Annotated in this window: 42 protein-coding genes (2 of these 42 cut by a window edge); 18 read left to right on the top strand and 24 right to left on the bottom strand. The window is 69.2% G+C overall.

Features of this window, described 5'->3' with window-relative positions:
- Together AC1RRS_RS23820 and AC1RRS_RS23815 are read right to left on the bottom strand one after the other, a co-directional pair.
- Window positions 1-1,673, bottom strand: the 5' portion of a protein-coding gene (locus AC1RRS_RS23820; RefSeq protein WP_492857366.1) for a glycoside hydrolase family 43 protein. Its footprint begins 64 nt before the window's first position; the window shows 1,673 of its 1,737 coding nt (coding positions 1-1,673); the start codon lies at window positions 1,671-1,673; its stop codon lies beyond the left edge, outside the window.
- A 204-nt stretch (window positions 1,674-1,877) separates the two neighbouring features.
- Window positions 1,878-2,861 (bottom strand): LacI family DNA-binding transcriptional regulator, encoded by a 984-nt coding sequence (locus tag AC1RRS_RS23815; protein ID WP_492857384.1) that lies wholly within the window; start codon window positions 2,859-2,861, stop codon window positions 1,878-1,880.
- A gap of 234 nt (window positions 2,862-3,095) precedes the next feature.
- Between AC1RRS_RS23815 and AC1RRS_RS23810 the strand changes: the two genes are divergently transcribed.
- The 3 genes from AC1RRS_RS23810 (at window position 3,096) to AC1RRS_RS23800 (ending at window position 5,375) form a co-directional block, all read left to right on the top strand.
- Window positions 3,096-4,193, top strand: coding sequence for a LacI family DNA-binding transcriptional regulator (locus AC1RRS_RS23810; protein ID WP_492857365.1), 1,098 nt, complete (start codon window positions 3,096-3,098; stop codon window positions 4,191-4,193).
- Between the two features lie 38 nt (window positions 4,194-4,231).
- The gene (locus AC1RRS_RS23805; RefSeq protein ID WP_492857364.1) at window positions 4,232-4,861 is read left to right on the top strand and encodes a TonB family protein; all 630 of its coding nucleotides are present in this window, start codon (window positions 4,232-4,234) and stop codon (window positions 4,859-4,861) included.
- 127 nt (window positions 4,862-4,988) lie between these two features.
- Window positions 4,989-5,375, top strand: coding sequence for a YciI family protein (locus tag AC1RRS_RS23800; protein ID WP_492857363.1), 387 nt, complete (start codon window positions 4,989-4,991; stop codon window positions 5,373-5,375).
- Here AC1RRS_RS23800 and AC1RRS_RS23795 read toward each other — a convergent pair.
- The 3 genes from AC1RRS_RS23795 to AC1RRS_RS23785 are packed head-to-tail and all read right to left on the bottom strand — an operon-like array spanning window position 5,372 to window position 8,780.
- Complete coding sequence (locus tag AC1RRS_RS23795; RefSeq protein WP_492857362.1) at window positions 5,372-6,304, bottom strand: ROK family protein; 933 nt, start codon at window positions 6,302-6,304, stop codon at window positions 5,372-5,374. The genes AC1RRS_RS23800 and AC1RRS_RS23795 overlap by 4 nt on opposite strands.
- Window positions 6,301-7,488 carry a glycoside hydrolase family 88 protein gene (locus AC1RRS_RS23790; protein ID WP_492857361.1) on the bottom strand — a complete coding sequence of 396 codons (1,188 nt, stop codon included), beginning with the start codon at window positions 7,486-7,488 and terminating at the stop codon, window positions 6,301-6,303. Before AC1RRS_RS23790 ends, AC1RRS_RS23795 begins: the two co-directional genes overlap by 4 nt.
- 2 nt (window positions 7,489-7,490) lie before the next feature.
- Entirely contained in the window at window positions 7,491-8,780 is a 1,290-nt protein-coding gene (locus tag AC1RRS_RS23785) for an oligosaccharide MFS transporter (protein WP_492857360.1), read from the bottom strand.
- Between the two features lie 270 nt (window positions 8,781-9,050).
- On the opposite strand from AC1RRS_RS23785, the gene AC1RRS_RS23780 reads away from it, so the two are divergent.
- The 8 genes from AC1RRS_RS23780 to AC1RRS_RS23745 all read left to right on the top strand — a co-directional run bounded on the left by AC1RRS_RS23780 (window position 9,051) and on the right by AC1RRS_RS23745 (window position 23,761).
- A complete protein-coding gene (locus AC1RRS_RS23780; RefSeq protein WP_492857358.1) occupies window positions 9,051-10,475 on the top strand; it encodes a glycosyl hydrolase family 28 protein in 1,425 nt (474 codons plus the stop codon).
- Window positions 10,472-10,750, top strand: a complete 279-nt coding sequence (locus tag AC1RRS_RS23775) for a GntR family transcriptional regulator (protein ID WP_492857356.1) — start codon at window positions 10,472-10,474, stop codon at window positions 10,748-10,750. The genes AC1RRS_RS23780 and AC1RRS_RS23775 overlap by 4 nt, the downstream gene beginning before the upstream one ends.
- Window positions 10,751-11,086: 336 nt before the next feature.
- Window positions 11,087-13,996 (top strand): TonB-dependent receptor plug domain-containing protein, encoded by a 2,910-nt coding sequence (locus AC1RRS_RS23770; RefSeq protein ID WP_492857355.1) that lies wholly within the window; start codon window positions 11,087-11,089, stop codon window positions 13,994-13,996.
- A gap of 83 nt (window positions 13,997-14,079) precedes the next feature.
- The gene (locus tag AC1RRS_RS23765) at window positions 14,080-16,419 is read left to right on the top strand and encodes a hypothetical protein (RefSeq protein WP_492857354.1); all 2,340 of its coding nucleotides are present in this window, start codon (window positions 14,080-14,082) and stop codon (window positions 16,417-16,419) included.
- Window positions 16,420-16,422: 3 nt separating this feature from the next.
- Window positions 16,423-17,085: a putative 2OG-Fe(II) oxygenase gene (locus AC1RRS_RS23760; protein ID WP_492857353.1), complete on the top strand. Its 663-nt coding sequence runs from the start codon at window positions 16,423-16,425 to the stop codon at window positions 17,083-17,085.
- A 71-nt stretch (window positions 17,086-17,156) separates the two neighbouring features.
- Window positions 17,157-19,469 carry a heparinase II/III domain-containing protein gene (locus tag AC1RRS_RS23755; protein ID WP_492857352.1) on the top strand — a complete coding sequence of 771 codons (2,313 nt, stop codon included), beginning with the start codon at window positions 17,157-17,159 and terminating at the stop codon, window positions 19,467-19,469.
- Window positions 19,470-19,699: 230 nt separating this feature from the next.
- Entirely contained in the window at window positions 19,700-22,648 is a 2,949-nt protein-coding gene (locus AC1RRS_RS23750; protein WP_492857351.1) for a TonB-dependent receptor, read from the top strand.
- Between the two features lie 231 nt (window positions 22,649-22,879).
- A complete protein-coding gene (locus AC1RRS_RS23745) occupies window positions 22,880-23,761 on the top strand; it encodes a sulfotransferase family protein (RefSeq protein ID WP_492857350.1) in 882 nt (293 codons plus the stop codon).
- 42 nt (window positions 23,762-23,803) lie between these two features.
- Here the strand turns inward: AC1RRS_RS23745 and AC1RRS_RS23740 are convergent, their stop codons facing one another.
- From AC1RRS_RS23740 to AC1RRS_RS23730, 3 genes are all read right to left on the bottom strand, one after another.
- A complete protein-coding gene (locus AC1RRS_RS23740) occupies window positions 23,804-25,267 on the bottom strand; it encodes a glycosyl hydrolase family 28 protein (protein ID WP_492857348.1) in 1,464 nt (487 codons plus the stop codon).
- A 242-nt stretch (window positions 25,268-25,509) separates the two neighbouring features.
- Window positions 25,510-27,024 (bottom strand): tryptophan halogenase family protein, encoded by a 1,515-nt coding sequence (locus tag AC1RRS_RS23735; RefSeq protein WP_492857347.1) that lies wholly within the window; start codon window positions 27,022-27,024, stop codon window positions 25,510-25,512.
- On the bottom strand, window positions 27,021-28,538 hold the full coding sequence (locus AC1RRS_RS23730; protein WP_492857346.1) for a tryptophan halogenase family protein: 1,518 nt from the start codon (window positions 28,536-28,538) through the stop codon (window positions 27,021-27,023). The genes AC1RRS_RS23735 and AC1RRS_RS23730 overlap by 4 nt, the downstream gene beginning before the upstream one ends.
- Window positions 28,539-28,847: 309 nt before the next feature.
- Between AC1RRS_RS23730 and AC1RRS_RS23725 the strand changes: the two genes are divergently transcribed.
- Window positions 28,848-32,060: a TonB-dependent receptor gene (locus AC1RRS_RS23725; RefSeq protein ID WP_492857345.1), complete on the top strand. Its 3,213-nt coding sequence runs from the start codon at window positions 28,848-28,850 to the stop codon at window positions 32,058-32,060.
- Between the two features lie 109 nt (window positions 32,061-32,169).
- Window positions 32,170-33,294 (top strand): endo-1,4-beta-xylanase, encoded by a 1,125-nt coding sequence (locus AC1RRS_RS23720; RefSeq protein WP_492857343.1) that lies wholly within the window; start codon window positions 32,170-32,172, stop codon window positions 33,292-33,294.
- A 90-nt stretch (window positions 33,295-33,384) separates the two neighbouring features.
- Here AC1RRS_RS23720 and AC1RRS_RS23715 read toward each other — a convergent pair whose 3' ends face one another.
- Window positions 33,385-33,534: a hypothetical protein gene (locus tag AC1RRS_RS23715; protein WP_492857342.1), complete on the bottom strand. Its 150-nt coding sequence runs from the start codon at window positions 33,532-33,534 to the stop codon at window positions 33,385-33,387.
- A 153-nt stretch (window positions 33,535-33,687) separates the two neighbouring features.
- Between AC1RRS_RS23715 and AC1RRS_RS23710 the strand changes: the two genes are divergently transcribed.
- Complete coding sequence (locus AC1RRS_RS23710) at window positions 33,688-34,188, top strand: FKBP-type peptidyl-prolyl cis-trans isomerase (protein ID WP_487292206.1); 501 nt, start codon at window positions 33,688-33,690, stop codon at window positions 34,186-34,188.
- 137 nt (window positions 34,189-34,325) lie between these two features.
- Here the strand turns inward: AC1RRS_RS23710 and rutA are convergent, their stop codons facing one another.
- The 6 genes from rutA to AC1RRS_RS23680 form a co-directional block, all read right to left on the bottom strand.
- Window positions 34,326-35,384 (bottom strand): pyrimidine utilization protein A, encoded by a 1,059-nt coding sequence (gene rutA / locus AC1RRS_RS23705; RefSeq protein ID WP_492857340.1) that lies wholly within the window; start codon window positions 35,382-35,384, stop codon window positions 34,326-34,328.
- Between the two features lie 168 nt (window positions 35,385-35,552).
- Complete coding sequence (gene rutD / locus AC1RRS_RS23700; protein ID WP_492857339.1) at window positions 35,553-36,359, bottom strand: pyrimidine utilization protein D; 807 nt, start codon at window positions 36,357-36,359, stop codon at window positions 35,553-35,555.
- Window positions 36,360-36,513: 154 nt separating this feature from the next.
- Entirely contained in the window at window positions 36,514-36,903 is a 390-nt protein-coding gene (gene rutC, locus AC1RRS_RS23695) for a pyrimidine utilization protein C (protein ID WP_198578727.1), read from the bottom strand.
- Window positions 36,904-36,982: 79 nt separating this feature from the next.
- Window positions 36,983-37,684: a pyrimidine utilization protein B gene (rutB, locus tag AC1RRS_RS23690; protein ID WP_492857338.1), complete on the bottom strand. Its 702-nt coding sequence runs from the start codon at window positions 37,682-37,684 to the stop codon at window positions 36,983-36,985.
- A gap of 196 nt (window positions 37,685-37,880) precedes the next feature.
- Entirely contained in the window at window positions 37,881-39,599 is a 1,719-nt protein-coding gene (locus AC1RRS_RS23685) for a sensor histidine kinase (protein ID WP_492857337.1), read from the bottom strand.
- A 102-nt stretch (window positions 39,600-39,701) separates the two neighbouring features.
- Window positions 39,702-40,751 carry a LacI family DNA-binding transcriptional regulator gene (locus tag AC1RRS_RS23680; protein ID WP_492857336.1) on the bottom strand — a complete coding sequence of 350 codons (1,050 nt, stop codon included), beginning with the start codon at window positions 40,749-40,751 and terminating at the stop codon, window positions 39,702-39,704.
- A gap of 431 nt (window positions 40,752-41,182) precedes the next feature.
- On the opposite strand from AC1RRS_RS23680, the gene AC1RRS_RS23675 reads away from it, so the two are divergent.
- The gene (locus AC1RRS_RS23675; RefSeq protein ID WP_492857335.1) at window positions 41,183-43,645 is read left to right on the top strand and encodes a glycoside hydrolase family 3 protein; all 2,463 of its coding nucleotides are present in this window, start codon (window positions 41,183-41,185) and stop codon (window positions 43,643-43,645) included.
- Between the two features lie 185 nt (window positions 43,646-43,830).
- Here the strand turns inward: AC1RRS_RS23675 and AC1RRS_RS23670 are convergent, their stop codons facing one another.
- The 7 genes from AC1RRS_RS23670 to AC1RRS_RS23640 form a co-directional block, all read right to left on the bottom strand.
- Window positions 43,831-44,700, bottom strand: a complete 870-nt coding sequence (locus tag AC1RRS_RS23670; RefSeq protein ID WP_492857334.1) for a LytTR family DNA-binding domain-containing protein — start codon at window positions 44,698-44,700, stop codon at window positions 43,831-43,833.
- A 14-nt stretch (window positions 44,701-44,714) separates the two neighbouring features.
- On the bottom strand, window positions 44,715-45,389 hold the full coding sequence (locus tag AC1RRS_RS23665; protein WP_492857333.1) for a DUF2306 domain-containing protein: 675 nt from the start codon (window positions 45,387-45,389) through the stop codon (window positions 44,715-44,717).
- Between the two features lie 155 nt (window positions 45,390-45,544).
- Entirely contained in the window at window positions 45,545-45,946 is a 402-nt protein-coding gene (gene arr / locus AC1RRS_RS23660) for an NAD(+)--rifampin ADP-ribosyltransferase (protein WP_492857332.1), read from the bottom strand.
- A gap of 130 nt (window positions 45,947-46,076) precedes the next feature.
- Window positions 46,077-48,146 (bottom strand): ATP-binding protein, encoded by a 2,070-nt coding sequence (locus AC1RRS_RS23655; RefSeq protein ID WP_492857331.1) that lies wholly within the window; start codon window positions 48,144-48,146, stop codon window positions 46,077-46,079.
- A 103-nt stretch (window positions 48,147-48,249) separates the two neighbouring features.
- On the bottom strand, window positions 48,250-48,510 hold the full coding sequence (locus tag AC1RRS_RS23650; RefSeq protein ID WP_492857330.1) for an Hpt domain-containing protein: 261 nt from the start codon (window positions 48,508-48,510) through the stop codon (window positions 48,250-48,252).
- On the bottom strand, window positions 48,507-48,887 hold the full coding sequence (locus tag AC1RRS_RS23645; RefSeq protein WP_110119282.1) for a response regulator: 381 nt from the start codon (window positions 48,885-48,887) through the stop codon (window positions 48,507-48,509). The genes AC1RRS_RS23650 and AC1RRS_RS23645 overlap by 4 nt, the downstream gene beginning before the upstream one ends.
- Entirely contained in the window at window positions 48,884-51,403 is a 2,520-nt protein-coding gene (locus tag AC1RRS_RS23640) for a CHASE3 domain-containing protein (RefSeq protein WP_492857329.1), read from the bottom strand. Before AC1RRS_RS23640 ends, AC1RRS_RS23645 begins: the two co-directional genes overlap by 4 nt.
- Before the next feature lie 184 nt (window positions 51,404-51,587).
- Here AC1RRS_RS23640 and AC1RRS_RS23635 point away from each other — a divergent pair, with 184 nt between their 5' ends.
- Genes AC1RRS_RS23635 through AC1RRS_RS23625 form a run of 3 tightly spaced genes read left to right on the top strand, consistent with a single transcriptional unit; the run spans window position 51,588 to window position 54,559 of the window.
- Window positions 51,588-53,180, top strand: coding sequence for a fatty acid--CoA ligase (locus AC1RRS_RS23635; RefSeq protein ID WP_492857383.1), 1,593 nt, complete (start codon window positions 51,588-51,590; stop codon window positions 53,178-53,180).
- Window positions 53,180-54,073, top strand: coding sequence for an oxygenase MpaB family protein (locus AC1RRS_RS23630; RefSeq protein ID WP_492857328.1), 894 nt, complete (start codon window positions 53,180-53,182; stop codon window positions 54,071-54,073). Before AC1RRS_RS23635 ends, AC1RRS_RS23630 begins: the two co-directional genes overlap by 1 nt.
- 45 nt (window positions 54,074-54,118) lie before the next feature.
- Window positions 54,119-54,559 carry a hypothetical protein gene (locus AC1RRS_RS23625; RefSeq protein ID WP_492857327.1) on the top strand — a complete coding sequence of 147 codons (441 nt, stop codon included), beginning with the start codon at window positions 54,119-54,121 and terminating at the stop codon, window positions 54,557-54,559.
- Window positions 54,560-54,684: 125 nt separating this feature from the next.
- On the opposite strand, the gene AC1RRS_RS23620 is transcribed toward AC1RRS_RS23625, so the two are convergent.
- Window positions 54,685-56,022, bottom strand: coding sequence for a GntP family permease (locus AC1RRS_RS23620; protein ID WP_492857326.1), 1,338 nt, complete (start codon window positions 56,020-56,022; stop codon window positions 54,685-54,687).
- A protein-coding gene (locus tag AC1RRS_RS23615) for a glycoside hydrolase family 3 N-terminal domain-containing protein (protein WP_492857325.1) crosses the window boundary here: on the bottom strand, window positions 56,019-57,671 show its 3' portion. It continues 654 nt past the right edge of the window; only the last 1,653 of its 2,307 coding nucleotides appear in the window; its start codon lies beyond the right edge, outside the window — the gene reads right to left on this strand; it ends in the stop codon at window positions 56,019-56,021. Before AC1RRS_RS23615 ends, AC1RRS_RS23620 begins: the two co-directional genes overlap by 4 nt.

Below are 57,671 nucleotides of genomic sequence, written 5' to 3'. Positions count from 1 at the left end.
GTGCCGGCCGGGGCCTGGGCGAAGAGGCCGACCTGGCTGCCCACCCAGCGCCCCGGGCGGCTGACGAAGGGCGCGCCGACGGGGGTGAAGGCCTGGCCGTCCAGGCTGTAGCTGAGGGTCACCCTGGCGTGCAGCGAGCGCAGCATCGAGGGCCAGTAGGGCGAGAACTCCGGCGGCGGATCGGCGACGACCACGGGCTCGGCGGTCATTCGCAGCCAGACGGCGGCCGGGGCCTTGGCCTGCACGACCTCGACCCGCTCGGGCTGGAACTTGTCGGCGCCCAGGCGGTCGACGCGGATCAAGGCGGGGCCGGCGGCGGTGTTCTGCAGGCCGATCCAGGCGTAGTCGGACCCGAACATCACGAGACCCGCCCGTTCGCCGACCGCCTTGGGCGCGAAGTCGAGTTTCGTGGTCACGGTGAAGCGTTCGGCCGGCAGCTTCTGGGTCAAGAGGGCGCCGGTCTCCCACAGGTTTTCCGGCGAGGAGATCGCCTTCAGCCGCAGGCGGCCGGGCGCGGCCTTGAGGTCGGTCCAGTCGTCGTTCGGATTGGCGTTCCACTGCCAGCCCAGCGACAGGGCGCCGTCGAAATCGTCGCTGTCCTGCGGCGCGAGCAGCGGGGAGGGGGTCTTGGTCGCCGGCTTGCGGTGGGTCAGCACCGGTTGGCCGATGCCGTCGCCGTCGGGATCCTCGCCGATGACCGGCCAGCCGTCCTTCCAGGCCATCGGTTGCAGCCAGACCCGGCGGCCGTAGGAGTCGGCGTCCTGGAAGTGCAGGAACCAGTCCTCGCCGGTGGGGGTGGTCACCCAGGCGCCCTGGTGAGGGCCGTTGACCTGGGTGGGGCCCTGGTCGAGCACGTCGCGGCCCTCGTATGGGCCTGCCAGTTTGCGCGAGCGGAACACGCCCTGCCAGCCGCCCTTCACGCTGCCGCTGGGCACGAACAGATAGTACCAGCCATCCCGCTTGTAGAGCTTGGGGCCTTCGGTGGTCATCCACGGGAAGGGGCCGCGCGAGGTCTGCACCTTGGGCTGCTTGTCGCCCTCGACCAGGGTGATCGCCTCGCCCACCGCGCGGTCGCCGGCCTTGTTGAGGCGGCGGGCGGTGATGACATTGGCGAAGCCGGCGCGGCTGCGGGCGAAGGCGGTGACCAGCCAGCCCTGGCCGTCGTCGTCCCAGAACGGGGCCGGGTCGATGACGCCGCGGCGGTCGTCGACCAGCACGGGCTTGGACCACGGTCCGGCCGGGTCCTTGGCCTTGACCAGGAAGACGCCGAAGTCGGGATCCGGATAGTAGATCAGGAACTCGCCGTTCCGGTGACGGATGGCCGGGGCCCAGACCCCGCCGCCGCGACGTGGCGTAGAGTGGTGCGCCACGGGGGTGATCTGGGGCAGGGCGTGGCCGATGATCGTCCAGTTGACCAGATCGGTCGACTTCAGGATCGGCAGGCCCGGCGCGTTGGTGAACGACGAGGAGACCAGGTAGTAGGCGTCGCCCACGCGGACGGCGTCGGGGTCGGAATAGTCGCCGGCCAGAACCGGGTTCCTGTAGGTCCCGTCGCCCAGGTCGGGCAGCCATGCGCGCTCGGTTTGGGGCGGTTCGGCCGCCGAGACCGGAAGCGCAGCCAGCGCCGCCGCGAGCAGAATCCACCCGCCGAATGCTCGACCCAAGCCCGCCATCACGCCTCCCGGTGTTTTTATTTTGATATCGTTATCATTAGCGAAATGCCTTGTCATCCCGGCCGTAGCGAAGCGGAGCGCCGGGATCTCCCACGGCGGCCACATCTGAAGCGTGGGAGGTCCCGGCTCTACGGACCGCTGGCGCGGTCCTTCGGCCGGGATGACAAGTTTTCTGGTCTCGCGATGGAGCGTGGAGCCCGGCCTCTAGGACGGCGGCGGAGCCGTCGAGGCTCGTTCGATCAGTTGCAGCTGCGCCTGCACGTGGCCGCCGGGGTCGGCGCCGGGGCGGGAGAGGTCCATGGCCAGCTGCACGGCCGAGGCGGCCATGTCGGCGATCGGCTGGCGGATGGTGGTCAGTTCGGGCCAGACGGTGGTGGCCACCGAGGTGTCGTCGAAGCCGGCGATGCTGAGGTCGCTGGGGATCGACAGGCCAAGGCCGTGGGCGACGGCGCTGACGGCGGCGGCCATGTCGTCGTTGGCGGCGAAGATCGCCGAGGGCCGGCGGCGCAGGTTGAGCAGATGTCGGGCCGCCTCCAGCCCGCCGCGATAGCTGAAGCCGCCGTCGGCGACATAGGCCTCGTTCACGGTCAGTCCGGCCTGAGCCATCGTCTCGCGGAAGCCCTGCTCGCGGCGCTGGGCCGTGGAGTGGGCCGGATCGCCGCGTACGAAGGCGATGTCGACATGGCCAAGGTCGATCAGGTGCCGCGTCATCATCCGCGCGCCGGCGAAATCGTCGATGAACACGGCCGGCGCGCCCTCGCGCGGGAAGGCGGTGGCGAAGCTGACGGCGCCGACGCCGGCCTTCTCCAGCGATTCCAGGATCGCGGCGTCGTCGCACAGCGGCGGCGGCAGGATCACCGAGCCGACGCCGGCGTCGACCAGCTTCTGCACGGCCTGGGCCGGGGTCGGGTGGGCCTGGCTGGGCTCGATCAGCAGCTGGCAGCCGCTCTGGCTAGCTTGTCTAAAAGCGCCCATCAGGTAGTTCGACAGGTTCGACGAGCTGGCGTTGGAGTACAGCATGCCGATCAGCGAGACGCCGGTGCGGGTGGCGCGGGCCAGCGAGTTGGGCCGGTAGCCCAGGGTCTTGATGGCTTCCTCGACCTTGTCGCGCACGGCCTGGCGCACGTGCGGATAGCCGTTGACGACGCGAGAGGCGGTCATGGAGGAGACGCCCGCGGCCTGCGCCACGTCGTGGATGGTCGGCGCCTGTCGCCTCTGCGTGCTCAAGGAGTCCTCGCCCAAACTGCGACTCTCTACGGGTCGCGGCGCAGTCTAGCGAACACCGCACCGATAAGTCCAAGCGAGAGAAGGAGAAGCGCCCGGCAGGCGAACGCGCGTTTTTGCGCTGGCGCGGGCGGTGAGCGCCGTTAGGATGGATTGTTATCGTGAACAATCGCGATACGTTCCGAGGATGGTGCGTTGGTGAAGAGTCCCCGCAAGGCCAGGCCGGCGTCCGGCGCGGAAGCGACGACCGCGACCGCGCGACCGGCCCCGCCCCGGACCTCCACCATCCACGACGTCGCCCGCCACGCTGGGGTCGGCTCGATGACCGTCTCGCGGGTGATCCGCGGCACGGCCAATGTCAGCCCGGCCATGCGCGAGCGGGTCGAGGCCTCGGTGCGGGCCCTGAACTACCAGGTCAATGTCGCGGCCCGGGCCACCCGCTCGCGCGCCTCGGCCGCCCGGGTCGGCATCCTCTACAGCAACCCCAGCGCCTCCTATCTCAGCGACATCATGATGGGCGGGCTGGAGCAGAGCTCGAAGCTGGCCAGCCACCTGATCCTCGAGCGCTGCGAGGGCCTGGCCGGCCAGAAGCAGGCGGTGAAGCGGCTGCTGGCGGCGGGGGTGGACGGGGTGATCCTGCCGCCGCCGCTGTGCGACTCGCGCCAGACCATCGCCATGCTGCGGGCCGAGGGGGTGACGGTGCTGGCCCTGGCGACTGCCCGGCCGATGGTCGACGTCTCCAGCGTGCGCATCGACGACTTCGAGGGCGCGCTGGCCATGACCCGCCACCTGATCGCCCTGGGCCATCGCGACATCGCCTTCATCAAGGGCGACCCGCAGCACACCCCGACGCAGCTGCGCTACGAAGGCTTTCTGGCCGGGATGGCCGAGGCGGGGCTGGACGTGCGGCCCGAATGGGTGGCGCAGGGGCTCTTCACCTATCGCTCGGGGCTGGCGGCGGCGGAAAAGCTGTTCGAGGCCCGCCTGCGGCCCAGCGCCATCTTCGCCAGCAATGACGACATGGCCGCGGCCGCCCTGGCCGTGGCGCACGGCCGCCAGATCGCCGTGCCGCGCGACCTGACCGTCTGCGGCTTCGACGACACGGCTGTGGCCACCACCGTCTGGCCCGAGTTGACCACCATCCACCAGCCGATCGCCGAGATGGGCCGGGCGGCGGTCAGCCTGATCGTCGAGGAGATCCGCGCCCGCAAGCTGGGCGGCGATCCGGCGCCGGTGCACCACCTGCTGCCCTTCACCCTGATGGACCGCGCCTCGTCCGACGCCGCGCCGCCCTGAGGTGGCGCCGCGCGGCGGCCATTGCTAAGCTTGCGCGCATGAAGAGCGTTCTGCGTGTGATCGCCGGCCTGGCCGGCTCCCTGGTGCTGTGCGGCGTTGGCGCGGCTGACGAGAAGAGCGACAAGCCGTCCTGGCCGCAGGAGCGGATCAAGACCCTGGAGTTCCGTTGCTCGGTGATCGAGGGGCCGAAGCTGACGGCCTGCAAGCCGCTGAAGGCCGAGAAGGTCGATCCGCGTACGGTCGAATACTCCAAGGCGGCCGTCGAAGGCCTCGAAAGCTGCAAGATCGACAACTTCAAGCCGGGGACCAAGGTCACCTACGCCTATCCCTATGTCGATGATCCCAACTATCTCGACGATCCGATCAATCCGCACGTCATCAAGCGCCCGGACTATGCCGAGCCGCCGCCGCTCGCGCTGATCAAGCGGCTCTATCCGGAGCAAGCCAAGGGCAGCGGCGTGACGGGGCGGGCGGTGATCGCATGCCGTGTCGGTCTCGATGGCCGCGCGACCGACTGCAAGATCGCCGAGGAGACGCCCGCCGGCCTGGGGTTCGGCGAGGCCGGGCTGATCGCGCTGAAGGCCTTCCGTTTCACGCCTAAGCTCTATGACTGCCGGCCCGTCGACGACGGCAATATCCGGATGCCGATCGTCTTCTCGCCGCGCTGAGCGCCGCGGCCACGCATCGAAAACTTGCAGGGGCTCTGTCGGCGCGGGAGGGTTTGGATCGTCGTTCCGGGCGAGAGGTCGGCGTGGTCGGCCCCTAAGGCTGTTGGCCTAAGCGAGGAGACGAGCGATGCGTGTGATGGTGCTGGTCAAGGCCACCGAGGACAGCGAGCAGGGCTTCGTCCGCTCGCCCGAGACGATGGCGATGATGGAGGCCATGGGCCGCTTCAACGACGAACTGGCGGCGGCCGGGATCCTGGTGGCGGCCGACGGCCTCAAGCCCTCGTCGGCGGGCAAGCGGGTGGCGTTCGACGGCGAAGGCCGCACGGTGATCGACGGTCCCTTCGCCCAGCCGCGCGAACTGGTCGCCGGCTTCTGGCTGTGGGAGGTCAAGAATCTGGACGAGGCGGTCGCCTGGGTGAAGCGCTGCCCCAACCCGATGCCCGGTCCCAGCGAGATCGAGATCCGGCCGATCTATGAGCTGGCGGATCTGATGGGGGATGACGCGTCCGCCTAGGCCACTTGCTCGCTCAGCAACTGGCGCGCCTCCTCCAGGCTCCACAGCCGCGCGGCGCCGCGCACGCCGGAGGCGTCGCCCCAGACGGCGGGCTTGATGCGGGTGCTCCAGCGGTCTGCGAACACGCGCCCGGCGACGAGGCCGGGCAGGCGCTGGCAGACCTCGGGCACGTTCGAGAGGCCGCCGCCGACGACGATGGCGTCGGGGTCGAGGATGTTGCACAGCACGGCGACCGAGCGGCCCAGGCGGTCCATCAGCCGGTCGAAGGCGGCGGTGGCGGCGGCGTCGCCGGCTCGCCAGGCGGCGATGATCTCCTCGCCGCTGCGCGTAAGTCCCGTCGCCTCCTGGAAGTCGCGACGCAGGCCCGTGCCCGACACCCACATCTCCAGGCAGCCGGTCTGGCCGCACCAGCAGCGGGGGCCTTCGCGCTCGTCGGCGCTGGGCCAGGGCAGGGGCATGTGGCCCCATTCGCCGGCGATGCCGTTCTCGCCCTCGATCAGCTTGCCGTCGACGACGAGGCCGCCGCCGCAGCCGGTGCCCAGGATGATGGCGAACACCACCCGCGCGCCCGCGCCGGCGCCGTCGACGGCTTCCGACAGGGCCAGGCAGTTGGCGTCGTTGGCCAGCCGCACCGGCCGGTTCAAGGCCTGGGACAGATCCTCGCGGAAGCGGCGGCCGTTCAGGTACAGCGAGTTGGCGTTGCGCATCACGCCTGTGGCCGGCGAGATCGAGCCGGGCGCGCCGATCCCCAGGGTGCCGCGCGCCCCGAGCTTCTGCTCCAGCTCGCCGACCAGGTCGCGGACGACGCTCAGGGCCTTGTCGTAGTCGCCCGGATTGGGAACGCGGGCCTTGGCCAGCACCTTGCCGCTGGCGTCCAGGGCGGCGGCCTCCACCTTGGTGCCGCCGAAATCCACGCCGATCTGAATCACCAGTAGGGCTCCCAAACCCGGGTGAGACGAACCAGCGCCTCGAGGAAGAAGTAGTCGCCCCACAGGCAGGCCTCATCGACGCCGACGCGGTTGGGCATGTGGTAGACGCCGTGGGCGAGGATCCCGGTCCCGGGCTCGCCCAGCGGCAGCAGATAGCGCTCGCCCAGGGTCTCGACCATGGCCAGGGCGGCGGCCTCGTAGGTCTCGCGATCGGGATCGGCCAGCGGCAGGGCGCGGGCCAGTTCCAGCAGGCCGCAGGCGGCGATGGCGGCGGCCGAGCTGTCGCGCTCGGCGTCCGTGAACACCAGGTCCCAGCAGCAGATCAGGTCGCCTGGCAGGCGGTTGAGGAAATAGTTGGCCAGTCGCGCCGCAAGCGCGATCAGGGCCGGATCGGCCTTGTAGCGATGCACCAGCGGGAAGCCCGAGACGCCCCAGGCCTGGCCCCGCGCCCAGCACGAGTCGTCGCTGAAGCCCTGGTGGGTGCTGCCGCGCAGCGGCGCGCCGGACTTCGGGTCCATGTAGAAGGTGTGGAAGGTCGAGGCGTCGGGCCGCACGATGTGGCGGGCGGCCTCCTCGATGTGACGGTCGGCGGCGATGCGGAAGGTCGGATCGCCGGTCTCCTCGCTGGCCCAGTAGAGCAGGGGGAGGTTCAGGTTGCAGTCGATGATCATCCGCCCGGCCTGCTCGGGATCGGAAAGATCGCCCCAGGCCTGGATGATGCCGGCGGCCGGCAGGTAGCGGGTCATCAGCCGGCGAGCCGCGGCCAGGGCCGCCTGGCGGGCGCAGATGTTGCCGGTCAGCTTCCAGCCCGCCACGCAGGACAGCGAATAGAGGAAGCCCAGGTCGTGGTGGTCGACGTTGATCTCGCGGTCGATGCGGTCGCGGAAGCTCTCGACCTGGCGCTCGGCGGCCTGGCGGTAGCGGGGCTCGCCGCTGGCATCGAAGGCCAGCCACAGCATCCCGGTCCAGAAGCCGTTGGTCCACTCGGTGTTGTCCATCGGCGCATAGACCCCGCCCTCGCTGGAGGGCCTGGGGAAGGCGTCGGTGAAGAGGTCGAGGCTGGCGTCGATGCGGGCCAGGACGGCGGCGATGATGGCGTCCAGCCTGGCCCGGTCGGGACGTGGGCGCGCGAGGATCTCGTCGGCGCGGGCGATGGCCTCGCGGGCGGTGGTGGTGTCGGGCATGTTCAGTTGACCTTGGCCACGTCGGCGCCGCCGAGGTCGGCTTGAACCTTGGATGGGGCTAGAGCCGGATCGGGCTCGGCGTCCTTGGCGGGCCGGTCTTGCGGCGGGGTGGGCGAGAGGGCGAACACCGAGGCGACCCAGAAGGCGGCCGCGAACAGGGCGATCAGCAGGTAGGTGCTGGGGAAGCCGATCAGGTCGTAGCTCTTGCCGACGATGGGCGACAGGATCGCCAGGCCCAGCGAGTGGCCGAAGCTGACGCCGACCAGGTAGAGCGTCGAGGCCAGGCGGCTTTCGAAGTGGAAGGCGATGTAGCGGAAGATCGACACCACCAGGATCGGCAGCTCCAGCGAGTGCAGCATCTTCATCGCCGAGATCGGCACGGGGCCGTGCACGAGGCCCGAGCCGGCGATGCGCACGATCATGATCGCCGCGGCCAGCAGCAGGCCGTTCTTGGCCCCGATCCTGTTCACGACGAACGGCGCGACGAACAGCATGCCGGCCTCGAGGAAGATCTGGGCCGAGTTCAGGTAGCCGAACATGGCCGCGCCCTGCTTCGGGTCGGCGAAGTGCGAGGCGTAGAAGGCCGGGAATTGCTGGTCGTAGACGAGATAGAGGTTCGTCACGCCCAGGATCAGCACCATGAAGCCCCAGAACTTCGGCAGCCGGAAGATGGCCATGGCGTCGGCGGGCTTCAGGGCGTCGGAGCGCTCGCGCTCGTCGGCGCTGGGCTCGATCTTGGCGAGCGCCAGCAGCGGCAGCAGGACGAGGCCCGCGCACGAGGCCAGGGCGAAGTTGTAGAGCGGGTCCATGTTGAACAGCCGGCCCGAGAAGAAGGCCGCCGCCGCGAAGCCGAGCGAGCCCCAGAGGCGGGCGCGGCTGTATTCGAAGCCGTACTTGCGGCCCACCCGGTCGACGAACGACTCCAGGGCGTAGCTGCCGGCGATGAAGGTGATGCCGAGATAGGCCCCGCCGGCGATCGCGCCCAGCAGCAGGTTGGTCTTCAGCAGCGGGCCGTAGACGAAGGCGAAGAAGGCGCCCGACAGCACCACCAGGCCGCTGATCAGCCACAGGACATGCTTGCGCAGGCCGACCTTGTCGGAAACGAAGCCGTAGAGCGGCTGGGAGAGCATCGCGAAGATGAAGTTGGCGGCGAAGACCACGCCGGTCTGCGCGCCGGAGAGGCCCAGGGTCCGCTTCAGCCACAGGGCCAGCAGCGAGATGCTCATGGCCTGGGCGAAGAAGTAGAAGAAGAGGAAGGCGCTCAGCAGCGCGTAGTTCTTCCGGAAACCCATGCGACTCCCTCCCATCGCCGCGCCGTCCGCGCTTCATGGCGCGGTCGGTCCAGCCGTTCGGTCATAGACCAAACTGATAACGATACCAAGCGCTTTTGCGCCCTTCGCCGCCTGCGAAGCCGGGGCTTGCATGGCGTGTCTGATATCGATATCAATTAGCAGCCTTCGGGCGTCCCGCAAGCGATTTCGACGCGCCGTCTCTTTCGGGGCGCCGGCCGTCCGGGCCAATCAAGACGCCGCGTCAGAGCGTCGACCAGGGGAGAGACAAGGATGCGTTCGCCTGCTCGTGGAATTCCGGCCCTGCTCGCCGCCGTCGCGTTCGGCGCGCTTCTAAGCGGCGCGGCCTGGGCGGAAGAAACGCCCGGCCTGACGATCCATCCGCTGCCGCCGGGCGGGCTGTTCTACACCATGCACAACGACACCTTCACGGTGCGGGTGCGCAAGCCGGGCGGGCCTTGGCGCGACCTCTACGAATACACCGCCAAGGTCGATTCCGACGGGCCCAGCGACGTGTCGGTGGTGCAGTTCGACTTCACGGGGCCGGTCGAGATCGGCGTGCGCAAGAACAACGGCGACTTCAAACGCGTCGAGGTGCGGCCCACCCGCAACGCCATCAGGCACAAGGTCGAGAAGGGCGTCGTCACCTTCACCATCGACAAGCCGCAGAACCTGTCGGTCGAGTTCGACGGCGACCGGCTGCACAACCTGCTGATCTTCGCCGGCGCGCCGATCGCGCGGCCCGCGCCCGGCCCCGACGTGGTGTTCTACGAGCCCGGCCTGCACACCCCGCCCGGCGGCGGCCAGTATTTCCCGGTCAAGTCGGGTCAGACGATCTATGTCGCCGGCGGGGCCGTGCTGCAGGGAACCTTCAAGCCCGAGGGCGTCGAGAACGTGCGGATCATCGGCCGCGGGATCATCGACCGGCCGGCCGAGCAGCTGGTGGTGCAGGGCTCGAAGAACGTCACGGTCGAGGGCCTGACCTTCCTGACGCCCAAGCACGGCACGATCGCCTGCGCGTCGTCGAGCAATGTGACCTTCCGCGACTTCCGGACCCTGTCGAACGGCTCGTGGTCGGACGGCGTCAACGTCTTCGCCTGCAGCGACGTGACCGTCGAGCGGGCCTTCATCCGCACCTCGGACGACAGCGTGGCGGTCTACGCCACCCGCAAGGACGGCAAGGGCGACACCCGCCGAGTGCGGGTGCGGGATTCGATCTTCTGGCCCGACGTCGCCCACGCGGTGTTCATCGGCCTGCACGGCGATAGCGAAAAGCCCAACGTGCTGGAGGACCTGCGCTTCGAGAACATCGACATCCTGGGGCTCGACGAGGACGACCCCGAATACCAGGGCGCGCTGGCGATCAGCGCCGGCGACACCAACACCGTGCGCGACGTGGTGTTCGACGGGATCCGGGTGGACCAGATCGAGGAGGGCAAGCTCTTCAACGTGCGCACTGTGTTCAACGCCAAGTACGGCACGAGTCCGGGCCTGCTGGTCGACGGGGTGGTCTTCCGCAACATCGACTTCACCGGCGACGGCTGGCCCAGCCCCTCGACGCTCTCGGGCTACGGGCCCGACCGGCCGGTGAAGAACATCAGCTTCGAGAACGTGACCATTGGCGGAAAACGGCTGAAGGCGGCCGATCCCTCGGTCATCGAGATCGGCCCCAATGTCGAAGGGGTGAGCTTCAAGTGACCGCTTCGCCTGGCCTCTTCTGGGCGCCGTTGAAGCGCACCGGCCGGGTGGCGCTGTATCGGCAGCTGGCCGACCGGCTGCGGGCGGCGATCCTCGACGGCGAGCGTCGCCTGCCGACCGAGCGCGAGCTGGCCAGCGGCTTCACGGTGGCCCGGATCACCGTCCGGGCCGCGCTCGACCTGCTGGCGGCCGACGACCTGATCTCGCGCCGGCCCAGGCATGGAACAGTGGTGAAGGCGCGCGACCGCGCAGGTGAAGTATCGCTGCATGCATGAAATCGGTCGGCGCGATCGAGAGTGAAGTCATCGCGCCGCATGCATCCTGAAGTTTTCATTCGGCGCTGTGCTGATCGCACGTAGCGGACGATGTCGCATTGATGATCGAAAGCTGTCGGCATTGCTGGCGACGCGCCGTCTATCGTGCGTTCACGTCGTGCGAATGTTTCCGACATGTCGGCGTCGAAACCCCGTTGACAGCGTTCAAAATGCGCTGATATCGATAACAACAAGCCGATCGGGGCGCCTGGGGCGCTCTCGAAAACGACAAGGCGGTCGGCGCGCCGGCCCCGCCGCGAGGCGAGGTCGGTCTGAAAGTCCGAAGGGGAGGATAGGATGGCTGGTTACGGCCCGAAGCGCGGATGCAACCGCGCCCTGCAGGTTTCTCACATGGTTCTGGCCCTGGCCGCCGGCGCGAGCGCGATGTCGGTCGCCGCCGCCGCGCAAGCCCAGGCGCCCGCCAAGACCACGGCGGCCGAAGCGGCCAAGCCGGCGCCGGTCACGGTCGAGACCACGGCGGTCGACGAGGTGATCGTCACCGGCGTCATGGTCGGCACCGCCGCCAAGAAGGCCAATGTCTCGTTCTCGGTGCTGAACGAAGACGACATGAGCAAGTTCACGCCGATCAGCGCCGACGACATGCTGCGCGACATGCCCGGCGTGGTGGTCGAGTCCAACGACGGCGTGGCCCGCAACGAGGTCTTCACCCGCGGCATGACCATCGGCACCGGGGCCAACACCTCGGGCTATTTCTGGACGACGATCCTGGAGGACGGCCTGCCGGTCGTGCCGTTCAAGTTCAGCGGCTTCCAGGACGGCTACTTCTACCGCGCCGACATCTCGACCAGCCGGGTCGAGTCGGTGCGCGGCGGCTCGTCGGCCACGGGCGTCACCACCTCGGTCGGCGCCACCTTCAACTACATCACCGGCAAGGTGAAGCCGGGGGCGGTGATCCAGACCCGCATCGGCTTCGAGGGCGAGGACCTGCACCTGTCGTGGAAGCAGGTCGACGCCGCCTACGGCTGGGTCAATGACAAGGGCGACTTCGGCGTCGGCCTCAGCGGCTTCTACCGCAAGTCCAGCGGCCAGGTGGATCCGGGCTTCGACCTGAACCACGGCGGCCAGTTCAAGGTGAACCTCTACAAGGACTACGACACCGCCAACGGTTCGGGTTCGTTCAACCTGATCTACAAGCACCTGGACGACACCAACGCCGAACTGACCACCTTCCAGCAGCCGACCTACGGCTACCAGGATCCCGAGGAGATCCCGGGCTTTGGCCGCGACGTGAACCTGTTCATGAACGGCGGCCAGCAGACGGTGCCGAACTACTTCAAGAGCGGCACGCACAGCCTCGATCCGTCGGACGGCTATCGCTACAAGCAGGACGCCCTGTCGCTGCGCTGGAACCACGACATCGGCGAGCGCCTGACCTTCACCGGCGCGGCGCGGATCCAGAAGTCGACCTATCGCGGCCAGTCGTACAAGCCCCAGGGCCTGGCCTCGCTGGGCTCGGCGGCGGCGACGCGCGAGCGCTTCGGCCTCAACATCAACAACCTGGACCGCACGCCGGGCTACTACGTCTTCACCAACGTCGCCGGCCAGGAAGTGGCCCGCGTGGCCAACAACGTCGCCGGCTCGCAGCTGGGGACCAACTACCGCACGGGCGTGGCCTGTCCGCGGGTGACGGCGACGACCTTCCAGACCGCCAGCCTGTGCATCGTCGGCAACACCCTGCCCAACCGCGACATCGACATGCGCGGCGGCCTGGTCACGGCCACCATCCCCAGCGCCGACGGCAGCTACAATTCCGGCACGGTGCCCACCGGCACGAGCTCGCAGGACCTGGTGCTGCTGACCCGGGCCGAGGACAACTACCGTGAATCCGTCGACTACATGGGCAACTTCACGGCCACCTATCGGGGCGACACCTGGAGCGTGAACGGCGGCCTCTACGTCTCGCGCTCGGAACAGGTGAACGACAACTGGGCCAACGGCCTGGGCGTGTCGGCCTGGGCCGACGGCCAGGTGCAGAACCTGAACGTCAAGTACGTGACCAACGGCGGCACGAGCTACCAGCTGACCGACGCCGGCGGCTGGGGCTCATACGGCAGCGGCCTGTTCACCACCGTCTCGCAGCGCGCCCGGATCATGGAGCTGTCGCCCTATGCCGGCTTTGCCTGGTCGCCGAACAAGCACTGGGATTTCAACGCCAGCATCAAGTACCAGTACTTCCACGCCCGGACCTATTCGGAGACCTGGGACACGCGCAATTCCGGCGCCGCCTCGCTGACCAACGGCGGCCTGGATGGCGATCCGCTGACCGTCTACGACAACGTCTACATGACCAAGACGGCCGCTAAGGTGATCGGCGCCGACAAGGACCTGAGCCTCGTCGATTACAGCGTCGCCATCGGCTACAACTTCACCGACAAGCACAAGATCTATTACCGCTACACCGACGCCAAGCAGCCCTCGTCGGGCGTGGTCAACCGCTACTCGACGGCGGCGACCCTGGTGCGGCCGCTGGGCCCGACGGCCTACATCAAGGGCCACGAGGCCGCCTACACCTTCGGCGACCGGCGCTTCAACGGCCAGATCACCTATTTCTACCAGAACTTCGCGGTGAACGATTATCCGACCGCGGTCGATACCGACAACGTCTCGACCTACCTGCTGCCGGAGAACTTCAACCGCTACTTCACGCGCGGGGTCGAGGCCTGGGCCAAGTGGAAGGTGACGCGGAACCTGGAATGGAACCCGTCCGTCACCTTCCTGAACGGCAAGACCACCGAGGCCTATGTCTGGCTCAACACCGGGGCCAACGGCCTGGGCGCGTCGGACGACGTGCTGCGCGTCGACGCCGGCATCCTGTCGCGCTCGCCCAAGTGGACGCTCAGCAACACGGTCTCGTACCGCTACGGCGACTTCCGCTTCAACGTCCGCCACCGTTGGATGGACGTGCGCAAGCTGAACACCAACTCGCTGGATCACCGCTACCTGCCCGAACAGGACAACCTGGACATCTCGGTCCAGTACAGCGGCCTGAAGAAGACCCAGGTCACGCTCGACGTCCGCAACGTGCTCGATAAGGACTATATCTCGGCCTACGACCCGATGATCAGCACCAACCTGCCGACCAATGTGCAGGTCTACGACGTGGTCGCGCAGCTGCCGGAGTCCGGCTACCTGATCAAGCGCAACGCCCCGCGCTCGGTGTGGCTGACCGTCCGCAAGGAGTTCTAGGCCCTCGGGTTGGAATTCCCGGTGAGGCGAGGGCGCTCCTCGCCTCACCGGCCTGTCTCAACACTTCTCGGCGAGCGGCGCGCATGACCCGACATCACCTGATCCTCGGCGTCAGCGCGCTGCTGGGCTTGATCGCCTCGCAAGCCCAGGCCGCGTCCCCGCTGATCGACAAGGTCGTGTTCGGCGACGCGGCCTCCGAGACCGCTCACGCGGTCGACGCCAAGGCCTCGGAGCTGGTGACCGGTGGCCTGGGCATCGCGGCCCGACGCCTGCCGCCCGCGGCGCCGGGCGAGCGTTTCAGCGGCGAGCTGAAATTCAGCCTGGCGGTCGATCCGGCGATCCAGAACTACGCCTCGATCCGGCTGTGGGGCGGCGACGTCAACGACGGCAAGCTGGTGCTGTTCTGCGACGGCCGGCAGGTCGGCTATCGCCACCTCGGCGACGTCGAGATCCTCGACATCGGAACCCAGGCCCCGCCCTTCGCCGGGCGCTTCACCTACCGCACCTTTCCCCTGCCGATCACCCTGACCAGGGGCCGTTCGCGGCTGGACTGCGCCATCCGCGCCAGCGGGCCTTTCGCGGTCTACACCCAGAAGTTCGAGAGCTTCCAGAAGCCGATGGCCCAGGCCTCGCGGCCGATCTATGCGCTGTACGTCCACGCCGACCCGTTCCTCGACAGCGGCGATCCGGCGGGCCAGGCGCCGCCCCTGGCGGCCGCGCCGACGGCGGGACCCGAGGTGCTGGACGAGCTGAAGGCCCGCGTGAACCGCGAGATCGAGCGCAAGCTGGCCCAGCCGGGGCCGGTGGAGTTGCTCGAAGCCCAGTTCCTGGCCCGCGCCTATCGCCTGGACTGGACCAAGGCCTACCGGAATCCGGCCGTGCTGAAGAAGCTGGTGCAGGCCGGCGACGCCTATGCCGTGCGGTTCCAGGCCGATCCGACCAGCGTCTTCGTCGACGGCTCGCGCACCAATCCCGACTGGGAGGTGCTGGGTCCCTACGGCAAGGTGCTGCGCCTGCTGGGCGCCGACGTCGCGCCCTATCTCGACGCGCCGGTTGAAGGCGGAACGGGCGGCCGCCGCGAGGCCTACGCCCGGATGCTGGACGCCGGGCTGCGCTACGCCCTGACCCATCGGCGGCTCTACACCAACCAGTCGATGATCGTGGATCTGCAAGGGATCTACTGGAGCAACGAGGGCCTGCGGGCGCTGGCCAGTCCGCTGGCGCGGCCCGAGCCGCAGATGCGCAGGTTCCTCTACGAGTCGATGGGTCTGGCGCCCTGGAGCGGCAGCCTCGACGAGGCCGGCAAGCCGACCTTCTCCAGTTCCGCGGCCGACACTGGAAGCTTCCGTTCGGCGGACGGCTACAGGCTGTTCACCGACGCCGGGCTGTCCAAGGAGCTGGGCTATGTGGGCAGCTACGGCGAGATCCTCGACTGGGCGGCGGGCATCTATCTGGCCACCGCGCCAGGGCTGGGCGGGCAGGGCGATCCGGCTCTGCGCGACCAGCTGCTGAAGATGGCCCGGGCGCGCCTGCCGTTCCGCTATCCGGGGATCGACGCCGAGGGCGCGGCGACCATGCTGCTGGAGGCGCCGATCGGCTGGCGCGACCCGGTCTATCCCGGCGCGACCACCTATGTGCAGAAGTCCGGCTGGGACAACACGCCGTTCCAGGTCGCCGTCGCCACGCGCGATCCGCAGTTGATGGCGATCGCCCGCCAGGCCCTGGACGATGGTCAATACTACGCCGTGCTGCGCGACCGCCTGAAGGACAGGAACCAGCGCACCACGATCGGCCTGCTCGACGCCTATGACGAATGGTTGGCGGTGAAGGCCTGGCCCAAATCGAACGTGAAGCTGCCGATGACGCAGGGCCAGCCCGACTTCGTGTTCGCCGATCCCGAGGACGGAGTGGTGGCGATCAAGAACGGCGACGAGGTGCTCTACGCCTCGCTCTACTGGCGGGCCAATTGCGGGGTGAACCGGCTGGCGCGGTTCCACTATCAGACCCCGACCATCGACCGCATCGCCACCATCGCCGCGCGGGTGGATTTCGAGCCCAGCGGCAAGACCTGCGTGCGCCGCGCGACGCCGCACATCTCGGCCGGCTCGATCCCGATCGTCGCCTATCCGGGCGAGGCGCCGGCGGCGCTGGAGGGCGAGGTGCTGCCGGTGGCCAAGGGGCCGCCCGAGGCCCGCTACAAGGATCAGGACAACCCCTATGCCGGCCGCGGCCAGTACTACGAGGCGTCTTACGGTCCCTACCGCATCGCCATGAACGCCGGAACCAAGGCGGTGGTCGTCGCCCTGCCGAAGGCGGCGGGCGAGCGGATTGACTTGGTCACCAGGCGCAAGATCGCGCCGGACGCCGCGAGCCTGACCCTGGCGCCGGGCGCGACGGCGGTGATCTATTCGCCGGGGCGGTAGGCCATGACCCACGATCACGACCTGCGACTGGTCGCGCCGTTCAGCCCGACGATCATCAAGGCCACGATCCCGCCGGCCCTGGTCGAGCGCCTGAACGCCCGCATCGACGAGATCGTCGCCGATCGCGACGAGGTCGCCGCCCGCGACTGGTCGGCCCATCTGGCCGGGGCGGTCAGCACCGAGATCCGCTTCACCGACGTGATCCGCGAGACGGGCGAGCTGGCCGACTTCCTCTACGACGTGGCCCGCACCTTCACCTACCGGTGCGAGAACGCCCTGATGCACTTTTCCGACTACGAGCGCACCGAGGAGCTGGAAGCGAAAAAGCTGCGCATCGAGATCAAGGAAGGCTGGATCAACGACATGGTCGCCGGCGACTACAACCCGGCCCATTTCCACCAGGGCTGCCTCTATTCCAGCGTCGGTTTCCTGCGGGTGCCGCCCGGCTACGAGGCCGAGTTCGCGGCTGACAAGGCCCGGCAGAACACCGCCGGCTGCCTGCAGTTTATCGACAGCCGCAGCGCCGTGGGGGTCAAGAACCTGTTCACGGTCAAGCCCGTCGTTGGCGACTTCTACTTGTGGCCGTCGTGGATGCTGCACTGCGTCTACCCGTTCCGCAGCCAGGGCGTGCGGCGGTCGATGGCGGTGAACCTGGCCCTGGCCTGAGGCCGCTTGCGCCTTGTTCTGATATCGATATCATAATCGCAAGCCGGAAGAGCTTGCGGGGAGTGTTGCGCGTGAAGAGCCTGATGAAGCTGACGGTGTCCGGCCTGGCCCTGGCGGCCTGTCTCGTGGCGGGAGCCGCCAGCGCCCAGACCCTGAAGTCGGGCCATCCGTACCTGACCTTCAGCGACGCCCACGTCGCCCAGTTCAAGGCCCGCGTCGCCGAGGATCCGAACGCCAAGGCGGCCTGGACCAAGGCGAAAGCGGACGCCGACGCGGCCCTGGCGCGCAAGCCGGCCAACGACCGCGAGCTGAACGCGGCGCTGATGGGCCTCTCTTTGACCTACCGCATGACCGGCGAGCGCAAGTACGCCGACCGCGCCAAGGCCCTGCTCGACATCTATGCCGGCCGCGCCAACTGGGTGACCGACAAGCCGCTGCTGGCCCGCGACCCGGTGTGGAACTCCGACCTCGGCATGGGCACCAGCGCCTACACCTATGGCCTGACGTTCGACGCCATCCACGACGCCCTGACCCCGGCCGAGCGCGACCGCCTGGCCAAGGCCCTGGTCAAGGGCGCGATCGCCCCGACCCTGAACGACTGGGTCGACGGCAAGGAACGGATCCACAGCCTCGACACCATGGGCCACAACTGGTTCAGCCACATCGTCTTCGGCGCGGGCGTGGCGGCGATCGCGATCAAGACCGACGAGCCGCAGGCCGGCGCCTGGATCCGCCGCATCGACGAGGCGGCCGAGGAGTGGGCCAACTACGACGGCAGCGCCATCGAGACCAAGCCGCAGCACTTCGCCTCGAACGGGGCCTTCGTCGAGAGCGTCAACTACGCCGACTTCGCCGCCGAGGGTTACCTGCGCTTCAAGCGCGCCTGGCTGGACGCCTTCAAGGAAAAGCCGGCGGCGACGCCGCGCCTGACGGGGCTGGGCGACTACTTCATCCAGAACCTCTACCCGACCGCCGGCGGCTTCCTGTCGACCAATTTCGGCGACGGCAACCCGACCTCCAGCGGGGCCAGCGCCATCGCCAACCTGTGGGCCACGGGCGACCAGCAGGCCCGCTATCTGTGGTACCTGAACACCGTCCGCCCCGATCCCAAGCAGGACGTCTTCGCCGAGCCCGAGAACCTGGTGCAGTGGCCCTCGGCCAAGGCCTGGGCCTCGGTCGGCAAGAGCCCCGGCCTGCCGACCAGCTGGATCGACGACGACCTGGGGGCGGCGACCATGCGCTCGTCCTGGGCGCCGGACGCCACCTTCCTGGCCCTGCGCTCGGGCTTCACCTGGAACCACAACCACGCCGACGCCGGCAGCTTCATCCTCTGGCACAAGGGCAAGCAGCTGCTGATCGACTCCGGCAACAGCAGCTACGCCCGGCCCGAATACGACGGCTACTACCGCCAGAGCGTTGCCCACAACGTCGTGACGCTGGATGGCCAGGCCGAGCCGGAGAGCAACACCTACAACGGCTCGCATTTCGTGGGGCGGGTGGACCACCTGGTCGACGCCGGCGACCTGCGCTTCGTCTGGGCCGACGCCACGGGGCCGAACGCGGCGACCTTCGAGCGCAAGTACCGCAGCTTCCTGTGGGTGGGCGACACCATCCTGGTCATCGACGACCTGAAGGGCTGGAAGCCCGGCCGGTTCGAGTGGCTGCTGCACTACGAGGGCGAGGCCAAGCGCCAGGGCCAGGTGATCACCGTCAAGAACGGCGAGGCCGAGGTCGCCGTGCGGCCGCTGTTCCCGCAGACCCTGCCGGACGGCGGGCTGTTCAGCGACTATCCCGAGCTGCTGCGGATGGCCGAGGGCAAGGGACTGAAGGACCACGCGCCGGACGAGGCGCAAGCCTATCTGCGCCTGCAGGCGCCGGGCGTCACCGATCGCACCAAGTTCGTCGTCGCCCTGACGCCCAATGGTCCGGATCCCGCGCCGAAGATCGAGCGGGTCGAGGGCAAGGACTGGCTGATGACGCGGATCACCCAGAAGGGCGAGGTGACCGAGGTCTATCTCAACCTGCTGGCCGACGGCCGCATCCGCCACCGCAACGCCAACGCCGAACTGGGCGGCTGGCAGACCGACGCCTACCTTCTCGCCCTGACCTATCCGGAGGGCGGCTCGCCGCAGAAGCCCAGGCGGTGGTTCGTCGCCGACGGCAGCTATCTGCGCCGTGACGGCAAGGTGGAGCTGGACAGCCTGTCGAAGGCCTTCGTGGTCAAGACCCGGACCGGGCAGGGCGTCGAGGCCAGCATCCAGGGCCAGCCGACCTACGCCGTCCGCCTGGCCTGTGACGGAGCGAAAGCAATCAGGATCGACGGCGCCGCCAAGGCCTGCGAGGGCGACGTCGCCCTGGCCCGGCGCTCGCTTCCGCCGCGCTGAGAAACCTCTGAGACCTATTGTCGCATTTGTCAGACAAAAGAGTTGCCAGCTAACGATGATATCGATAACAATTGAGATGTAGCCGGTAAGGCGCGCCGTTCGAGCGCGCCGCCTGCTCGGGAGTGAAACGGGGCGCGCCAAGCGCCCGACGCCAACAGGAGAGCCCGCGCAAGCGGGACCAGACGGACCGCGCTAGCTTATCGGGCGCAGGTCTCGCAGGAGGGGAAACCATGCGAACCGAATTCCGCGCGCGGCTGCTGCTGACCGCATCGACCGCCGCCGTCGTCCTGGGCGCGGCCGGTCTGGCTCATGCCCAGACCGCGGCCCAGACCGGGGCTGCAACCACGGCCGCGCCGGCGACCGAAGAGACCGTCGAGGCGGTGGTCGTCACCGGCATCCGCCAGAGCCTGCAGTCGGCCGTGCAGGTGAAGAAGAACACGATGGAGGTCGTCGACTCCATCCGCGCCGAGGACATCGGCAAGCTGCCCGATCCCAACGTCGCCGAGACCCTGACCCGGATCCCGGGCGTGCAGGGCTATCGCTACGGCGGCGAGGGCGCTTCGCCCGTGGGCGTCGGCTCGGGGCTGACCATTCGGGGCCTGTCGGGCCAGACCGCCTCGCAGGTGGACGGCCGCTCCTACTTCACCGCCGGCGGCAGCGAGTTCAACATCGAGGGCGCCATCCCCGGCATGATCGCCGGCCTGGACGTCTACAAGAACCCCTCGGCCGAGCACATCGAGGGCGGCATCGGCGGCCTGATCGACATCAAGACCCGCCGGCCGCTCGACCTGCCCAAGATGTCGGGCAGCGTGGCGATCTCGGGCCGCTACAACGACATGGTCCAGCAGATGCAGCCGGAATATTTCGGCCTGGTCTCGCACAAGTGGGACGTGGGCGAAGGCGAGATGGGCCTGCTGCTCGGCGCCAACTACCAGAAGAGCTGGAACCGCTCGGACAACGCGCCGGGGCCCGGCGGGACCAACCTGCGCCGCGTGGCGCGGGCCGACAGCGGCGACTGCAACGCGACCAATCTCGGCTCGGCCTACAACGCCAGCTACACCGGCCGCTCCGACGTCTCGTGCCTGATCGGGGTGACCGACGCCCAGGCCCTGGCCATGTCGGCGACCGACCGCGCCAACCTGGTCAACATGGCCGGCGTGCAGATCAACATCAACGAAGAGGACATCCAGCGGACCCGCAAGGGCTTCGCCGGCGCCTTCCAGTGGAAGGTGCGCCCGGGCCTCGAGTTCTATGTCGACGGCAACTACAACTCCTACCTCTACCACCAGAGCTATCGGTTCCTGAACGGCTCGGACAGCCGCTACGTCCAGGGGCTGACGACGACGGGCTTCAGCACCACCGAGGGCCTGGCCAACCGCAACAGCAACGGCGGGACCGACGAGGTGCTGGCCGGCCAGCGCTTCGCCAGCGGCACGCTCCTGGGCTCGACCTTCAGCTCGATCGGCGGCGACGAGCATCGCCTGTACGAGACCTGGATCCTGGCCGGCGGCGCCAAGTGGTCGCCGACCGACGACCTCGACCTGAAGGCCGACCTCTCCTACGTGAAGGCCGACCAGAGCCAGGATAACCGCTCGGTGACCATGACCCCGAAGGCGGGCCTGACCTGGGACGTGAAGCGCTCGATCGGCACGCCGCAGACCGTGTCGATCAGCGGTCCGGACCTGGCCAATCCGGCCAACTGGGTGCTGGTCAACTACGCCAACGGCACCAACAACGTCTATGACGACGCCGGCCTGGCCGCCCAGCTCGACGGCAAGCTGCGCATCCACGACAGCTTCATCAAGGACGTGAAGTTCGGCGCGCGCTACTACCGGAAGAAGTCGAAGTTCTACAACTACTCCTTCAGCGGCAAGAACCTGACGACCGACGGCCTGGCCCTGACGGCCACCCAGTCGAACGGCATACTGGCCTCGACCGTGCAGGACCTCGTCGAGGGTTCGCACACCAACTGGTTCGACGGCGAGGCCGGCTATTCCGGCGGCTTCCTGACCTTCTCGCCCGACGCCCTGCTGGGCGACAACGTCCGCAACCGCTTTGCGCTTGCCGGCATACCGTCCGAGGACTCGCTGCCCGAGGTGCTGCTGTCGCGCCGCAAGGCGGTGGAAGAGACCCTGGCCGCCTACGGCGTGGTCGACTTCGCCTTCCTCGACGACCGCATCCGCGGCAACGCCGGCGTGCGGGTGGTGCGCACCAACCTCGAAGCCGAGGCCCGGGTCACCGACACCAGCGGGACGACCTCGGTCATCGTCCCCAACACCAAGAGCAACGAATATACCGACGTCCTGCCGACCCTGAACGTCACCGGCTACATCCAGGACGACCTGCTGCTGCGCTTCGGCTTCGGCAAGGGCCTGACCCGTCCCAGCGTCGGCGACATCAACCCGACGGTGTCGGTCAACCTGACCAGCGGCACGGGCAGCCAGGGCAACGCCAATCTCCAGCCGCTGCGGGCCTACAGCTACGACCTGTCGCTGGAGAAGTATTTCGGCTCGACCAGCTATGTCTCGGCCGCCGCCTTCTACAAGAAGGTCGACGGCTTCCCGATCGGGGTGGAGAGCTGCCAGACGGTGGCGACCTCGCAGCCCTATACCGGCGTGACGCCCAACAACTGCCCGACCGGCCAGTTCCGCATCACCCAGACCCAGAACGCCGACCCCGGCTTCGCCAAGGGCGTGGAGTTCGCGGCCCAGACCTTCTTCGACTACGACTTCGTGCCGGAGTTCCTGCACGACTTCGGGGTTCAGGGGTCCTACACCTGGGTCAAGACCGAGCTGCCGATCCTGATCAACGGCAAGGTCGTCAAGGTGCGCCAGCCCTTCCAGTCGGACCAGAACTGGAGCCTGGCGGGTCTCTACGAGAACAAGATCGTCTCGGCGCGGCTCGTCTACACCTACCGCTCGGACTACGTGCTGTTCGGCGTGGCCGCCAACCCGATCGATGGCCGCTACCTGAAGGGCTACGGCCTGCTCGACGCCTCGGTGAACCTCAACCTGCGCGACGATCTCACCCTGTCGCTGACGGCCTCGAACCTGACCAACAAGGCCCCGATCCGCTATGTCGGCGAGCCCGACAACGGCTACGACACCGACGTCCTGCGCCAGTACTTCATGAACGGCCGGGTCTACGGGATCAGCCTCCGCTACAAGTTCGGCGGCTAGCCGCCGGACGCATCCTTTCCTCTCCCGAGGGCTGGGGCGCCGTCCGCGAGACGGCGCCCTTTCTTTTGGTTGGAGCGCGGGGAGAGGAGGGCGGCTGAAACGCTTCCGATACGCCGGATAGGAACCGACACGCTCTCGTTGTTCGCCGTAGCCGGGCGCACATCTGGGGGACTCAAAACCAGACTGAACTGATCCCGCGGGCCGCAGTTGGCGGCCGGGAAAGCGGTCAGCATGTCGATCTACGAAACCGTCTACAGACTGATGGTCTCCCTGCCTTCGGCCGACGGCGAGATCCACGAGCCGGTCAAGGCCGCCATCCGCAGCGCCGGCGCCCGCAACCGCCAGATCCTGCTGTCCTATCCGCCCAAGGTCGGCGGCACCTTCATGCGCACGGCGCTGATCCACCTGCTGGGCAAGCACTACAAGGCGGGGCTGTCGCGCGGCTCCTACGCCAATTGCGACCACTCCCGCGACCCGTACTTCCCGCTGCTGCTGAACCAGCACCTGGTGAAGGGCGAGCGCCCGCAGGCGACGGTGATGCACCTGCACATGTACCCCAACCGCCATGCGACCGACATTCTGGAGGTCTTCGGGGTGTCGGTGGTGCTGGCCTCGCGCAACATCTTCGACGCCCTGGTCAGCCTGCGCGACATGCATGAGAAGGCGCAGGCCGACGGCCGGCGGATGGACGACGCCCTGCTGCACTCGGGCCGCAGCTACTATGAGATGGACGCGCGCGAGCGCCGCCACAGCCTGGTCCACATCGCGCCGCTCTGGTACGCGCGGTTCTACGGCCAGTGGCTCGACCACCAGCGGCGCCGCCTGGCCGAGGGGCGGCCCGCGCCCCTCTGGCTGAAGTACGAACAGCTGCGCACCGACCCGCGCGGGGCCTTGGCCCTGCTCGCCGCCCATGTCGATCCGGGCAACGCCTACAGCGAGGCCGAGCTCGACGCGGCCCTGGCGCTCAGCCTGACCGACAAGGAGAGCGTGCGCCTCAACAAGGGCGTCGCCGGACGTGGCGACGCCTTCTTCTCGGACGAGGAGAAGCAGGCGATCCGCGCCATCCTGGCGCCCGCGGGCGAGGAGGCGCTGGTCGAACTGGGCGTGCTGTAGGCGTCGGCGTCTCGGGCGAAAACCACGCGAGGCCTTGGACGCCTAGCGGAACCTCAACCCCACCACCTCGCCGGTGACGGCGATGTCGCCGTCCTGGGGCGCCTTGATCGGCTTGCCGCCGATGGTCAGGTTGTCGATCGTGACGTTCTTGACGGCGGTGGTCGCCGACAGGCCCCGGATGATCGACTGGCTGGGCAGGCCCTCGCCGGTGAAGGCGACGTTGCGGATCACGACGCCGTCGATCCCGCGTCCCGCCGCCTTGTTGTAGCGGGGGTTGTTTCCGGCCACGAGGTTGATCAACTTGCCCTCCTCGATCCGGTCTACGCGGATGTCGCTGAAGGTGATGTTCCTGATCAGGGTGCTGTCGCCGGAATAGGCGGCGATCACGCCCTCCCAGTCCGGATCATCCTCGTCGAGATTGGCCACGTCGATGTTGGCGAAGGTCACGTCGCGGATCGTGCGGGGATCGGCGTTGTCGCCGAAGTGGCCGACATAGAGGGCGTGGGCGACGTCGACCCACAGCCGCATGTTCGAGACCTTGATGTCGAAGGTGTCGCCCGGCGGGTTGGGATCGGGAACGCCGGTCTGGGCGGCCTTGGCGCGGCACAGCGGGCAGTCGGCGACCGCGTAGACCACCACGGCGTCGTCGGACACCCGCAGATAGCCGTCGGCCACCGTCACATGGCGCGAGGTCGAGATGTTGATCCCGTCCGACCACTTGCCCGAGGTGAAGCCGGTCAGCTGGCTGACGCTGACGTTCGCCGAATTGCGGATGTTCATCACTCGGGCGGCGTCCTTGCGGTCGCTGTTGACGATGATCAGGTCGGAGACCTCGACGTCGCGGGCTTTTTCCAGGTCGATCGCCCGGCCCGGATCCCACAGCAGGCCGCGGCCGGAGATCTTCACGTCGCTGACGCCGGAAAGCTCGAAGGCGCCCTTCAGCACCGCCCCGCCGTCGAGATAGACCTTCTGGCCCGACTTGACCGGGAAGTAGTCCAGGCCCGCCGGCGGCGTGTGGAAGCCGGGGCCGAAATAGACGACGTCGCCGCCGGCCGGGCGCGGCGGGGGCAGGGCGCCGGCCACGATGTGCAGGTTGCGCAGGCGGTCGTCGTCGAACTGCAGCGAAAACCGCTCGGGCCTGGTCAGTGTCATGCGCAGGACCGGGCCCTGGCGCTGGGGCTTCACGGCGCTCGACAGCGGCGCGACCGAGACCTCGGCGAAGCGGCCGTTGTTCTTCATCACCTCCAGTTCGACCGTCCCGTCGAAGTCGAAATAGACCATCGAGGCGTTCAGCTTGGTGTCGGTGTCGACCTGCACCCGGTATTCGTAGAGATCGCGCCATTGCCCGCCGGGCTCGCGCACGCGGACGGTGAAGTCGTCGTTGTGGGCCGCGTACAGCAGCTGCGGCGGAACCGGATAGGTCCGCAGCTCGCCGGCCAGGGCCGTCCCGCCCAGCATCAGCAGCGCGGCCAGCGCCGTCGCGGCGCGCGTCTTCCCGTGGCTCATCCGTCTCCGCCCGTATTGGTTATCGATCTTATGATATCGATATCAATGGTGGGTGTGGGAGGCAAGCGGGCGAAGGGCGGGCGGCTTGCAAACAAGCTTGTCATCCCGGCCGGAGGCGCGCAGCGCCGTAGAGCCGGGACCTCGCACACTGGCAGTTTCTGAACGGTGCGAGGTCCCGGCGCTCCGCTGCGCTACGGCCGGGATGACAAACTTCCTTGGCCGAGCGAGGCTCTCGCTGAGCCCTAAGCCGCCTCCGCCTGCCGCACGCGGTCGGCCACGAAGGCCATGTGGTCGGGCATGGTGTCGGCCGAGCGGGCGATGACCGCGCGGATCTCGTTCATGCGGGCGCGCAGCAGGTCGTCGCTCATGACGTCGGCCATTGGGTCCCAGCCCTTGGGCTTGAGCCCCTGGCCGACCATGACGGCGAACCAGGATGTGTCGTTGAACAGCTCCTCGTTCTCGCGGAAGATCCGGCCGTGGCTCTCGAAGACGGCGATCTTGTCGGCCAGGTAGTCGGGGGTCGGCATCTCCCGCAGATAATCCCAGTAGGGCGTGTCCGAGCGCTCGGTGGCCTTGTAGTGCAGGATCAGGAAGTCGCGGATCTTCTCGTACTCGAAGGTCATCACCCGGTTGTAGCGGTCGATGTCGGGCTGCTGGAACCGGCGGTCGGGGAACATGGCCAGAAGGCGCGAGATGCCCACCTGGATCAGGTGGATGCTCTGGCTTTCCAGCGGCTCCATGAAGCCGGCCGACAGGCCGATGGCCACGACGTTCTTGTTCCAGCTCTTCTTGCGGCGGCCGGCCTTGAAGCGCAGCAGGTTGGGATCGGCCAGGGGCTCGCCGTCGAGATTGGCGAGCAGATAGGCCGTGGCCTCGTCCTCGCTGATGTGCGCGCTGGAGAAGGCGTAGCCATTGCCGATGCGGTGCTGCAGCGGGATCCGCCACTGCCAGCCGGCCGGGCGGGCGGTGGCGCGGGTGACCGGGTCGGTCGAGCCGCCGGAGGCGCAAGGGAGCGCCACGGCGCGGTCGTTGAGCAGCCAGTGCGACCAGTCCTCGAAGCCGCTCTTCAGCGCGCCCTCGATCAAGAGGCCGCGGAAGCCCGAGCAGTCGATGAAGAGGTCGCCCTCGACGAGCGTCCCGTTCTCCAGCGTCACCGACTCCACGAAGCCGTCGGTCCCGCGCAGGGCGACGTCGGTGATCCTGCCCTCGATGCGGCGCACGTGGCGGGCCTCGGCGTAGTCGCGCAGGAAGCGGGCGTAGAGGCCGGCGTCGAAGTGGAAGGCGTAGGCGATGTCGCCCAGCGGCGAGTTCTTCTGGCCCGTCGGGCGCTGGAACCGGGCCTGTGAGGCCGCCAGCGACTGCAGGGAGTATTCGGAAAGGTCGGCGGCCTCGCCCATCGCCTGGTAGCGCAGCCAGTAGGCGTGGAACGACACCCCCTCCATGTCGACGCCGTAGGGGCCGAAGGGGTGGTGGTAGGTGTGGCCGATCTGCTTCCAGTCGCGGAACTCGATGGCCAGCTTGTAGGTGGCCTTGGTGCGACGCAGGAAGTCGTCCTCGTCGAGCCCCAGCATGCGGTTGAACATGTTGATCTGGGGGATGGTCGACTCGCCGACCCCGACCGTGCCGATGGCCTCGCTCTCGATGACGGTCACCTTGGTGACCCCGTCCTTGAGGAAGCGTCCCAGGGCGGCGGCGGTCATCCAGCCGGCCGTGCCGCCGCCGACGATGACGACGTGGCGGATGCGGTCGTTCGTCATGCGGGAACTCCTTCGCTGGCCCCGCAGTAGCGGGCGACGAAATCGGCGTGGCTGGGCATGGCTTCGGCCGTGCGGGTGATCAGGGTCGAAAGGTGCGAGAGGCGCTGCAACACCTGGTCGCCTGGCAGGCTGTCGACCAGCGGGTCCCATTCCTCCGGCACGATCCCCTGGCCCAGCAGCACGGCCAGCCAGTTGGGCTCGTGGAAGAGGTCGTAGTCGGAGGGGAACCAGCGGCCGCGATGGGCGAACAGCTCCATGCGCCGCGCCAGGCTGTCGGGCACGGTCATCGACGACAGGTAGCGCCAGTAGTCGGTGTCGTCGCGGCGGGTGGCGTGGAAGTGCAGGACCACGAAGTCGCGGATGCGATCGACCTGCTCGGCGGTCAGGCGGTTGTATTCGTCGATCTCCAGCGGATCGACGCCGTGGCCGGGGAACAGGGCCAGCAGCTTGGTGATGCCGGCCTGGATCATGTGGATGCTGGTGCTTTCCAGCGGCTCGATGAAGCCGGCCGACAGGCCGATCGAGCAGACGTTCTTCTCCCAGGCCCGCTCGCGACGGCCCGGCGTGAAGCGCAGGAAGTTGGGCTCGTCGGTCGGCCGGCCGTCGAGATTGGTCAGCAGGGTGTCGAGCGCCCGCTCGTCGTCGACGTGATGGCTGGAATAGACGTAGCCGTTGCCGATGCGGTGCTGCAGCGGGATGCGCCACTGCCAGCCGCCCTCGCGGGCCGTGGCGCGGGTGAAGGGCGTCAGGCCGTCGCCGCCCAGCTCGCACGGGATGGCCACGGCGCGGTCGTTGGGCAGCCAGCGGCTCCAGTCCTGGTAGGGGACCTTCAGGGCCTGGCCGATCAGCAGGCCGCGGAAGCCCGAGCAGTCGACGAAGAACTCGCCCTCCACCCGGCGGCCGTCCTCCAGGACCACGGCCTCGACGAAGCCGGTCTCGGCGTGCTGGTCGACCTGCGCGATCCGGCCCTCGACGCGGGTGACGCCGCGGGCCTCGGCGAAGCCGCGCAGGAAGCGGGCGTAGAGGCCGGCGTCGAAATGGTAGGCGTACCTGAGGCTCGACATCACCTTGGCCGGATCGGGATCGGGCAGGGCGAAACGCCAGCGCCGGGCGGCGGCCTCGGTCAGGTTGAAGTCGCCGATCGGGCCGGCCTGGCTGGCGAACTTGCGCCAGACCTGGTGGAACTTCACGCCCTCCAGGTCGAGGCCGAAGGTCCCGAACGGGTGGTGGTAGGTCTCGCCGATCGCGCCCCAGTCGACGAACTCGATGCCCAGCTTGAAGCTGGCCTTAGTGGCCCGCATGAAGGCGCGCTCGTCCAGGCCCAGCATGGCGTTGAAGGTCAGGATCGGCGGGATGGTGGCCTCGCCAACGCCCACCGTGCCGATGGCCTCGGACTCGACGAGGGTGATCTTCAGGCCCTGGGCGCTGAGGGTCTTGGCCAGGGCGGCGGCGGTCATCCAGCCGGCCGTGCCGCCGCCGACAATGACCACGGACTTCAGCCGTTGGTCTGACATGGTAAGCCCCTTCCACCCCGAAGATCTTATGTCTGGACGGCCTTTTTGACCGTTTCAAGCGGGTCGTAAATTGACGACGCTGTCGGCCTTTGTCACCTCGCCTTCGTCAGAAAAGCGCTTTCAGGTCGCTACATCGGCGAGATAATCCAGTAAAAACAGAAGCTTGATCGCTGTGTTGCGTCAGATTGCAGAGTTCTTTCAACACCCTTGACGTGGTCGACCTTTGCCATATCATCAGACCAATAATGGTCTCGACATATGACCAATGGTAGCGCTACCGAGCTACCGGGACTGGGGAGGAATACAAGAATGAGCTCCGCAAAAGGAGCGTCCGCGACCCGTGGGCGCCACACTCTCGGCGACAATCTGAAGTTCGGCCTGCGCTGCGGGGCCTCGGCCCTGGCGATCAGCCTGGTGTTCGGCGCGACGGCCATGGCCCAGACGGCGGCCAAGAAAGACTCCACCGAGGACACGGTCGACGAGGTGATCGTCACCAGCATCAAGCAGAGCCTCAAGAGCAGCCAGCAGCTGAAGCAGTCGTCCGAGATCATCGGCGACTCGATCACCGCCGAGGACATCGGCGCCCTGCCGGACCGCTCGGTGACCGAGGCCCTGCAGCGCGTGCCCGGCGTGTCGATCAACCGCTTCGCCGCCGGCGTGGACCCCGACCACTTCTCGGTCGAAGGCTCGGGCGTCGTGGTCCGCGGCCTCAACTTCGTGCGCTCCGAGCTGAACGGCCGCGACACCTTCACCGCCAACAACGGCCGGATCCTCAGCTTCGCGGACGTGCCGTCCGAGCTGATGGGCGGCGTCGACGTGTTCAAGAGCCCCTCGGCCGACCTGATCGAGGGCGGCATTTCGGGCACGGTGAACCTGCGCACGCGCCTGCCGTTCGACAGCAACAAGCGCATCCTGTCGCTGTCGGCCGAGGCCAGCTACGGCGACATGGTCAAGAAGTGGAAGCCGACCTACTCGTTCCTCTATAGCGACCGCTTCGACACCAACATCGGCGAGATCGGCGTCCTCGCCAGCTTCGTGAACTCCGAGCTGGCCAGCCGCAGCGACGCCATCCAGGTGTCGAACTTCGGTTGCCGCACCAACCTGGGCGTCACCACCGGCGACTGCGGCAACGGAACCAAGGGGGTGTGGTTCCCGCGCGGCGCGGCGTTCCGCTCGACGACCAACGAGCGCGAGCGCCAGGGCCAGGCCGGCGCCATCCAGTGGCGGAGCAACGACGGCACGATGCAGGCCGCGTTCCAGTACCTGCGGTCGAAGTCGACGACCAAGTGGACCGAGCACGCCGTCGAGATCGCCACCGACAACGTGACCAGCAACGGCGACTCGCGCCCGGCCGCCGGCACCACCTTCACCTTCGACGAGGACGGCGTCTTCACGAACGGCATCATCACCGGCACCACCGGCTGGCGCGCCGATCAGAACGGCTCGGATCCGCGCACGCCGATCAACGGCCTGCAGTCGAACAACATCCGCCGCGACGAGCAGACGACCAACCTCACCACCGACTACGGCTTCAACTTCAAATGGACGCCGAACGAGCACTGGGGGATCCAGTTCGACGCCCAGCACGTGGATTCCAAGGTCGATGCGATCAGCATGGGCCTGTGGGGTTCGACGTTCCAGAACGCGGCGATCACCCTGAACGGCACGGACGCGCCGACCGTGACCTTCCTGCCGCCGGCCAACGGCACCTCTGTGGTCACCTGCACGACCTACAGCGCCAGCTGCCCGTCCTACGCCCAAGGTACGCACACCAGCCTGAGCGACCCGTACAACAGCTTCTGGCGCTCGGCGATGGACCACATCGAGCAGTCGGAAGGCACCGAGGACGCGGTCAAGATCGACGTCGAATACAAGTTCGACAACGACAGCTGGCTGGACTCGATCAAGGGCGGCGTCCGCTGGTCCGAGCGTGACCAGACCACCCGCTTCTCGGCCTACAACTGGGGCGTCATCAGCGAGATCTGGGGCAGCGGCGGCCCGGTGTGGATGACCGACGCCATCAACAGCAACCCGTCCACCGCCGGCGGTTCCGACAGCACCGCCCTGATCGAGAAGTACGTCTTCGACAACTTCATGCGCGGCAAGGTCGCCGTCCCCACCGGCTCCGACGGGCGGCTGTTCTATTCGCAGAACCTGATCGAGAACTACGCGGCGGTCTCGCAGTTCGCCCTGTCGGTGGGCGACGAGTGGCGCACGCGCCTGGTGAACGGCTGTCCGCAGAACTGGGTGCCGCTGGCGCAGCGCTGCAACGTCGTCTCCGGCACGCCCTTCCGTCCGCAGGAGATCAACCCGGTCAACGAACAGACCGAGTCGGCCTACCTGATGGCGCGCTTCAAGGGCGTGACCGGCGACTACAAGGTCAGCGGCAATGTCGGCCTGCGCTACACCAGGACCGAGCGCGTCGCCGACGGCTACCTGGCCTTCCCGCTGGTCTCCAGCCTGCCGACCGAGCTCGACTGCGCGTCGGTTCCGGCCGGACAGACGCCTTCGCCGTTCTGCCAGCTGACGCCGGCGGTCCGCGCGGCTTCGCGCCTGTGGGCCAACGGCGCGCTCGTGCCTAGCCGGGTCAGGACCTCGTTCGACTACCTGTTGCCGAGCTTCAACCTGAAGGTCATGGCGCCGCACGGCCTGCAGTATCGCCTGGGTCTGTCGAAGACGATCACGCCGCCCGACATCGGCCTGACCCGCAACTTCTACAACCTGACCCTCAACACCAACGCCGACGGCATCACCAACGGCGTGCCCAGCGGCAACGTCCCCGTCGGCAATCCCTACCTGAAGCCCACCCAGTCCAAGAATATCGACGCCTCGGTGGAATGGTACTTCGCGCCGGTCGGTTCGCTGACCTTCGCGGCCTTCTGGAAGGAACTGACGGACGTCGCCTACAACAGGACCAGCCGGGTGCCGTTCACCAACAACGGCGCGACGTTCGACGTGGTTGTCACCCAGCCCGGCAACTCCGACGTCAAGGCCACGGTCAAGGGCTTCGAGATCGGCTACCAGCAGTTCTACGACTTCCTGCCCAAGCCGCTGGACGGGTTCGGCATCAACGCCAACTACAGCTACATCGAAAGCAGCGGGGTGCCGCAAAGCACGCTGTCGGCGACCGACCCCGACGTGGCCGCCGGCCGCATCACCACGGTCGACACCAGCAAGCTGCCGCTGCAGGGCCTCTCGAAGCACAACGTCAACTTCGCGGCGATCTACGAGAAGGGGCCGGTGTCGGCGCGCCTGGCCTACAACTGGCGCTCGGACTTCCTGCTCACCGTCCGCGACGTGATCGTGCCCTACGCCCCGATCATGAACGAGGCGACCGGGCAGCTGGACGGTTCGTTCTTCTACACGATCAATCCGAAGATGAAGATCGGCGTCCAGGGCGTGAACCTGCTGAACGAGACCACCCGCACGACCCAGGTGCTCAACAGCAACCTGCTGAAGACGGGCCGCTCCTGGTTCGTCAACGACCGGCGCTACACCATCGTGTTCCGCGCCAGCTTCTAGATCTTCGACGGGACGCGCGGCAGCTTACCGCCGCGCGTCCGCCTTCCTGCCGACTTTGTCCGCGCATCGTCCTTGGCGGTGCGCGGTTTCTTTTGAGTGCGAGGCTTTCATGATCAACCGCCGCCGCGTGTTGTTGGCTGCCGGAGCCGCCGCCCTGGCGTCGCCGGCCCTGGCCGACGGGAAGGCGCTCAAGGACCTCGCCGCCGCCAAGGGGCTGGTCTTCGGCAGCGCCGTCGGCGCGGGGCCGCCCGGATCGCTGACCGGCTCGTTCGAGGACGCCCGCTACCGCGCGCTGCTGGCGGCCGAGTGCGGGGCGCTGGTGCCCGAGAACGAGCTGAAGTGGTACGTGCTGCGCCCGACCGAGCAGGCCTTCGCCTTCGCGCGCGCCGACCGCATCGCCGCCTTCGCGGCCGAACACGGCCAGGCCCTGCGCGGCCACACCCTGCTGTGGCATCACCCGCAGTGGTTTCCCGGCTGGCTGAAGACCTACGACTTCGGGGCCAGGCCCGCCGCCAAGGCGCAGGCGCTGATCAGCGAACACATCGACCGGGTCTGCGCCCGCTATCCCCAGGTCTATTCCTGGGACGTGGTCAACGAGACCGTCGACCCGGCCGACGGCGCCTTGCGCCGCACGGTCTTCTCCGACGCCATGGGCGGGGTCGAGCCGGTGCTGGACCTGGCCTTCCACGCCGCCCGCAAGGCCGCGCCAAAGGCCCGCCTCGTCTACAACGACTACATGAGCTGGGAGGCTGGCAACGAGAAGCACCGCCATGGCGTGCTCAAGCTGCTGGAGGGCTTCAGGAAGCGGAACACGCCCGTCGACGCCCTGGGGATCCAGAGCCATATCGGGGCCGAGAACGCCGACAGCTTCACCGGCTTTGGCCGGCCGCAGGAGAAGGACTGGCGGGCCTTCGTCGATGCGGTGACGGGCCTGGGCTACGACCTGGCGCTGACCGAGTTCGACGTCCACGACAAAGGGCTGCCGGCCGACTTCGCCGCGCGCGACGCGGCCGTGGCCGCCTATGGCAAGGCGTATCTGGATTTGATGCTCGACTACCGCCAGACCCGGGAACTGCTGGCCTGGGGGCTGGTCGACAAATATTCCTGGCTACAGAACCAGTGGCTGCGCCAGGACAAGGCCCCCAAGCGGCCGACGCTCTATGACGACGCCTATCGGCCCAAGCCGCTACGCGAGGCGGTGGCCGCCGCCCTGGCCGCCGCGCCGTCGCGATAGGGGCGGGCCCACGGGGGAGGGGACGGCGGCGGCATGCGGAAGCGCATACGTCTGGGCCGCCTAATTTCCTGATGTTCGCCGAGCGCGCGTTCAGGCGGGCGGCGTAAGGCGCGGGCCCCATTGCAGGTAGGCGGCGAAGGCCAGCGAGCCGATCACCACCCAGCCGACGAAGAGCGCGAACATCGGATGGCGTTGCCACCAATGCGCTCCGTTCAGCGCGCCGCCAGAAGACCTGGCCATGACGTTTCCTTCCCGACGAGCGAAGAACGGTCTAAGTAGAAAATAGCCGTTCTTCTTCTCAGACCAACGAGAGCCCTCGGTTTTTAGTGTGCTCTCGTTCGGTCGGATGTCTATTCTGACATTTCGTCGCACAAATAACACGAGTCGCCGAATATGCGCACCGCTCTCATCGCCCTGGGGTTGATTCTCGCCGCTGGTCCGGCCCTGGCCCAGACGCCGTCGCCGGCCCCGGACGTCACCGTCAACGCCGCCGGCGACAACCTGGCCAAGTCCACGGCCTGGCTGGCCGCCAACGCCAAGCAGCCGGGCGTGATCAGCCTGCCGTCGGGCCTGCAGTACAAGGTCACGACCTCGGGCGCGAAGACCGCGCCGTCGCCGAAGGAGGGCGACATCATCAAGGTCCACTACGAGGGCAAGCTGGTCGACGGCACGGTGTTCGACAGCTCGTTCGAGCGCGGCCATCCGATGATCGCGCCGCTGGGCGGCCTGGTGCCGGCCTGGATGGAGGCCATCCCGAAGATGAAGGTCGGCGACGAATGGACGCTGTTCGTGCCGCCGAGCCTCGGCTACGGCGACCGCGACGCCGGCCCGATCCCGGCCAACAGCGTGATGATCTTCCGCGTGAAGCTCATCGACATGATGACGGCGGACTAAAGAGAAACCTCCCCCTGTGGGGGAGGGGATCGCGTAGCGATCGGTGGGGGGCGTGACCGCAGGCCAGGCAAGCGCCGAGGCAGCTGAAAACGTCCCCCCACCGGCCTTCGGCCGCCTCCCCCAGAGGGGGAGGTTCCCTACTTCCTCGACTTCATCAGCGGCTGAATCTTCGTGCCGAAATCGTCCATGCCCTGGACGAAGTCGTCGAAGGTCAGCAGCACGCCGCCGGTGCCGGGCACTTCGGCGATCTCGTCCAGCATGCGGGCGATGCTTTCGTAGCTGCCCACCAGCGTGCCCATGTTGAGGTTCACCGCCGATTCCGGGGCGGCCAGCTGGGCGGTGTTGGTGGTCGAGCCCGCCGCCGCGTTGGGCGCGGCCTGGTTGGTCAGCCAGGCCAGGGCGTCCTGGTCGGCGCCGTCACGGTATTTCTGCCACTTGGCCAGCGCCTTCTCGTCGGTCTCGTCGGCGATGATCATGAACAGGATGAACGAGGCCACGTCGCGGCCGGTCTTGGCGGCGGCCGCTTCCAGCCGCTTGTTGACCGAGGCGAAGGCCGTGGGGGTGTTGGTGCCCTTGCCCAGGGCGAAGCTGTAGTCGGCGTATTGCGCGGTGAACGCCAGGCCCTCGTCGGACGAGCCGGCGCAGATCAGCTTGGTGTCCTGCGGGTGCGGGCTGACCCGGCAGTCGTCCATGGTGAAGTACTTGCCCTTGAAGTCCGAAACGCCGGTCTCCAGCAGGTCCTTCAGCACGGTCGCGTATTCGGCCAGGTAGTTGTAGCGATCGGTGTAGTGGCCTTCGCCGGGCCACAGGCCCATCTGGCTGTATTCGGCCTTCTGCCAGCCGGTCACCAGATTGATGCCGAAGCGCCCCGGAGCGATCGAGTCGATGGTCGAGGCCATGCGCGCGACGATGGCTGGCGGGATGGTCAGGGTGGCGACGGTGGCGAAGATCTTGATCTTCTGGGTCACGGCCGCCAGGCCCGCCATCAGGGTGAAGCTCTCGAGATTGTGCTCCCAGAACTGCGTCTTGCCGCCGAAGCCGCGCAGCTTGATCATCGAGAGCGCGAAATCGAGCCCGTATTCCTCGGCCTTCTGGACGATGGTCTTGTTGAGCTCGAAGCTCGGCATGTACTGCGGCGAGGTCTCGGAGATGAGCCAGCCGTTGTTGCCGATGGGGATGAAGACGCCGACCTGCATGGGATTACTGCCCCCTTCTGTGATGTGAGTGGCGCGACGAGAAAGATGCTCCCCCTCTGGGGGAGCTGTCGCGAAGAAGCGACTGAGGGGGATTAGCGCCGGCGCTGGCCCCCTCCGGCCCTCTGGGCCACCTCCCCCAGAGGGGGAGGATTTGAGCGGAGGGCCTCGTCACGCCCCCTCCAGGAACCGCACCAGCGAGGCGTTGAACCTCTCCGCGTCGGTCACGCTCGAGGCGTGGCCGCCCCAGGGCAGCACATCGAGCGTCGCGTTGGGCAGGCGCTCGGCGAGGCGGTGGGCGCAGGTGACGGGCACCAGCATGTCGTCGGCCGTGGCGCTGACCAGCACCGGATGAGTGATGCGCGGCAGGTCGGCGTCGACGTCGAAGGCCAGCAGGGCGCCGATGCGGGCCAGCATCACCGCCTTGGGCGGGAAGCCGGCCACGTGGTGCGGCTCCTCGGCGGCCAGACGCTCGCTGTTTTCCGAGATCCAGGTCGCCGGATAGAGGAACAGGGCCTGGGCGTGCACATAGGCCGCCGGGCCGGTGTCGTTCAGCAGGTGCAGACGGGTGTCGAAACAGCGCTTGATGTGCGGATCGGGCCGCGACCAGCCGTTGACGACCGCCAGCTTGCCCAGCCGGTCGGGGTGCGAAAGGGCCAGCGCCAGGCCGGCGTTGCCGCCGGCCGCGTGGCCCACGACATGGGCCTTGGCGATCCCCAGGGCGTCCAGGACCTTGACGATGTCGTCGGCCATGTCGGCGACGGCGTAGGGCTTGTCGGCCGGCAGTTCGCGGACGCTGCGGCCCGTGCCGCGGTGGTCGTACAGCACGACCGGCCAGCGCGCCGTCAGCGCCGCCATCTGCGGCCCCCAGAAGCTGCCCGAACCGCCCAGGCCCGACGACAGCAGCACGACCTCGCGGCCGGCCACCGGCCCGCCGTGGAGTTCGTAGTGGAGGCCGTCGACTGTGCCCGACGTCATGCCCGCACCCCAATCCGCTCATCCCCGCGAAGGCGGGGACCCAAGCTGACTCGCGGGTGCGGGCGCGGCCGAGCCGAGATCCGCAGACTCGGCTTGGGTCCCCGCCTTCGCGGGGAGGCTCGGAGGAAAAGTGACGGGGCCAGGATCATACGGATCAGCGTTTGCCGATGTGGGCGACGGTGGCGATCTCGACCAGGAAATCGGGGCGCACCAGGCCGCACTGGATGCAGTAGCGGGCCGGCTTGTCGCCCGGGAAGTACTCGGCATAGACCTTGTTGATGGTCTGGTAGTTGGCCCAGTCGGTCAGGAAGATGTGGTTCATGGTCACGTCCTCCATCGTGCCGCCGGCCGTCTCGATCACCGACTTGATGGTCTCCAGCACCTGGCGCGTCTGACCCTCGGCGTCGCCGACATGGGCGACGTTGTTGTCCTTGTCGAAGGCCAGGGTGCCCGAGACGTAGACGATCCCGTCGGCCAGCGTGCCCGGCGAGAACGGCGCGATCGGCGTGCCCGTGCCGGGCGGGGTGATGACGGTCTTGGGCATCGGGTCCTGTCCTTCTAATAATTAAGTTCTTCATTCCGTCCGAAGACGGAAAACCTTGCTGGCCAAGCGCTCGACGCGCCTATTTCGGCGCGATCTGGCCGAACGCGCCCTTGAAGTCGGCCACGGTCGAGACCCAGCCAAAGAAGGTCTCGATGTTGTAGAGCGTGGCCTTCTGAACGAAGTCGGGACCGGCCTGGTGGGTGGCGTCCTCCAGCACCGTGCCGAAATATTCGAGGAAGAAGCCGTCGCGCAGGGTCGACTCCACGCAGACGTTGGTGGCGATGCCGACGAAGACCAGATTCTTGATGTTCCGCGACCGCAGCACGCTGTCGAGCTGGCTGTTGAAGAAGCCGGAATAGCGGGTCTTGTGCAGCTGGATGTCGCCCGGCTGGGGTGCGAGCTCGTCGACCAGCTCGTAGTCCCACTGGCCGCGGGCCAAAAGCTTGCCCTGCAGCTCGGGCTTGGCGCGCATGGTCTTCAGGGCGTTGGACTTCCACCAGTTGGGCGAGCCAGGGCCGCCGGCCTCGACATACTGGTCGTCCCAGCCGTTCTGGAAATAGATCACCTGCATGCCGGCCGCGCGGGCCGTCTCGAGCACGCCCTTGATCTGCTGGATGCAGGCGGCCGCGCCGCTGATGTCGAAGCCGGCCAGATCCAGATAGCCGCCGGGCGAGGCGTAGGCGTTCTGCATGTCGATGACGATGACGGCCGTGCGCTCGGGCGCCAGCGGGATCGGCTCGGGCCGGGCCGGCAGCATCACGGAGTCATCTGTGGCGATCATGAACGCTCTTCCCTCAGGTGCGGCTCTGCGGCGTGCATCCTGAGCGTCATGGAAGATCAATCTACGCGGCGACGCAATACGATCGATCCGACGGCGCCCCAGGATGGGTGCAGAGCGGATCGACCATCACCATGAGCGGAAGAACGGCGGTCAAGCGCCGGGCCGGCGCTTCGCGCCCGCGCCCGCGGCTGCCTGTTCAGGCGTCGGACAGCGAGGGCTCGTCGCCCAAAGCTTGGGCGCCGGACGGGTCGGGCAGGCGCACCGACAGGGCGCAGACCAGGCCCGTGGGCAGGTATTCGAACACGGCCTCGCCCTTCAGTTCGTTGCGCAGGCTGGCGGCGATCAGGCGCGAGCCGAAGCCCTTGCGCTGCGGTGGGCCGTCCAGCTTGGGTCCGCCGCTCTCGACCCAGCGCAGGGCCAGGCGCTGCGGATCGAGCGGATCGCGACGCCAGGTCACCTCCACCCGGCCGTTGGGGGTGGAGAGGCCGCCGTACTTGCTGGCGTTGGTGGCCAGCTCGTGGAAGACCATCGACAGGGCCAGGGCGGCGCTGGGCGGCAGGGCGGCCGGCGGCCCCTCGCAGCGGGCGCGGTCGCCATAGGGCTCCAGCGTCTGGCGCACGACGTCGGTCAGGTCGGCGCTTTCCCACACGGTGCGGGTCAGGAGATCGTGGGCGCGGGCCAGGGCGTAGAGCCGCTCGTTGAAGGCGTTGAAGCCCGGGGCGGCCTCGCCGCGGCCCAGGCTCTGCAAGGCCAGGGACTGCACCGTCGCCAGGGTGTTCTTCACCCGGTGGTTCAGCTCGTTGATCATCAGCTGTTGGCGGGCGGCGGCGCGCTTTTCGCCGGCCTCGCGGGCCCGCAGCTGGTTGGAGGCCGCGTGCAGGGCCTCGCGCACCTCGCCGATCTCGCGCAGGCCGCCGCTGGTCTGGGCCGGCATCTCGCCGCCGGCCGCCATGATCCGGGCGTCGGTCACCAGGGCCCGCACCTCGCCCGAGATCCCGCGCGAGAACAGCAGGGCGGCCGTGGCGCCGATGGCCAGCAGGACGAGGCCGGCGGTGACCAGCAGGGCCAGGGACGACAGGTTGGCGCGATCCAGCTCGGCGCGCGGCACGCCGACGATGAAGGTCCAGCCATAGGCGGCCGAGCGGCTGAAGGCCGACAGGGTGGGGGTGCCGTCGAGGGTGTAGGTCTCGAGCACGCCGTCGTTGTCGCGCGCCATGGCGTCCAGCATCGGCCGGCTGGCCGAGCGGCCCAGCATCTTCTCCTGGTCGCGCGAGCGGGCCACCAGCTTGGCGTTGCGGTCGACGATGCTGGCCGTCCAGCTGTGCGGCACGCCCTGGGCGGCGAACAGCGGGGCGAAGGCCGCGGGGGTCTGGATATAGGCCAGGTCGTAGAGCTCGCCGGCGACGATCACCGGCATGTCGATGGCCACGATCGGCTGCTTGACCACCTTGCCGAAGGTCAGGTTCGAGACGGTGGTGCGGCCCGAGCGCACGGCCGCCCAGCGTTCGGGCGGCAGGCCGGCGCTGCGGGGCGGGGCCTGGCCGGGCGGCAGGCGGGTGTTGACCACCTGGCCGTGGGGCGAGATCAGCACGATCCAGGCCGCGTCGGCGCCGATGGCGGCGCGGGCCTGGCGCTCGAAGCTTTCCAGGTCGCCAGAGGCGAGAGCGGGCGAGACCGACAAGGCCTGCAGCGTACTCTGGCCCTGGGCCAGCTGGCGATCGACGGCCAGGCCCAGCGCCCGGGTGGTGGCCACCAGTTGCTGCTCGTAGCGGCCCCGGCTCTGGCCGTATTCGGCGCGGGCCAGCAGGGCCATGAAGACGATGGCGGGCGCGACCAGGCACAGCGCCATGATCAGCAGGCGCCGCCTTACGGTGGGCGGCCCGGCTGCGGCGGTTGCGGCGTCGACCTGGGTCATGTCTCTGGCCAAACGCGAGCGGCTCCAACTTGAAGTGGCAAGAGAAAAGGGTGCGCTGACCCGCTGGTCAAGCTCCCCGCGACATCCCGTCGCGGGGGCTGATTAGCTCGCCGACTGCGGCGCCGTCGAGGCGCGCAGGGCCAGTTCGAACGGCAGCAGGCGATCGCCGCGCGGCGGCTTGCCGTCCTTGGCTGCGCTGGCGACGAGGATGTCTACGGCCTCGGCCGCCATCTCGGCCACCGGCTGGCGCACCGTGGTCAAGGGCGGCAGCGACAGGCGCACGCTGGGGGTGTCGTCGAAGGTGGCCAGCGACAGCTCGCCGGGGATGGCGACCGACAGCCGCCGGGCGACGTGCATCACCGCCAGAGCCGTCTCGTCGTTGCCGGCCAGGATGGCGGTGGGCCGGTCGGCGCGGCTCAGCAGGGCCTCGGCGGCGGCGACCCCGCCCTCGAAGGTGAAGTCGCCCGGAACCAGCAGCGTCTCGTCGACGGGCAGGCCGGCCTTGGCGAGGGCGTCGCGATAGCCGTCCTCGCGGGCGCGGCTGGCCAGGAAGCGCGGGCTGCCGGTGACGAAGCCGATGCGGTGGTGGCCAAGCGCCAGCAGGTGCCGGGTCAGGTCGCGGGCGGCCGCCTGGTCGTCCATCCGCACCCGCGCGCCGGGGCCGGCCTGGGCCGAGCCCAGGCGCACGAACGGAATCTGGGCCTTCTTCAGGGCGGCCAGCACCGTCGGGTCCTCGCAGTTGGGCGGCGTCAGGATCACCCCGTCGGGCCGCAGGGTGGACAGCACGTGCTGCACGCGCCGGGCCAGCTGGTCGGACTCCAGGTCGATCAGCTCGCACAGCAGGTGGTAGCCGTGGACGTCGCAGCGGAGCATGGCCCCGTACTGCATGCGGTCGATCCAGTTGTTGCCGCGGTCGCTGCGCCAGTTCTCCAGGGTAAGGGTGCGGTCGTTGAAGGCGACGATCAGGAACGAGCGGCCGCCGCCCATCCGCCGGGCGGCGATGTTGGGGCTGTAGCCCAGCTGCTCGATGGCAGCCTCGACGCGGGCGCGCAGGTCGGGGGTGACCGTCGGCTCGTTGTTGACCACGCGCGAGACGGTCTTGACCGAGACCCGGGCCTTTTCGGCCACATGGACGATGGTGACGTTGCGCATCGGGCCCCCGGCGCCGGCTGTCGGCGCGCTGACCTAGCGATAGCCCGGCCCCGGCGGCCGAGTCGAGCCGGTTCGCGGTCTTCGGCCTTCAATAGAGTACGCGAAAATCTCAGTAAGACATCATTGTCAGAAAAATTCTCTGCTGCATCTTCGCCTTTCCCGCAAAGGATATCGGCCGATTTGTCCTCAAGTGGACAAATTGAATCGTGTTGACATCAAGTAAGACAACGTTGTCTCGTGTCGATGTGAGGCGGTCGCGAGCAGACGACCCCGCGACGGGAGGCCAAGGCCATGCGCGATCGCGCGTGCGGACTTCCGCGCGCGTCGTCCGCCCTCGACGCCTCATCCCATGACGCTGCTCCCGCGGCGTGCTTTGGGCGCGGCGGCTCCTTCCCCTTTGCCGCCGCGCCTCTTTTTCGATCGAGGTCGCCGTGACGCCGTTCCGTGTTTCCGCCCTGGCCCTGCTGGCCGCCACCAGCCTGACCGGTCTCGCCGGCGCGCAGACGCTCACGCCGGCGGGCAAGGCCGCGGCCCACGTCGCCGCCTGGCCGGCGGCCAGGAGCCCCGCCGCCCTGACCGACGCGGCGACGGAAGCGAAGATCACGGCGCTGATGGCCAGGATGTCGGTGCGCGAGAAGGTCGGCCAGACGATCCAGGCCGACATCGGCTCGATCCGTCCCGAACAGCTGCGCGACTATCCGCTGGGCTCGATCCTGGCCGGCGGCAGTTCGGGTCCGAACGGTAACGACAAGGCGATAGCCAAGGAATGGGCCGATTTCATCGACCTGTTCCGGGCGGTGTCGCTCGAACAGCGCGACGGCCACGTGGCCATCCCGATCATGTTCGGCATCGACGCCGTGCACGGCCACAACAACCTGGTCGGCGCGACCCTCTTTCCGCACAACATCGGCCTGGGCGCTACCCGCGATCCCGACCTGATCGAGCGCATCGGCAAGGCCACGGCCGAGGAGGTGGCGGTCAGCGGCGGCGACTGGACCTTCGGTCCGACGGTGGCCGTGCCGCGCGACGACCGCTGGGGCCGCACCTACGAGGGCTATGGCGAGGATCCGGAGATCGTCAAAAGCTACGCCGGCCGCATGACGCTGGGCCTGCAGGGCAGGCTGGTTTCCGGCAAGGCGCTGGAGGCCGGCCACATCGCCGGCAGCGCCAAGCACTTCCTGGCGGATGGCGGCACCACGGGCGGCAAGGACCAGGGCGACGCGGCGGTGTCGGAAGCCGACCTCGTCCGCCTGCACGCCCAGGGCTACTCGCCCAGCATCGACGCCGGCATCCTGACGGTGATGGCCTCGTTCTCCAGCTGGAACGGCGTCAAGCACACCGGCAACAAGACTCTGCTGACCGACGTGCTGAAGGACCGCCTGGGCTTCACCGGCTTCGTGGTCGGCGACTGGAACGCCCACGGCCAGGTCGACGGCTGTTCCAACGTCTCGTGCCCGCAGGCCCTGAACGCGGGCCTCGACATGTACATGGCCCCCGACAGCTGGCAGGGCCTGTTCGACAATACCTTGAAGCAGGTCGAGGCCGGCGAGATCCCGATGGCGCGGCTGGACGACGCCGTGCGCCGGATCCTGCGGGTCAAGCTCAAGGCCGGCCTCTTCGACCGCGTCGCCCCGCCGGTGCAGGGCCGCTTCGAGCGCGTCGGCGCGCCCGACCATCGCGCCCTGGCCCGCGAGGCGGTGGCCAAGTCGCTGGTGCTGCTGAAGAACGACGGCGTGCTGCCGATCAAATCAGGAGCGAAGGTGCTGGTGGCCGGCGACGCCGACGACATCGGCAAGGCGGCCGGCGGCTGGACCCTGTCGTGGCAGGGCACGGGCAACACCAACGCCGACTTCCCCAATGCGCAGTCGATCTGGAGCGGCCTGAAGGAAGCCGTCGAGGCCTCGGGCGGCAAGGCGACCCTGTCGAAGGACGGCTCATTCGCCGACAAGCCGGACGTCGCCGTGGTGGTGTTCGGCGAGACGCCCTATGCCGAGTTCCAGGGCGACCTGCAGCACCTGGAATACCAGCCGGGCGACAAGACCGATCTGGCCTTGCTAAAGAAGCTCAAGGCCGCCAGCGTGCCGGTGGTGGCGGTGTTCCTCAGCGGCCGGCCGCTGTGGGCGAACCCGGAGATCAACGCTTCGGACGCCTTCGTCGCGGCGTGGCTGCCGGGCTCGGAAGGCGGCGGGATCGCCGACGTGCTGATGGCCGGCAAGGACGGCAAGTCCAGGCGCGACTTCACCGGCAAGCTGTCGTTCAGCTGGCCGGGGCGCGCCGACCAGGGGCCGCTGAACCATGGCGACGCCGGCTACGACCCGCAATTCGCCTATGGCTACGGCCTGTCCTACGCCAAGCCCGGCAAGGTGGCGCAGCTGTCGGAAGTGTCGGGCGTCAGCGGCGCCAGCGCCAATGTCGACAAGTACTTCGTCGCGGGTCGCTCGCCGGCCCCGTGGCTGCTGTCGACGGCCGGCGGGGTGACCCTGACCGCCATCGACGCCGCCGCCCAGGAGGACGCCCGCCTGGCCGCCTGGACCGGTCCCGGCGCGCTGCTGGTCAACGGCCCGCCCGCCGACCTCACCCGCCAGACCACCGGCGACCTGTCGATCGCCCTGACCTACCGCGTCGACGCCAAGGCTGCGGGTCCGGTGGGTTTCTCGGTGTCGTGCGGCGAGGGCTGCGCCGGCGGGGTGGATGTGACGAAGATCTTCGCCGAGGCCCCGGTGGGCGAGTGGCGCAAGACCCAGATCAAGCTCTCGTGCCTCAAGGCGGCGGGGGCGGACATGAGCCGCATCTCCTCGCCCGTGGTGCTGTCGGCGCAGGCCGGCTTCAAGCTGGCCTTCCGCGAGATCCGCCTGGAACCGACGGATGCGCACGTGGCATGCCCGGGGCAGTAGGGTGGCGATCTGATCCTTATCCTCCCGTCATTCCCGCCCTTGTGGCGGGAACCCCTGGTTCCGCTCGCAAGTGAGGCGCAAGCGACGTGCTGAGCACGTCGCCCCAACTGCCCTTGCGGCTGACAGAGGGTTTCCCGCCACAAGGGCGGGAATGACGGGAAAAAGGGGGAGGGCGGTGAAGCTGCTCAGCCGCCCCGACCGCCCAGCCGCTCCAGCAGCGCGTCCCGATAGGTCCGGCTGGTCACCACCTCGCCGCCGCTGGCCAGGGTCAGCCGCCAGGAGCCGTCCGACAGCGGCTGGGCCTCGCGCACGTGGGCGAGGTTGACCAGGCTCGAGCGATGGGCGCGGGCGAAGAGGCGGGGGTCCAGCCGCGTCTCCAGTCCCTGGAGCGTGGCGCGCAGCAGGCCCTCGCGGCCGGCCCCCTCGCGATCGGCCCAGTGGACGACGACATAGTTGTCGGCCGCGCCGAACCACTCGACGGCCGAAACCTCGACCGGGATGCGCCGGGCGCCCGACATCACCATCAGCCGCTCGCTCTCGGGCGCGGGGGAGACGGCGCGAGCTTCGGCCAGGGCGCTCTCCAGCAGGGCGTTGCGGGCCCTGGCCTCGGCGGCGCGGCGGTGGTGGACGGCCGCCAGCCCGACCGCGACGATGGCCGAATAGAGCAGCAGGCAGACCGGCGTGCGCCCCAGCATCCGCGCCCCGAAATCGCCCGCGCCGAGAAAGCCGGCGTCGACCAGGCTGGAGATCGCCGCTTCCGCCGGAACCACGACGGCTCCCGCGACTAAGCTCGCCGCCACGCCGCGCGCCCCGGCCCCGAACCGGCGTAGGATCAGCCAGACGATCGCCGCCGCCGGCAGCCAGGCGGCGTAGATCGAGCCCTGCCAGACCAGCGACGGGACGACGCCCAGCGCCTCGCCGCGATCGGCGGCGAACCGGCGGGCGAACCAGGCGGCGCTGACCGTGGTCATGGTCCAGCTGTAGGCGACGAAGGCCCAGACCCAGGCGCTGGTCGGGGCGGCCTTCAGGCGGGCGACCATCAAGCGGGCGCCCATCAAGCGGGCGCCCATCAAGCGGGCAATGGGGGTCGCCGCCGCCGGATGATCAGCACCGCGATCCAGCCCATGGCCAGCGGTTGGAACAGCAGGGTCGGCCAGAGCTGGCTCCATGGCGTCGGCAGGAAGGTCAGGAAGTTGCCCGAGAAGGCGCTGATCACCGCCCCGTAGGCGGACAGCATCTTCGCTAGATGCTCGTAGGTCCAGAGGTCGGGGCTGAACGGCCAGCCGGCGGGCCGCGCGAACCGCCAGAGGTCCCAGCCGCCGAAGGCGAAGGCGGCGTAGGCCAGGCCGAGGGTCGGCAGGCGCGGGCTCTTCGAGGCGCCGGTCAGCAGCAGGACCACCACCCAGGCGCCGATGGCGACCACGGCCAGGGCCGCCGCCCAGTCCAGGGGCCGGGCGCGCTGGCGCGGATCGAGGTCGGGGCGCTTGCGGCCCAGCACCCGGAAGCCGGAGAACAGGCCTATGCTGGCCGTCGCCGACAGGGCGGCGAAATAGGCGTTGAAGTGCAGGACCGTCATCACCCAGGCCGCCGCCAGCAGCGTGCCCATCACCGCCACATAGACCCGTCCCGACAGCCGGTGCAGGCGCGAACCCTTGCGGGTCAGCAGCGGAACGAGGCCGGCGGCCACGGCGATGAAGCCGCAGGTCACATGCAGGGCGAGGGCGGGGGAGAAGAGGCTGTCCATGGCCGGCGTGATGGCCGGCGGGCGGGGACTGCGACAGCGGCCTGGGGCGGGTTGCGGCGGATGGGGGCGAAGCTACGCCCCTCATGCCACCCCAACTCCGCCGTTCCCCGCCTTCGCGGGGATACTCGGAGAAAAAGGGCCGGGGCCAGGAAGCCTCAGTCCTCGATCGCCTCGATCCCCTGCGCGTCGAGGCGGGCCAGGTGGTCGCGCATGGCCTGGAGCTGTTCGGCCGGATGGCCCGTCCAGTCGGTCACCTCGCCGACGATCCGCAGGGGGGCCCTGGTGCGGTACGACAGGGTCGGATTGCCGGGGAACTTCTTGTCCGTCAGGTTGGGGTCGTCCTCGAACGGACCCGTCGGCTCGACGATGTAGATGCGGCCGCGCCCCTCGCCCCGGGCCAGTTCCGCGCCCCAGGTCGCCGCATCGAGGGTGGCGCTGAAATAGACATGGGCCGCCGTCCGGCCCGCGCCGTAGTTGGAGGCGTAGCCGGCGCCGATCAGGTCGCCGGTTCGCAGGTCGGCCTTCGTGCCGTGATAGAACGCGGTCGTGGAGGTCATGGTCGGGGCCCTTGTCGATGGGGCCGCGGCCCCGCGTCGAAGGCGCTACAACCTGCGCATAATTCGCCGGCCGGCAATTCTTGAACTTGGGTTTTTCGACCCCAGATCCATGACGAGCGAGGGACAGGCGTCAGGCCGCCTCGCGTTCCCCCGCCCAGGTCTCGATCGTCGCGTAGAGCAGGTCCTTCTGGATCGGCTTGGCGACGTGGTCGACCATGCCGGCCTCGCGGCACTGGGCGACCTGCTGGGGCAGGGCGTCGGCGCTCATGGCGATGATCGGCACGCTAGCCGCCGGACCGGGCAGGGCGCGGATGGCGCGGGTGGCGGTCAGCCCGTCCATGCCGGGCATGTGGATGTCCATCAGCACGACGTCGAAGCCGCCGGCCTGGGCCATCTCGACCGCCTGCCGGCCGTTGTCGGCGGTGGTCACCTCGCAGCCGGCCAGGGTGAGGAAGGCGCCGCCGATCTCGCGGTTCATCGGGTGGTCGTCGACCAGCAGGACGCGGGTCCCGGCGATCCGGCCGGCGGCGGCCAGCGGCGTGTGGCGCGGCGCGTCGCACGCCTCGGCGGACAGCTCGATCCAGAAGGTCGAGCCCTGGTCGGCGTTGGCCTCCATGCCGATCCGCCCGTCCATCAGCTCGACCAGCGCCTTGCTGATCGCCAGGCCCAGACCCGCGCCGCCGAAGGCGCGGGTGACCGAGCTGTCGCCCTGCGAGAAGCGCTTGAACAGCCGGTCGCGCAGCTGCGGCGGCACGCCGATGCCGGTGTCGCTGACCTCGATCCGAAGGTGGTCGCCGTCGGGACCGGGCGTCACGATCAGGCGGGCGGTCACCTTGCCGGCGGGGGTGAACTTGACGGCGTTGTTGAGCAGGTTGAGCAGCACCTGGCGCAGGCGGGCGCCGTCCAGGCCGTGGTGGCGATCGGCGTCGCCGACGACCTCGATCTCCAGCGCCAGGCCCTTGGCCTGGGCGTCCTGGGCGACGATGGCGGCGGCGTCGCGCAGCACGGTCTCGGCCCGGGCCGGCGCGATCTCCAGCTCGACCCGGCCGGCCTCGACCCGCGAGAAGTCGAGCACGTCGTTGACCAGGGTCAGCAGGGCGCCGCCGGAGCCGTTGATCAGGGCGACGTGGCGGCGGGCCTCGGGGGCCAGGTCGTCGCGGTCGGCCAGCAGGCGGGTGAAGCCCAGCACGCTGTTCAGCGGCGTGCGGATCTCGTGGCTCATGGTGGCCAGGAACTCGGTCTTGGCCAGGCTCGCGGCCTGGGCGCGGGCCTGGGCCTGCCGCGCCAGGGCCTGACGGCGGACGAGGAGCTGCTTGAGGCGCTGCTGGTTGGCCAGCACCAGGGCGGCGGCCAGGCAGGTGAAGAAGAGGGCGCTGACCAGCAGTTGCAGGGCGTGGGCGCGCTCGGACGCCTGGGCTCTCGTCGCGGCCTCGGCGACGATGCCCAGCACGCTGAGCGGCGTGGCGATGGCGGCGGTGATCAGGGTCGACCAGGCCGCGCCCTTGGGGCCCAGCCGGAAGGCCACCAGCACCCCGGCCGGGAACACCAGGAACGGCAGCGTGTGGCCGGGGCGGCCGAACGCCGCCAGGGCGGCGACGCCGACCGCCGCGTAGCAGGCGGCCTTCTCCCAGGGCGAGCGCTCGAAGCCGCGCTTCATCCGGGGATCGAACAGGATCAGGGCGGCGGGCAGGCCGACGCTCATGCCCAGGATGTTGATGAACAGCCAGTTCTTGATCAGCACGGGCAGGGGCACGTGCAGCATCGGCGCGGTCGCGAAGGCGCCGACCACGGCCAGGGTCACCGTCACTGGCAGGGCCAGGCCGACCGCCCGCGCGGCGCGGCCCAGGTTCTTCAGCCGCGGCGGCCCGCCGAAGGCCTTGGACAGCACCAGGGCGATCAGCACCGCCTCGGTCGAGTCCAGCGTCGTGAACAGCACGGTCATGGCCGGCGGCGTGCCGCCCAGGCCGTCGAGCAGCAGGTGGCTGGCGGCGCTGAGCACCAGCAGGATCGCGCTGCGGCCGGGCGTCAGCAGCATCAGTCCGGCGGCCAGCAGGCCGTTGCAGGGCCACATCGAGGCCATGCCCGACGGGCCCCGGGTCAGCAGGTCGCAATAGGCGATGGCGACGGCGTAGGCGGCGATCAGCGACAGCAGCAGACGGGTCTGGCTCGCCTCGCCCTCGAAACGCTTTACTGCAAACATGACGCCGTACCCGCTCGTCCCGTTCGAACTCGGGGGCAAAATCGGGCGCAACCCCGCCTATAACGTTAAGGCGCGGCCGATTTCGATGAAAATGGGCGGGGGGCTAGGCTTCCAGGCCTTCCAGCGCCGAAATCAGCGCGGAAAACGCCTCCGGCGGGGCGTCGCCCTGGGCCAGTAGCAGGTCGTCCAGTTCTCGGGCCAGTTCGGTGACCTCGCCATAGCCGAACACGCCCGCCGCGCCGGCCAGGCGGTGGACGACGTAGTGGCGGTCCTTGATCGAGGCCTCGTCCGAGCGCAGCAGCGCCAGGTCCTGCGCCGCGCGGGCGAGGAACTTGGCGCGCAGCGGGGCGAGGGGGTCGTTCATCGCGCCAGGATCGCCCGCACGTCCTGGGCCAAGGTCATCGGGTCGAAGGGCTTGGTGATGACGTCGGCCGCGCCGAAGCCCAGCAGGCGGGCGCGCTCCTCGGCCTGGGCGCGGGCGGTGATGAAGATCACCGGCGCGCCGTCGAGGTCGCCCCGTTCGCGCAGCCTGGCCAGCACGGCCGGGCCGTCCATGTCGGGCATCATCACGTCCAGCAGCACCACGTCGGGGCGCCAGGCGTCGCGGTCGAGCATGGCGAAGGCCTCGGCGCCGCCGTCGGCGGCCCGCACCTCGATGCCCGGATCCAGCTCCAGCGAGAAGGTCGCCACCTCGCGGATGTCGGCCTCGTCGTCGACGTAAAGGAGCTTCAGGTCGGTCATCGGCGTCTCTTGGAATCGGCGTCCGCGGCGAGCTTGCGCACAGTTCGGGCCAGCTGGTCCAGAGTGGTCTTGGACTTGGTCAGCACCGCGTCGACCGAGGCCGCCAGGGCCTTGTCCTCGATGGGCTGGGCCGAGAACACGATGACCGGAACCGGATCGTCGCCGTCGTGCAGATCGCCCAGCAGCTCCACGCCGTTGCCGTCGCCGAGGCCGAGATCGAGGATCACCACGTCGGGCCTGGCCAGCGACAGGGCGGCGCGTCCGGTCCGCACGCTGTCGGCGTGGCGGACGGTGCAGCGGTCCAGCAGGGCGTCGCGGACCACGGCGTGGACGTCGCGGTCGTCCTCGACGTGCAGCACGTCGATGCGTCGGGTGTCGGCATGGCCGTTGACGGCGCGATGGACGGCGGTGCGCAGGCGCTCCAGGTCGATCGGCTTCTGCAGCCAGTCGACCACGTCCAGCGCCTCGCCCCGGCCCTCGGCGGCCTCGGCCGAGATCACCAGGGCGGGGATGTCGCGGGTGTTGGCGTCGGCGCGCAGGCGGCGCAGCAAGTCGAGGCCGCTGCCGTCGGGCAGGCGCACGTCGGTGACGAAGGCGTCGAAGCCGCCGATCTCCAGCACCGCCCGGGCCGAGGCCACGTCGCCGACGGTGTGCACCCGCACCCCGGCCTCGCGCAGGGCCTGGGACAGGATCTCGGCGATGTCGGGATCGTCCTCGCACAGCAGGACGCGGGCGCCGCCGTCGCTCGCCTCGATCGTCCTGGGGCGGGTCTCGACGGTCGCCAGCTCGAACTGGAAGGTCGCGCCCTGGCCGGGCTCGGACTCGAACCACAGCCGGCCGCCGTGGCGCTGGACGATCTCGCGCGAGATGGCCAGGCCCAGGCCCGTGCCGCCCTTGGCGCGGGTGTCGGAGGCGTCGGCCTGGGCGAACTTCGAGAAGATGCGGTCGCGGAAGGCCTCGGGCACGCCGGCCCCGTGGTCGCGGACGCAGAAGCGTAGCAGGTCGGGACGCGGGGCGTAGACCCTGACCTCGACCACCCCGTCGGGCGGTGAGAACTTGGCGGCGTTCGACAGCAGGTTGGCGGCCACCTGGGTCAGGCGGTCGGCGTCGCCGCGCACCGGCGGCAGGTTCGGCGCGACGTCGAGCTTGAAGGCCACGCCCATCTGGCCGCCGAGCCCGCCCATGCCGTCCACCGCCCGCTGGGCCAGCTCGCCGAGGTCGAGCGGGCGGAGGTCGAACTCCATCTGGCCGGATTCGATCTTCTCGATGTCGAGGATGTCGTTGATCAGCCGCACCAGCCGCTGGCAGTTGCTGTGGGCGATGCCGAGCAGGCGCGCGGCGCGTTCGGGCAGGGCGCCGGCCGCCCCGCCGACCAGCAGGCCCAGCGACCCGGCGATCGAGGTCAGGGGCGTGCGCAGCTCGTGGCTGACGGTCGAGACGAACTCGGCCTTCAGCTTCTCCACCCGGCGGCGCTCGGAGATGTCGCGCACCGAGGCGGTGATGCGCTCGCCCTCGGGCAGGCGGACGAGGCCGATCGAGGCTTCGACGGGGAAGGTGCTCCCATCGGTGCGGTAAGCGACGAACTCGCGCAGCACGCCTTTGGACAGGTCGTCGCCGCCGGCCAGGTGCTGGACGAACAGCTGGCCGCGGTCGGGCAGGTCCACGAACTGCGACAGCGCCCGGCGGACCAAGGTTTCGCGCGGCAGGCCGAACATGGTCTCGGCGGCCTTGTTGACCGTCTCGATGGTGCCGCTGGGATTGAGGGTGATGACGGCGTCCTGGGCGTTGTCGAGGATGGCGTCCAGCCGCCCGGCCGTGGCCTGGGCCACGGTGAACAGCTGCTGGCGGGCGCGGATCTGGCGCGACAGCAGGATGAAGGCGGCCAGCAGGAACACCACCAGCACCGCGAACAGGGTCTGGGTCAGGCGTTCGGTGCGCAGGGTCAGGGCGTCGTTGGCGGCGATCCGGCGGTCGAGGGCGGCCTTGTCGGAGGCCTGGAGCTCGCGGGTGACGAGGCGGATCTCGTCCATGATCACCTTGCCCTTGCCGCTGGAGATCAGGGTGCGGGCCGCGTCGTGCCCCTGCTCGCGGCGCAGGCGGATGCCCTCGGCCATCGTCTTTTGCTTCTGCTCGATCAGGGCTTCGAGGCGATCGAAGACCGGATCGTCGTTGGCGATCAGGTCGCCGACGTCTCGTTGGCGAAGAGCGCGCAGCGAGGCAAGCTGGCTGGGCAGGCGGCGCTGGGCGGCGTCGTAGGGCTCCAGGAACCGATCCTGGCCGGTGATGACGAAGCCGCGCTGGCCGGTCTCGGCGTCCTGCATCAGCGAGAACACCGTCTGCAGTTGCATGCGCTGTTCGTAGGAGTGGTCGACCGCGTCGCGCAGCATGCGGCCGCGGGTGAACTCGCGCTGGATCTCCCAGGTGGTCAGCAGCAGCAGCAGCGGCGCGACCACCAGGCCCAGGATGACCGAGATCAGCAGGCCGCGCTGCTCGCGGCGCAGGAGGAAGCTGGTCATGGGTGTGCTTTTCCTCGCGGCTTTCGAGTCACAGCTTACGGCCGGTCGCGGGGACGACTCAACGCGCCATTCCACCGGTCTTCGACTCGGCCCCTCCACCCGACGTTGACTTACCCGGGGTCACGCCGAAAACCATGTTCTTCGAACGGCCGCGTCAGACGGCTTCACCGGGAGAGCAGCGATGATCCAGGACGCCGTCGATTTCGCTCGCATGCCGACGCTGGGCGACGTGCCCCGCTATCACGCCCAGGTGCGGCCCGACGCCGTGGCCTTCGCCTTCGAGGGGCGCGAGACCAGCTTCGCCCAGCTCGACCGCCGCACCAACCAGGTGGCCCGCGCCCTGATCGCCGAGGGGCTGAAGCCCGGCGACCGCATCGCCTATGTCGGCAAGAACAGCGACAGCTATTTCGAGTTGCTGCTCGGCGCCGCCAAGGCCGGGGTGGTGATGGCCCCGGTCGGCTGGCGCCTGGCCCCGGCCGAGATCGCCTACATCGTCGCCGACACCGAGGCGAAGATGGTCTTCGTCGGCCGCGAGCTGGTCGAGCACGTGGGCGAGGTGGCCAAGCTGCTGGCCGGACCCCAGCCGCCCGTGGTGGCGATGGAAGGCGGCGGCGACCTGCCGGCCTTCCCCGCCTGGCGCGACGCCCAGGATGACGCCGATCCCGCCGTGCCGCTGCGCCCCTCCGACGTGGTGCTGCAGCTCTACACCTCGGGCACGACGGGCAAGCCCAAGGGCGCGATGCTGACCCACGACAACCTGCTGGCCATGCGCAAGGCCGCCGCCGAACAGACGGCGATGCCCTGGAACGTCTGGGGTCCCGACGACGTCAGCCTGGTGGCCATGCCGGTGGCCCATATCGGCGGCACCGGCTGGGGGCTGGTGGGCCTGTTCAACGGGGCCAAGGGCGTGGTGGCGCGGGAGTTCGATCCCTTCAAGGTGCTGGACTTCATCGAGCACGACCGGGTGTCGAAGATGTTCCTTGTGCCGGCCGCCCTGCAGATCGTCGTGCGCCTGCCCCGGGCCCGCCAGATCGACTATTCGCGGCTGAGCTACATTCTCTATGGCGCCGCGCCGATCCCGCTAGATCTGCTGCGCGAGAGCATCGAGGTGTTCGGCTGCGGCTTCGTCCAGCAGTACGGCATGACCGAGACCACCGGCACGGTGGTCTATCTGCCGCCGGAAGACCACGACCCGGCCGGCAACACCCGCATGCGCTCGGCCGGCCTGCCGATGCCGGGCGTCGAACTTCGCATCCTCGACGAGGCCGGGCGCGTTCTGCCCGCGAACACCGTCGGAGAGATCGCCGTGCGCAGCGCCTCGAACATGGCCGGCTACTGGAAGCTGGACGCGGCCACCGCCGCGACCATCGACGCCGACGGCTGGCTGCGCACCGGCGACGCCGGCTATCTGGACGACGACGGCTACCTCTTCATCCACGACCGGGTGAAGGACATGATCGTCTCCGGCGGCGAGAACATCTATCCGGCCGAGGTGGAAAGCGCCGTCTACGGCCATCCGCACGTGGCCGAGGTGGCGGTGATCGGCGTGCCCGACGACAAGTGGGGCGAGGCGGTCAAGGCGGTGGTCGCGCCCAAGCCCGGGATCACGCCCGACGCCGAGGACATCATCGCCTTCGCCCGCACGCGGATCGCGCACTTCAAGGCCCCCAAGAGCGTGGACTTCGTCGAGGCCTTGCCGCGCAACGCCTCGGGCAAGATCCTGCGCCGCCAACTGCGCGAGCCCTACTGGGTCGGGCGCGAACGACGGGTGAACTGATGGCCGATCCCCTTTCGCGGGCCGCCGCGCGACTGCTGACGCCGGACGGGGGACCGGCGATCGACTTCTCCGCCCCGCCGGGCGCGGCCGCCCTGATCGCGCCGGACTCGGTGTCATGGCGGGTGTTCAAGAACCCGGTGTCGCTGTTCGTCGGCGGCATCACCGCGGTGCTGCTGGAGCTGGCGGAGCCCCGCGTGCGCTCGGGCGTCTGGGACCATTCCAGCTTCAAGGCCGAGCCCCTGAAGCGCCTCAAGCGCACGGGTCTCGCGGCCATGGTCACGGTCTATGGTCCGCGCGAGACGGCCGAGAAGATGATCGCCGGCGTGGTGCGCATGCACGGCCATGTGACGGGGGAAACGCCGGGCGGCGTCGCCTACCAGGCCAACGACCCGGTGCTGCTCGACTGGGTGCAGGCCACCGCCAGCTTCGGTTTCATCGAGGCCTATCACGCCTACGCCCACGCCCTGACGGCGGCCGAGCGCGACGCCGCCTTCGCCGAGGCCGCCCCCGGCGCGCGGCTCTACGGCGCGACCGGGGCCCCGACCAGCGAGGCCGAATGGAAGCGGCAGATGGCCCTGATGCTGCCCAGCCTGGAGCCCTCGGACATCGTCTTTGAGTTCCTCCACATCATGACGGCCACGCCGCTGCTGCCGGGGCCGCTGCGGCTGATCCAGAAGCCGCTGGTGCGGGCGGCCGTGGCGATCACCCCGGTCGAGGTGCGCGCGCGGCTGGGCCTGGGCGAGACCTGGCAGCTGAACGGCGTCGAGCGGCGCCTGGTGCGCCTGGCCGGGGCCAGCGCCGACAAGGTGCCGATCAAGGGCTCGCCGGCCGTCGAGTCCTCGCGGCGCATGGGCCTGCCGGACGACTATCTCTATCGCCGCCGGGCCGCCTGAGGCAGTCTCGTCCCCAGAAGAAAACCATGACCTGGGGAGGGCATGATGAGCCAGATCAAGAGCAAGACGCCTTGGCACCTGTGGCTGGTGGGCGCGGTCGCGGTGCTGTTCAATTCCGTCGGCGTCTTCGACTTCGTGATGAGCATGGCGCAGGGGCCGGCCTACATGGCCAGCGCCGGCATGACCCAGGCCCAGATCGATCACTACCAGCGGATGCCGGGCTGGATGACCGCTGTATGGGCGATCGGCGTGTTCGGGGCCTTCGCCGCCTCGGTGCTGATCCTGCTGCGTAACAGGCTGTCTGCGCCGGTGTTCGCCGCGTCGCTGGCGGCCTTCCTGCTGAGCCTCGTCTACACCTACGTGCTGAGTGACGGCGGCAAGGTGATGGGCCAGCAGATGGCCGTCACCAGCGCGGTGATCGCCGTGCTGCTGGCGCTGTTCATGCTCTACGCCGGCTGGCAGGCGCGACGGGGCGTGCTGCATTGAAGCACGCCCTTCACCCGTAAAATCCCCGCGAAAGCGGGGACCCAGGTGTTTTATCGTCGAGCGCCACGCGTTTCAGAAAAAGCCTGGACCCCCGCTTTCGCGGGGGTTTTACGGTGGAGGGAGCGTCACACCAGCGCCGACGCCAAGGCCGCCGCCGCGAAAGCCACGAGCCCCGCCATCGTCGAGGCCACCGTCCAGCTCCTGAACGTCTCGGTCTCCGACAGGCCCAGGTACTGGCCGACCAGCCAGAACCCCGCGTCGTTGACGTGGCTGACCACGGTCGCGCCCGCGCCGATGCCGATCACCACCAGGGCGACCTGGTTGGCGTCCAGGCCCGCCGCCGTCGCCAGCGGGGCGGCGAGGCCGGCGGCGGCGACCATGGCCACCGTGGCCGAGCCCTGGGCGATGCGCATGATCGCCGCGATCAGAAAGCCGAAGACCAGCGGGGAGAGCCGGGCGCCCTCGACGGCGGCGGTCAGATGGGCGCCGGCGCCGCTGTCGATCAGCACCTGCTTGAAGGCCGCCCCGGCCCCGATGACCAGGGCGATGGCTCCGGCCGGCTCCAGCGCCCGGCCGGCGATGACCAGCAGCCGCTGCCGCTCGACGCCGCGTCGGCGCAGCAGCACCCAGGCGTAGCCGCAGGCCACGGCCAGGGCGACGAACGGGTGGCCGAAGAACTCCAGCCCCGTTCGGACCGGTCCCTGCGGCAGGGCGGCGTGGGCCACGGCGCCGGCGACGATCAGGACGAGCGGCGCCAGCATGCCGACCAGGGCCGGCCACAGGCCGATCAGGACGTCGGCGGCGCCGTCGTCCGCTACCGGAGAGGTCTCCGGCGCGACGTAGGATCCCTTGCGGAAAGCGGCCAGGGCGTAGAGCGGGCCTGCGACCAGCACGGCCGGGATCCCGCAGGCCAGGCCCCAGAGAGCGATGCGGCCATAGTCGGCGTGCAGCAGTTCGGCGGCGGCGACTGGGCCGGGATGCGGCGGCAGCAGGCCGTGCATCACCGCCAGGCCCGCCAGCACCGGCAGGGCGACGAAGGCCACGGCCTTGCCCGAGCGCTGGGCCACGCCCAGCATCAGCGGGGCCAGGATGATCAGGGCGACGTCGAAGAAGAGGGGAATGCCCACCAGGATCCCGATCGTCGCCAGGGCCCAGGGCGCGCGCCGCACGCCGAAGCGGTCGAGCAGGGCGCGGGCCATGACGCCGACCCCGCCGCCGGCTTCCAGGAGGGCGCCGAAGATCGAGCCCAGGCCCAGGATCACCGCCACGAACCCCAGGGCCTCGCCCGCGCCCTTCTTCACCGAAGCCAGCACGCTGACCGGCTCGGCCCCGAAGGCGATCCCGGCGGCGATGGCGGTCAGCAACAAGGCGAAGAAGGCCGGCAGGCGCAGTTTCAGCGTGGCGAACACCACCAGGGCCACCCCGGCGGCGACGACCAGCAGGGTCCAGAGCGGGCCGCTCACGCTACGCTCACGGGCGTCAGGATCGCCGTCGCCGGATCGCGGCCCTTGCCGGGCGCGGTGATGGTGAAGGCCCCGCGCAGGCGGATGTCGGCCGATGACGAGCCGATCATCACCTCGACCTTGCCGGCCTCGATCACCCAGCCCGTCGGGCTCCAGATCGCCAGCTGGGCGGGCGACAGGGTGAAGGCGATGCGCTTCTTCTCGCCGGGCCCCAGGGTCACACGGATGAAGCCGCGCAGCTCCTTGACCGGCCGGGCGACGCTGGCGACCGGGTCGCGCACATAGAGCTGCACCACCTCGTCGGCGGCGACCGAGCCGGTGTTGGCCACGGTCAGGGCGATCTTCACCGCGCCGCCGGGGGCGACGGTCTCGCGGTCGAGCGCCAGGTCGGAATAGGCGAAGGGCGCGTAGCTCAGGCCATGGCCGAACGGAAACAGCGGGCCGATGTCGACGTCGTGGTAGCGGGCGGTGTCCTTGGCCAGATCCGGATCGGCCGGGCGGCCGCTGGGCGTGTGGGCGTAGAAGGTCGGCGACTGGCCCGTGGCGCGCGGGAAGCCGACCGGCAGGCGGCCGCCGGGGGCTGCCTTGCCGAACAGGATGTCGGCCAGGGCCGGCCCCGCCTCGACGCCGAGGAACCATGTCGCCAGCACCGCCGGCGCCTTCTCCAGCACCTCGGGCGCGACCAGTGGACGGCCTGACGGCAGCAGCACGACCACGGGCTTGCCGGTCGCCAGCACGGCGCGGGCCAGGGCGCTTTGCGCGCCGGGCAGCGACAGGTCCGAGCGGCTGCGGGACTCGCCGCTGTGGTCGAAGTCCTCGCCGACCATCAGCAGCACGAGGTCGGCGGCCCTGGCGGCCTCGACGGCGGCGGGGATGCCGCTTTCATCAAGACTGCGCGGCGAGGCGCCGGCGACATGGACGATCTCGGTTCCCGCCGGGGCCGCGGCTTGCAGGGCGGGCAGCAGCGGGGCGACGTCGGCGGCCTGGCCGCGCGCCTTCCATGAGCCGAGCTGCGAGAGGTTGTCGGTCGCCAGGGCGCCGATGACGGCGATCTTCTTCTTGGCGGGGGCGATGGGCAGCAGGCCGCCGTCGTTCTTCAGCAGCACCACGGCCTTGCGCGCCGCCTCGCGGGCGATGGCGCGGTGCGGCGGGCTGAGGAACACCGTCTTCTCTCGCTCGACATCGCCGAAGCGGTAGGGGTCGTCGAACAAACCGAGCCGCATCTTGGCGGTCAGGATCCGGATCACGGCCTGGTCGAGCAGGGGAGCCAGCGACGGATCGGCGGCGATCGCGGTCTTCAGGTGGGCGGCGTAGACGCCGCTGGCCATGTCCATGTCGACCCCGGCCTTCAGGGCCAGGGCGGCGGCCTGGACCGGGGTCTCGGCGATCCCGTGGTTGATCAGTTCGAGGATGGCGTTCCAGTCGCTGACCACCAGGCCCGGCCAGGTCCACTGGGTCTTCAGAACGCCGCGCACCAGGGCGGCGTTGGCGGTGGTCGGCGCGCCGTTCAGGTCGTTGAAGGCGGTCATCATCGTGCCCGCGCCGGCTTTCGCGGCGGCGTGAAACGGCGGCAGATAGACCTCGTTCAGCGTGCGGTCCGAAAGCTCGGCGGCGTCGTAGTCGCGCCCGCCGGCCGCCGCGCCATAGGC

The sequence above is a fragment of the Caulobacter sp. GW821-FHT12A07 genome (genome assembly GCF_058807655.1).
The sequence above is the reverse complement of the archived record's forward strand: the minus strand, read 5'-3'. Positions and strand labels throughout refer to the sequence as shown.

Bases quoted from the DNA above. Each gene is read 5' to 3' on its own strand.
- AC1RRS_RS23805 (WP_492857364.1), top strand. From the start codon at position 4,232: ATGAAGAGCGTTCTGCGTGTGATCGCCGGCCTGGCCGGCTCCCTGGTG.
- AC1RRS_RS23800 (WP_492857363.1), top strand. From the start codon at position 4,989: ATGCGTGTGATGGTGCTGGTCAAGGCCACCGAGGACAGCGAGCAGGGC.
- AC1RRS_RS23790 (WP_492857361.1), bottom strand. From the start codon at position 7,488: ATGCCCGACACCACCACCGCCCGCGAGGCCATCGCCCGCGCCGACGAG.
- AC1RRS_RS23785 (WP_492857360.1), bottom strand. From the start codon at position 8,780: ATGGGTTTCCGGAAGAACTACGCGCTGCTGAGCGCCTTCCTCTTCTTC.
- AC1RRS_RS23780 (WP_492857358.1), top strand. From the start codon at position 9,051: ATGCGTTCGCCTGCTCGTGGAATTCCGGCCCTGCTCGCCGCCGTCGCG.
- AC1RRS_RS23770 (WP_492857355.1), top strand. From the start codon at position 11,087: ATGGCTGGTTACGGCCCGAAGCGCGGATGCAACCGCGCCCTGCAGGTT.
- AC1RRS_RS23765 (WP_492857354.1), top strand. From the start codon at position 14,080: ATGACCCGACATCACCTGATCCTCGGCGTCAGCGCGCTGCTGGGCTTG.
- AC1RRS_RS23760 (WP_492857353.1), top strand. From the start codon at position 16,423: ATGACCCACGATCACGACCTGCGACTGGTCGCGCCGTTCAGCCCGACG.
- AC1RRS_RS23750 (WP_492857351.1), top strand. From the start codon at position 19,700: ATGCGAACCGAATTCCGCGCGCGGCTGCTGCTGACCGCATCGACCGCC.
- AC1RRS_RS23745 (WP_492857350.1), top strand. From the start codon at position 22,880: ATGTCGATCTACGAAACCGTCTACAGACTGATGGTCTCCCTGCCTTCG.
- AC1RRS_RS23740 (WP_492857348.1), bottom strand. From the start codon at position 25,267: ATGAGCCACGGGAAGACGCGCGCCGCGACGGCGCTGGCCGCGCTGCTG.
- AC1RRS_RS23735 (WP_492857347.1), bottom strand. From the start codon at position 27,024: ATGACGAACGACCGCATCCGCCACGTCGTCATCGTCGGCGGCGGCACG.
- AC1RRS_RS23730 (WP_492857346.1), bottom strand. From the start codon at position 28,538: ATGTCAGACCAACGGCTGAAGTCCGTGGTCATTGTCGGCGGCGGCACG.
- AC1RRS_RS23725 (WP_492857345.1), top strand. From the start codon at position 28,848: ATGAGCTCCGCAAAAGGAGCGTCCGCGACCCGTGGGCGCCACACTCTC.
- AC1RRS_RS23720 (WP_492857343.1), top strand. From the start codon at position 32,170: ATGATCAACCGCCGCCGCGTGTTGTTGGCTGCCGGAGCCGCCGCCCTG.
- AC1RRS_RS23715 (WP_492857342.1), bottom strand. From the start codon at position 33,534: ATGGCCAGGTCTTCTGGCGGCGCGCTGAACGGAGCGCATTGGTGGCAA.
- AC1RRS_RS23710 (WP_487292206.1), top strand. From the start codon at position 33,688: ATGCGCACCGCTCTCATCGCCCTGGGGTTGATTCTCGCCGCTGGTCCG.
- rutA (WP_492857340.1), bottom strand. From the start codon at position 35,384: ATGCAGGTCGGCGTCTTCATCCCCATCGGCAACAACGGCTGGCTCATC.
- rutD (WP_492857339.1), bottom strand. From the start codon at position 36,359: ATGACGTCGGGCACAGTCGACGGCCTCCACTACGAACTCCACGGCGGG.
- rutC (WP_198578727.1), bottom strand. From the start codon at position 36,903: ATGCCCAAGACCGTCATCACCCCGCCCGGCACGGGCACGCCGATCGCG.
- rutB (WP_492857338.1), bottom strand. From the start codon at position 37,684: ATGATCGCCACAGATGACTCCGTGATGCTGCCGGCCCGGCCCGAGCCG.
- AC1RRS_RS23685 (WP_492857337.1), bottom strand. From the start codon at position 39,599: ATGACCCAGGTCGACGCCGCAACCGCCGCAGCCGGGCCGCCCACCGTA.
- AC1RRS_RS23680 (WP_492857336.1), bottom strand. From the start codon at position 40,751: ATGCGCAACGTCACCATCGTCCATGTGGCCGAAAAGGCCCGGGTCTCG.
- AC1RRS_RS23670 (WP_492857334.1), bottom strand. From the start codon at position 44,700: ATGGGCGCCCGCTTGATGGTCGCCCGCCTGAAGGCCGCCCCGACCAGC.
- AC1RRS_RS23665 (WP_492857333.1), bottom strand. From the start codon at position 45,389: ATGGACAGCCTCTTCTCCCCCGCCCTCGCCCTGCATGTGACCTGCGGC.
- arr (WP_492857332.1), bottom strand. From the start codon at position 45,946: ATGACCTCCACGACCGCGTTCTATCACGGCACGAAGGCCGACCTGCGA.
- AC1RRS_RS23655 (WP_492857331.1), bottom strand. From the start codon at position 48,146: ATGTTTGCAGTAAAGCGTTTCGAGGGCGAGGCGAGCCAGACCCGTCTG.
- AC1RRS_RS23650 (WP_492857330.1), bottom strand. From the start codon at position 48,510: ATGAACGACCCCCTCGCCCCGCTGCGCGCCAAGTTCCTCGCCCGCGCG.
- AC1RRS_RS23645 (WP_110119282.1), bottom strand. From the start codon at position 48,887: ATGACCGACCTGAAGCTCCTTTACGTCGACGACGAGGCCGACATCCGC.
- AC1RRS_RS23640 (WP_492857329.1), bottom strand. From the start codon at position 51,403: ATGACCAGCTTCCTCCTGCGCCGCGAGCAGCGCGGCCTGCTGATCTCG.
- AC1RRS_RS23630 (WP_492857328.1), top strand. From the start codon at position 53,180: ATGGCCGATCCCCTTTCGCGGGCCGCCGCGCGACTGCTGACGCCGGAC.
- AC1RRS_RS23625 (WP_492857327.1), top strand. From the start codon at position 54,119: ATGAGCCAGATCAAGAGCAAGACGCCTTGGCACCTGTGGCTGGTGGGC.